55 protein-coding genes are annotated in these 56,921 nt (G+C 71.5%); 28 read left to right on the top strand and 27 right to left on the bottom strand.

Annotation, left to right across the window (positions count from 1 at the left end; all coding sequences use genetic code 11):
- Positions 1–89 precede the first annotated feature (89 nt).
- Together AB0B85_RS28980 and AB0B85_RS28985 are read right to left on the bottom strand one after the other, a co-directional pair.
- Entirely contained in the window at positions 90–1,334 is a 1,245-nt protein-coding gene (locus AB0B85_RS28980; RefSeq protein WP_357412141.1) for a TRAM domain-containing protein, read from the bottom strand.
- A 109-nt stretch (positions 1,335–1,443) separates the two neighbouring features.
- Positions 1,444–3,522 (bottom strand): APC family permease, encoded by a 2,079-nt coding sequence (locus AB0B85_RS28985; protein ID WP_357412143.1) that lies wholly within the window; start codon positions 3,520–3,522, stop codon positions 1,444–1,446.
- A 164-nt stretch (positions 3,523–3,686) separates the two neighbouring features.
- Between AB0B85_RS28985 and AB0B85_RS28990 the strand changes: the two genes are divergently transcribed.
- Both AB0B85_RS28990 and AB0B85_RS28995 read left to right on the top strand, forming a co-directional pair.
- Positions 3,687–4,352, top strand: coding sequence for a TrkA family potassium uptake protein (locus tag AB0B85_RS28990; RefSeq protein WP_357412145.1), 666 nt, complete (start codon positions 3,687–3,689; stop codon positions 4,350–4,352).
- 3 nt (positions 4,353–4,355) lie between these two features.
- The gene (locus tag AB0B85_RS28995) at positions 4,356–5,045 is read left to right on the top strand and encodes a TrkA family potassium uptake protein (protein WP_357412147.1); all 690 of its coding nucleotides are present in this window, start codon (positions 4,356–4,358) and stop codon (positions 5,043–5,045) included.
- A 29-nt stretch (positions 5,046–5,074) separates the two neighbouring features.
- On the opposite strand, the gene AB0B85_RS29000 is transcribed toward AB0B85_RS28995, so the two are convergent.
- From AB0B85_RS29000 to dut, 4 genes are all read right to left on the bottom strand, one after another.
- Positions 5,075–5,758, bottom strand: a complete 684-nt coding sequence (locus tag AB0B85_RS29000; RefSeq protein WP_357412149.1) for a DUF3159 domain-containing protein — start codon at positions 5,756–5,758, stop codon at positions 5,075–5,077.
- Between the two features lie 25 nt (positions 5,759–5,783).
- Complete coding sequence (locus AB0B85_RS29005; RefSeq protein WP_357412151.1) at positions 5,784–6,164, bottom strand: OB-fold nucleic acid binding domain-containing protein; 381 nt, start codon at positions 6,162–6,164, stop codon at positions 5,784–5,786.
- Between the two features lie 114 nt (positions 6,165–6,278).
- The gene (locus AB0B85_RS29010; RefSeq protein WP_357412152.1) at positions 6,279–6,941 is read right to left on the bottom strand and encodes a DUF3710 domain-containing protein; all 663 of its coding nucleotides are present in this window, start codon (positions 6,939–6,941) and stop codon (positions 6,279–6,281) included.
- Positions 6,942–6,966: 25 nt separating this feature from the next.
- On the bottom strand, positions 6,967–7,503 hold the full coding sequence (gene dut, locus AB0B85_RS29015) for a dUTP diphosphatase (RefSeq protein WP_357412154.1): 537 nt from the start codon (positions 7,501–7,503) through the stop codon (positions 6,967–6,969).
- A gap of 90 nt (positions 7,504–7,593) precedes the next feature.
- Here dut and AB0B85_RS29020 point away from each other — a divergent pair, with 90 nt between their 5' ends.
- Positions 7,594–8,121, top strand: coding sequence for a DUF3093 domain-containing protein (locus tag AB0B85_RS29020; protein WP_357412156.1), 528 nt, complete (start codon positions 7,594–7,596; stop codon positions 8,119–8,121).
- Positions 8,122–8,139: 18 nt separating this feature from the next.
- On the opposite strand, the gene AB0B85_RS29025 is transcribed toward AB0B85_RS29020, so the two are convergent.
- A complete protein-coding gene (locus AB0B85_RS29025; protein WP_357412158.1) occupies positions 8,140–8,997 on the bottom strand; it encodes a hypothetical protein in 858 nt (285 codons plus the stop codon).
- A gap of 116 nt (positions 8,998–9,113) precedes the next feature.
- Positions 9,114–9,410: a DUF4193 domain-containing protein gene (locus AB0B85_RS29030; protein ID WP_007075406.1), complete on the bottom strand. Its 297-nt coding sequence runs from the start codon at positions 9,408–9,410 to the stop codon at positions 9,114–9,116.
- A gap of 433 nt (positions 9,411–9,843) precedes the next feature.
- Here AB0B85_RS29030 and AB0B85_RS29035 point away from each other — a divergent pair, with 433 nt between their 5' ends.
- Complete coding sequence (locus AB0B85_RS29035; RefSeq protein WP_357412232.1) at positions 9,844–10,359, top strand: LytR C-terminal domain-containing protein; 516 nt, start codon at positions 9,844–9,846, stop codon at positions 10,357–10,359.
- A 36-nt stretch (positions 10,360–10,395) separates the two neighbouring features.
- Here AB0B85_RS29035 and AB0B85_RS29040 read toward each other — a convergent pair whose 3' ends face one another.
- A complete protein-coding gene (locus AB0B85_RS29040; RefSeq protein WP_357412160.1) occupies positions 10,396–11,217 on the bottom strand; it encodes an inositol monophosphatase family protein in 822 nt (273 codons plus the stop codon).
- 289 nt (positions 11,218–11,506) lie between these two features.
- Between AB0B85_RS29040 and AB0B85_RS29045 the strand changes: the two genes are divergently transcribed.
- Together AB0B85_RS29045 and AB0B85_RS29050 are read left to right on the top strand one after the other, a co-directional pair.
- Positions 11,507–13,114, top strand: a complete 1,608-nt coding sequence (locus AB0B85_RS29045; protein ID WP_357412162.1) for an RNA polymerase sigma factor — start codon at positions 11,507–11,509, stop codon at positions 13,112–13,114.
- 245 nt (positions 13,115–13,359) lie between these two features.
- Positions 13,360–13,593: a hypothetical protein gene (locus tag AB0B85_RS29050; RefSeq protein WP_234587953.1), complete on the top strand. Its 234-nt coding sequence runs from the start codon at positions 13,360–13,362 to the stop codon at positions 13,591–13,593.
- Positions 13,594–14,252: 659 nt separating this feature from the next.
- Here the strand turns inward: AB0B85_RS29050 and AB0B85_RS29055 are convergent.
- The 3 genes from AB0B85_RS29055 to AB0B85_RS29065 all read right to left on the bottom strand — a co-directional run bounded on the left by AB0B85_RS29055 (position 14,253) and on the right by AB0B85_RS29065 (position 17,069).
- Positions 14,253–15,986, bottom strand: coding sequence for a DEAD/DEAH box helicase (locus AB0B85_RS29055; RefSeq protein WP_357412164.1), 1,734 nt, complete (start codon positions 15,984–15,986; stop codon positions 14,253–14,255).
- Positions 15,987–16,165: 179 nt separating this feature from the next.
- Positions 16,166–16,810, bottom strand: a complete 645-nt coding sequence (locus AB0B85_RS29060) for a trimeric intracellular cation channel family protein (protein WP_357412166.1) — start codon at positions 16,808–16,810, stop codon at positions 16,166–16,168.
- Positions 16,811–16,850: 40 nt separating this feature from the next.
- Positions 16,851–17,069, bottom strand: coding sequence for a DUF3039 domain-containing protein (locus AB0B85_RS29065; protein ID WP_007456912.1), 219 nt, complete (start codon positions 17,067–17,069; stop codon positions 16,851–16,853).
- An 88-nt stretch (positions 17,070–17,157) separates the two neighbouring features.
- Between AB0B85_RS29065 and AB0B85_RS29070 the strand changes: the two genes are divergently transcribed.
- The gene (locus tag AB0B85_RS29070) at positions 17,158–18,093 is read left to right on the top strand and encodes a pseudouridine-5'-phosphate glycosidase (RefSeq protein WP_357412168.1); all 936 of its coding nucleotides are present in this window, start codon (positions 17,158–17,160) and stop codon (positions 18,091–18,093) included.
- Positions 18,090–18,989: a PfkB family carbohydrate kinase gene (locus AB0B85_RS29075; protein WP_357412170.1), complete on the top strand. Its 900-nt coding sequence runs from the start codon at positions 18,090–18,092 to the stop codon at positions 18,987–18,989. The genes AB0B85_RS29070 and AB0B85_RS29075 overlap by 4 nt, the downstream gene beginning before the upstream one ends.
- Positions 18,990–19,041: 52 nt before the next feature.
- On the opposite strand, the gene AB0B85_RS29080 is transcribed toward AB0B85_RS29075, so the two are convergent.
- Positions 19,042–19,401 (bottom strand): DUF3099 domain-containing protein, encoded by a 360-nt coding sequence (locus AB0B85_RS29080; RefSeq protein WP_357412172.1) that lies wholly within the window; start codon positions 19,399–19,401, stop codon positions 19,042–19,044.
- A 104-nt stretch (positions 19,402–19,505) separates the two neighbouring features.
- Here AB0B85_RS29080 and AB0B85_RS29085 point away from each other — a divergent pair, with 104 nt between their 5' ends.
- Complete coding sequence (locus tag AB0B85_RS29085) at positions 19,506–19,805, top strand: hypothetical protein (RefSeq protein WP_357350070.1); 300 nt, start codon at positions 19,506–19,508, stop codon at positions 19,803–19,805.
- 2 nt (positions 19,806–19,807) lie between these two features.
- Positions 19,808–20,119 carry a hypothetical protein gene (locus AB0B85_RS29090; protein WP_357412234.1) on the top strand — a complete coding sequence of 104 codons (312 nt, stop codon included), beginning with the start codon at positions 19,808–19,810 and terminating at the stop codon, positions 20,117–20,119.
- Positions 20,120–20,122: 3 nt separating this feature from the next.
- On the opposite strand, the gene AB0B85_RS29095 is transcribed toward AB0B85_RS29090, so the two are convergent.
- The gene (locus AB0B85_RS29095) at positions 20,123–20,707 is read right to left on the bottom strand and encodes an HhH-GPD-type base excision DNA repair protein (protein ID WP_357412236.1); all 585 of its coding nucleotides are present in this window, start codon (positions 20,705–20,707) and stop codon (positions 20,123–20,125) included.
- Positions 20,708–20,788: 81 nt separating this feature from the next.
- Between AB0B85_RS29095 and AB0B85_RS29100 the strand changes: the two genes are divergently transcribed.
- From AB0B85_RS29100 to dtd, 3 genes are all read left to right on the top strand, one after another.
- Positions 20,789–21,787: a CPBP family intramembrane glutamic endopeptidase gene (locus AB0B85_RS29100; RefSeq protein WP_357412174.1), complete on the top strand. Its 999-nt coding sequence runs from the start codon at positions 20,789–20,791 to the stop codon at positions 21,785–21,787.
- Between the two features lie 37 nt (positions 21,788–21,824).
- On the top strand, positions 21,825–23,309 hold the full coding sequence (locus tag AB0B85_RS29105; protein ID WP_357412176.1) for a methyltransferase: 1,485 nt from the start codon (positions 21,825–21,827) through the stop codon (positions 23,307–23,309).
- Between the two features lie 67 nt (positions 23,310–23,376).
- The gene (dtd, locus tag AB0B85_RS29110) at positions 23,377–23,787 is read left to right on the top strand and encodes a D-aminoacyl-tRNA deacylase (protein WP_357412178.1); all 411 of its coding nucleotides are present in this window, start codon (positions 23,377–23,379) and stop codon (positions 23,785–23,787) included.
- A 156-nt stretch (positions 23,788–23,943) separates the two neighbouring features.
- Here dtd and AB0B85_RS29115 read toward each other — a convergent pair whose 3' ends face one another.
- Positions 23,944–24,732, bottom strand: a complete 789-nt coding sequence (locus AB0B85_RS29115; RefSeq protein ID WP_357412238.1) for a sporulation protein — start codon at positions 24,730–24,732, stop codon at positions 23,944–23,946.
- Positions 24,733–24,985: 253 nt separating this feature from the next.
- Between AB0B85_RS29115 and sigB the strand changes: the two genes are divergently transcribed.
- The 4 genes from sigB (at position 24,986) to AB0B85_RS29135 (ending at position 27,400) form a co-directional block, all read left to right on the top strand.
- Positions 24,986–25,990 carry an RNA polymerase sigma factor SigB gene (gene sigB / locus AB0B85_RS29120; protein ID WP_357412180.1) on the top strand — a complete coding sequence of 335 codons (1,005 nt, stop codon included), beginning with the start codon at positions 24,986–24,988 and terminating at the stop codon, positions 25,988–25,990.
- Between the two features lie 125 nt (positions 25,991–26,115).
- Positions 26,116–26,493 (top strand): metalloregulator ArsR/SmtB family transcription factor, encoded by a 378-nt coding sequence (locus tag AB0B85_RS29125; protein WP_357412181.1) that lies wholly within the window; start codon positions 26,116–26,118, stop codon positions 26,491–26,493.
- Complete coding sequence (locus tag AB0B85_RS29130) at positions 26,490–26,996, top strand: SRPBCC family protein (protein ID WP_357412183.1); 507 nt, start codon at positions 26,490–26,492, stop codon at positions 26,994–26,996. The genes AB0B85_RS29125 and AB0B85_RS29130 overlap by 4 nt, the downstream gene beginning before the upstream one ends.
- Complete coding sequence (locus AB0B85_RS29135) at positions 26,993–27,400, top strand: VOC family protein (RefSeq protein ID WP_357412185.1); 408 nt, start codon at positions 26,993–26,995, stop codon at positions 27,398–27,400. Before AB0B85_RS29130 ends, AB0B85_RS29135 begins: the two co-directional genes overlap by 4 nt.
- Positions 27,401–27,408: 8 nt before the next feature.
- On the opposite strand, the gene AB0B85_RS29140 is transcribed toward AB0B85_RS29135, so the two are convergent.
- From AB0B85_RS29140 to AB0B85_RS29150, 3 genes are read right to left on the bottom strand one after another with little or no spacing between them, the layout of a single operon-like run.
- Positions 27,409–29,964, bottom strand: a complete 2,556-nt coding sequence (locus AB0B85_RS29140; RefSeq protein ID WP_357412187.1) for a GNAT family N-acetyltransferase — start codon at positions 29,962–29,964, stop codon at positions 27,409–27,411.
- 14 nt (positions 29,965–29,978) lie between these two features.
- Positions 29,979–31,160, bottom strand: a complete 1,182-nt coding sequence (locus AB0B85_RS29145; protein WP_357412189.1) for an acetoin utilization protein AcuC — start codon at positions 31,158–31,160, stop codon at positions 29,979–29,981.
- 48 nt (positions 31,161–31,208) lie between these two features.
- Complete coding sequence (locus AB0B85_RS29150) at positions 31,209–32,069, bottom strand: sulfurtransferase (RefSeq protein ID WP_357412191.1); 861 nt, start codon at positions 32,067–32,069, stop codon at positions 31,209–31,211.
- Between the two features lie 169 nt (positions 32,070–32,238).
- Here AB0B85_RS29150 and AB0B85_RS29155 point away from each other — a divergent pair, with 169 nt between their 5' ends.
- Positions 32,239–32,928 carry a metal-dependent transcriptional regulator gene (locus tag AB0B85_RS29155; protein WP_357412193.1) on the top strand — a complete coding sequence of 230 codons (690 nt, stop codon included), beginning with the start codon at positions 32,239–32,241 and terminating at the stop codon, positions 32,926–32,928.
- Positions 32,929–32,947: 19 nt separating this feature from the next.
- Here the strand turns inward: AB0B85_RS29155 and AB0B85_RS29160 are convergent, their stop codons facing one another.
- Entirely contained in the window at positions 32,948–33,496 is a 549-nt protein-coding gene (locus AB0B85_RS29160) for a hypothetical protein (protein ID WP_357412195.1), read from the bottom strand.
- A 98-nt stretch (positions 33,497–33,594) separates the two neighbouring features.
- On the bottom strand, positions 33,595–33,849 hold the full coding sequence (locus AB0B85_RS29165; RefSeq protein ID WP_357412197.1) for a DUF5522 domain-containing protein: 255 nt from the start codon (positions 33,847–33,849) through the stop codon (positions 33,595–33,597).
- 152 nt (positions 33,850–34,001) lie between these two features.
- Here AB0B85_RS29165 and AB0B85_RS29170 point away from each other — a divergent pair, with 152 nt between their 5' ends.
- Together AB0B85_RS29170 and AB0B85_RS29175 are read left to right on the top strand one after the other, a co-directional pair.
- Positions 34,002–34,565, top strand: a complete 564-nt coding sequence (locus tag AB0B85_RS29170) for a dihydrofolate reductase family protein (RefSeq protein ID WP_357412199.1) — start codon at positions 34,002–34,004, stop codon at positions 34,563–34,565.
- 47 nt (positions 34,566–34,612) lie between these two features.
- A complete protein-coding gene (locus AB0B85_RS29175; protein ID WP_357412201.1) occupies positions 34,613–35,554 on the top strand; it encodes a MerR family transcriptional regulator in 942 nt (313 codons plus the stop codon).
- Positions 35,555–35,578: 24 nt separating this feature from the next.
- Here AB0B85_RS29175 and AB0B85_RS29180 read toward each other — a convergent pair whose 3' ends face one another.
- Entirely contained in the window at positions 35,579–36,514 is a 936-nt protein-coding gene (locus AB0B85_RS29180; RefSeq protein WP_357412203.1) for a DUF2332 domain-containing protein, read from the bottom strand.
- Between the two features lie 139 nt (positions 36,515–36,653).
- Between AB0B85_RS29180 and AB0B85_RS29185 the strand changes: the two genes are divergently transcribed.
- The 3 genes from AB0B85_RS29185 (at position 36,654) to AB0B85_RS29195 (ending at position 43,455) form a co-directional block, all read left to right on the top strand.
- Entirely contained in the window at positions 36,654–37,766 is a 1,113-nt protein-coding gene (locus tag AB0B85_RS29185) for an FAD-dependent monooxygenase (RefSeq protein WP_357412205.1), read from the top strand.
- 225 nt (positions 37,767–37,991) lie between these two features.
- The gene (locus AB0B85_RS29190) at positions 37,992–42,401 is read left to right on the top strand and encodes an ATP-binding protein (protein WP_357412207.1); all 4,410 of its coding nucleotides are present in this window, start codon (positions 37,992–37,994) and stop codon (positions 42,399–42,401) included.
- Position 42,402: 1 nt separating this feature from the next.
- Complete coding sequence (locus AB0B85_RS29195) at positions 42,403–43,455, top strand: ATP-binding protein (RefSeq protein WP_357412209.1); 1,053 nt, start codon at positions 42,403–42,405, stop codon at positions 43,453–43,455.
- A 6-nt stretch (positions 43,456–43,461) separates the two neighbouring features.
- Here AB0B85_RS29195 and AB0B85_RS29200 read toward each other — a convergent pair whose 3' ends face one another.
- Together AB0B85_RS29200 and AB0B85_RS29205 are read right to left on the bottom strand one after the other, a co-directional pair.
- A complete protein-coding gene (locus tag AB0B85_RS29200) occupies positions 43,462–44,454 on the bottom strand; it encodes a caspase family protein (protein WP_357412211.1) in 993 nt (330 codons plus the stop codon).
- Positions 44,451–44,783 (bottom strand): hypothetical protein, encoded by a 333-nt coding sequence (locus AB0B85_RS29205; RefSeq protein WP_357412213.1) that lies wholly within the window; start codon positions 44,781–44,783, stop codon positions 44,451–44,453. The genes AB0B85_RS29200 and AB0B85_RS29205 overlap by 4 nt, the downstream gene beginning before the upstream one ends.
- A gap of 155 nt (positions 44,784–44,938) precedes the next feature.
- On the opposite strand from AB0B85_RS29205, the gene AB0B85_RS29210 reads away from it, so the two are divergent.
- The 3 genes from AB0B85_RS29210 (at position 44,939) to AB0B85_RS29220 (ending at position 46,771) form a co-directional block, all read left to right on the top strand.
- Entirely contained in the window at positions 44,939–45,313 is a 375-nt protein-coding gene (locus tag AB0B85_RS29210) for a hypothetical protein (protein WP_357412215.1), read from the top strand.
- Positions 45,310–45,621: an NIPSNAP family protein gene (locus AB0B85_RS29215; RefSeq protein WP_357412217.1), complete on the top strand. Its 312-nt coding sequence runs from the start codon at positions 45,310–45,312 to the stop codon at positions 45,619–45,621. The genes AB0B85_RS29210 and AB0B85_RS29215 overlap by 4 nt, the downstream gene beginning before the upstream one ends.
- Positions 45,622–45,871: 250 nt before the next feature.
- Positions 45,872–46,771, top strand: a complete 900-nt coding sequence (locus AB0B85_RS29220; RefSeq protein WP_357412219.1) for a bifunctional 5,10-methylenetetrahydrofolate dehydrogenase/5,10-methenyltetrahydrofolate cyclohydrolase — start codon at positions 45,872–45,874, stop codon at positions 46,769–46,771.
- A gap of 305 nt (positions 46,772–47,076) precedes the next feature.
- Here AB0B85_RS29220 and AB0B85_RS29225 read toward each other — a convergent pair whose 3' ends face one another.
- Positions 47,077–49,980 carry a vitamin B12-dependent ribonucleotide reductase gene (locus AB0B85_RS29225; protein WP_357412221.1) on the bottom strand — a complete coding sequence of 968 codons (2,904 nt, stop codon included), beginning with the start codon at positions 49,978–49,980 and terminating at the stop codon, positions 47,077–47,079.
- Between the two features lie 35 nt (positions 49,981–50,015).
- The gene (nrdR, locus tag AB0B85_RS29230) at positions 50,016–50,516 is read right to left on the bottom strand and encodes a transcriptional regulator NrdR (protein WP_210858234.1); all 501 of its coding nucleotides are present in this window, start codon (positions 50,514–50,516) and stop codon (positions 50,016–50,018) included.
- Between the two features lie 539 nt (positions 50,517–51,055).
- Here nrdR and lexA point away from each other — a divergent pair.
- Positions 51,056–51,841 carry a transcriptional repressor LexA gene (gene lexA / locus AB0B85_RS29235; protein ID WP_357412224.1) on the top strand — a complete coding sequence of 262 codons (786 nt, stop codon included), beginning with the start codon at positions 51,056–51,058 and terminating at the stop codon, positions 51,839–51,841.
- A 154-nt stretch (positions 51,842–51,995) separates the two neighbouring features.
- On the opposite strand, the gene AB0B85_RS29240 is transcribed toward lexA, so the two are convergent.
- Together AB0B85_RS29240 and hflX are read right to left on the bottom strand one after the other, a co-directional pair.
- Positions 51,996–53,783, bottom strand: a complete 1,788-nt coding sequence (locus AB0B85_RS29240) for a hypothetical protein (protein ID WP_357412226.1) — start codon at positions 53,781–53,783, stop codon at positions 51,996–51,998.
- A 50-nt stretch (positions 53,784–53,833) separates the two neighbouring features.
- Positions 53,834–55,288: a GTPase HflX gene (hflX, locus tag AB0B85_RS29245; RefSeq protein ID WP_357412228.1), complete on the bottom strand. Its 1,455-nt coding sequence runs from the start codon at positions 55,286–55,288 to the stop codon at positions 53,834–53,836.
- A 183-nt stretch (positions 55,289–55,471) separates the two neighbouring features.
- On the opposite strand from hflX, the gene AB0B85_RS29250 reads away from it, so the two are divergent.
- On the top strand, positions 55,472–56,921 hold a 1,450-nt coding region (locus AB0B85_RS29250; RefSeq protein ID WP_357412230.1), incomplete at its 3' end, for an NAD-dependent malic enzyme.

The raw sequence follows: 56,921 nt of genomic DNA on the forward strand, positions 1-56,921 counted from the left end.
GAGAAGGGTGTTGATGTCTGTCGTCACAAACGGATCATCAACACCCTTCGCTGCGTCCGCAGCCCCGCCCTGACTTAGGACTTACTCGTCTAGGGGATGTCGCGGCTCCCGGGCTCGGACTGGCCCGGGACCAGCAACGCCACCAGCTCGACGTGCTGGGTCATCGGGAACAGGTCGAACCCGCGCAGCGCCGCCAGCCGCCAACCCAGCTCGGTGAAGGTGCGGACGTCCCGGGCGAACGCCGCCGGGTCGCAGGCCACGTACGCGACAGCTCGCGGGCCGGCGGCGACGACGTCCCGCACCACCTGGGCGCCCGCGCCGGCGCGCGGCGGGTCGAGCACCACCACGTCGACCGGGCCGGTGATCCGTCGGCGGGTCAGCGCGGTCTCCACCCGGGCGGCGACCACCTCGATCTGGGGCAGGTCAGCCAGGTTGGCGCGGGCCGCGTCCACCCCGTCCCGGCTCGATTCGACAAGGGTGATCCGGGCGTCGCCGACCCGGCTGGCGAGGGCCGCGGCGAACAGCCCGGCGCCGCCGTAGAGGTCCCAGGCGGTCTCCCCCGGGCGGGGGTCGAGCAGGTCCAGCACCGCCGCACCGAGGGTGTCCGCCGCGGCCGGGTGCACCTGCCAGAACCCGGACGCGGGCAGCGTCCAGTCCCGGCCGGCGGCCACCTCGCGGACCTCGGCCGGGCCGCTCACCGGGGTGGGCACCCCGTCGCGGATCTCCGTGACGGTCACGTCCCCGCCGGTGCTGGCGACGGTCTCCACCGCCTCGGCGGCCGGCCAGCGCTCGGTGAGCACCGGCAGTTGCTGGATGTCCGGGTGGGCGATCCGGCAGCGGTCGATCGGCACGACCTCGTGCGAGCGGTGCTTGAGCAGGCCGGCCCGGTTCGCGGCGTCCACCGCGTAGCGCACCCGGGAACGCCAGCCGAGCAGCCCGCCGGGCAGCGCCTCGACCCGGACGCCGAGCTTGTCCAGCTCGGCGTCGGTGAGCCCACCCAGGCGGATCAACTGTTCGCGTACCACGGCGGTCTTCCAGGCCAGTTGCGCCTGCGGGGCGACGTGCTGCAGGTCGCAGCCGCCGCACGCACCCGGCTTCGCGTACGGGCAGGGCGGCTCGACCCGGTCCGGCGAGGCGTCCAGCACTGTCACCGCGTCGGCCCGGACGAACCCCCGGTGCACCTCGGTGACCTCGGCGACCACCCGTTCGCCGGGCAGCGCGTGCCGGACGAAGACCACCTGCCCGTCCACCCGTGCCACGCAGTGCCCGCCGGGGGCGACCGTGTCGACTGTCAGTTCGACCCGTTCCGCCTCGGCCAGACCCCGCTCGGGCACCGACAGCACCGACGACGAAGACGAAGACGACGACACGGACGACGAAGACGACGGCACCGACGGCGAGGACGACGACGGTGTGGGGGTCGCGGGCCGGCGCCCGCCGGGCTCAGTCACGGCCGGTCCCGGCCGGGCCGCCGTCGGTCGGTCGACTCTCCGGCGCCGGGGCGGAGGCGACCGGCAGACCCTCCGGCGGCAGGGCGCCTCGCGGCCCGCGCGCCGGGGTCCGGGACAACGTCGCGTCCAGCCGGTCCAGGTTCTTGCTCGCCGTCGAGGCGAGCTGCCACGGCACGCTCACCACCATCACCCCCGGTTCGAAGAGCAGCCGGCCCTTGAGGCGCAGGGCGCTCTGGTTGTGCAGCAGGTTCTCCCACCAGCGGCCCACCACGTACTCCGGGATGAAGACGGTGACCACGTCCCGGGGCGACTTACGGCGGGTGGACGCCACGAAGTCCAGGATCGGCCGGGTGATCTCCCGGTACGGTGAGTCGATCACCGTGAGCGGAATGGCCATCTCCCGCCGCTCCCAGTCGGCCTGCAGGTCCCTGGTGTCCTGGTCGTCAACGTTGACGGTCACCGCGGTGAGCGTGTCCGGCCGGGTGGCGCGGGCGTAGGCGATGGCCCGCAGCGTCGGCTGGTGCAGTTTGCTGACCAGCACGATCGCGTGGTTGCGGGCGGGCAGCACGGCCCGGCCCTCGTCCGGTGGGGTCAGCTCGGCCGCCACCCGGTCGTAGTGTCGGCGGATGGCGAGCATCAGCAGGTAGATCACCGCCATCGCGGCGATCGCGATCCAGGCGCCGAGCAGGAACTTGGTGATCAGCACGATCACCAGCACCGTGCCGGTCAGGCCCGCGCCGAACGTGTTGATGGCCCGGGAGCGGTGCATCCGGTGCCGCGCCTCCGGGTCCCGCTCGGTCCGCAGGCGCCGGTTCCAGTGCCGGATCATGCCGGCCTGGGAGACCGTGAACGAGACGAAGACCCCGACGATGTAGAGCTGGATGAGCCGGGTCACCTCGGCCTGGAAGCCGACGATCAGCACGATCGCGAACAGGGCCAGGAAGGTGATCCCGTTGGAGAAGGCCAGCCGGTCGCCCCGGGTGTGGAACTGGCGGGGCAGGTAGCGGTCCTGGGCGAGGATCGAGCCGAGCACCGGGAAGCCGTTGAACGCGGTGTTCGCGGCCAGGAAGAGGATGAGCGCGGTCATCCCGGCCACCACGTAGAGCAGGATCGAGCCGGAGCCGAAGACGGTCTCGCCGAGCTGGGTGGTGACCGTCTTCTGCACGTAGCCGTCGGGGCCGGCGACGATCTGGAGCCCCGGGTCCTCGACGAACTGCAGGTGGGTCAGCCGGGCCAGCCAGATGATCCCGACCAGCATGCTCACCGAGATGGCGCCGAGCAGCAGCAGGGTGGTGGCGGCGTTGCGGCTCTTCGGGGCCTTGAACGCCGGCACGCCGTTGGAGATCGCCTCGACGCCGGTGAGCGCTGCGGCGCCCGAGCTGAACGTGCGCAGCAGCAGGAAGACCAGCGCGAACCCGGTCACACTGTGCTCGGCCTGAATGACCAGGTCGGCGCTCGGCGCCCGCAGGTCGTCGCCGAGCACGAAGACCCGGAACAGCCCGGTGAGCAGCATCCCGCCCATCACGATGACGAAGCCGTAGGTGGGGATGGCGAACGCGGTGCCGGACTCCCGCAGGCCGCGCAGGTTGACAGCGGTCAACAGGACGACCGCGAGCACCGCGATCATGACCTTGTGGGTGGCCACGAACGGCACCACCGAGCCGAGGTTGGCCACCCCGGACGAGACCGACACCGCCACCGTGAGCACGTAGTCGACGAGCAGCGCGCTCGCCACCCCGACCCCGAACTTTGGACCCAGGTTGACAGTGGCCACCTCGTAGTCGCCGCCGCCGGAGGGGTAGGCGTACACGTTCTGCCGGTAGCTCGCGACCACGGTGAGCATCACCACGACCACCGCGAGGGCGATCCACGGGGAGAAGAAGTACGCCGAGGTGCCGGCGATGCTCAAGGTCAGCAGGATCTCGTCGGGCGCGTACGCGACGCTGGACAGGGCGTCGGACGCGAACACGGGCAGCGCGATGCGCTTCGGCAGGAGGGTGTGCTGGAGTCGGTCGGACCGGAACGGCCGACCGAGGAGAAGCCGCTTCAGCAGCGAGGTGGGACTGGCCACGAACGCCAAGAGTACGACCACCACAGTGGGAGCGCGGGGGTGGGCGAGCGTGGCCGCCGGACACGACGGGGTACGGTCGATCCCCGCTTCGCGCCGGGACGTGGCAGGCTCGCACTCGTCAGGCCACCGGCAGCCGCAGTGGTACGCACCTTGGGAGGGACAGCGTGCACGTCGTGATCATGGGGTGTGGCCGGGTCGGGTCGACCCTCGCCCACAGCCTGGAATCCCGGGGGCACTCGGTAGCGGTGATCGATCAGGACGCCGACGCCTTCCGCAGACTCGGCCCCGACTTCGCCGGCATCACGGTGACCGGGGCCGGCTTCGACGGTGAGGTGCTGCGCCAGGCCGGCATCGAACGCGCGGACGCCTTCGCGGCGGTCTCGAGCGGCGACAACTCCAACATCATCTCGGCCCGGCTGGCCCGCGAGACGTTCGGCGTGTCCCGGGTCGCCGCCCGCATCTACGACCAGCGCCGGGCGCAGGTCTACGAGCGGCTGGGCATCCCCACCGTGGCCACCGTGCGCTGGACGGCCGACCGGATGCTGCGGCATCTGGTGCCGGAGGGCAACGTGGAGATCTTCCGCGACCCGACGAGCACCGTGTCGATCGTCGAGGTGCCGGTGCACAAGGACTGGATCGGTCGCCCGGTACGCGCGCTTGAGGAGGCCGTCGGCGCGCGGGTGGCCTATCTGATCCGCTTCGGTATCGGCACGCTGGCCACCGGCTCTACCGTCGTGCAGGAGGGTGACCAGGTGTTCATGCTGGTCAGCGATGACATCGTGGCGACTGTCACGTCGGTGGCGGCGACGCCGCCGGAAGGGGGGCACTGAGCCATGCGGGTCGCCATCGCGGGCGCGGGCAACGTGGGCCGATCGATCGCCCAGGAGCTGATCGAGAACGGCCACCAGGTGATGCTCATCGAACGTCAACCCAAGATGCTGCGCCCGGACCGGGTGCCGGCCGCCGAGTGGGTGCTCGCCGACGCGTGCGAGCTGACCAGCCTGGAGGAGGCGAACGTCGCCGGGTGCGACGTGGTGGTCGCGGCGACCGGCGACGACAAGACCAACCTGGTGCTGTCGCTGCTCGCCAAGACCGAGTTCGCGGTGCCCCGGGTGGTCGCCCGGGTCAACCGGGCCGAGAACGAGTGGCTGTTCACCGAGCAGTGGGGCGTGGACGTCGCGGTGAGCAAGCCGCGGGTGATGGCCGCACTTGTCGAGGAGGCGGTCACCGTCGGCGACCTGGTCCGGCTGATGACCTTCCGGCAGGGCGAGGCGAACCTGGTCGAGATCACCCTGCCACCGACCGCGCCCTATGTCGGTGAGCCGATCCACGCCGTGCCGCTGCCCCGCGACTCCGCGCTGGTGGCGATTCTGCGCGGCAAGCGGGTCCTGGTGCCCAGCCCGGACGATCCGATCGAGGCCGGCGACGAGTTGATCTTCGTCTGCACCGCCGAGGTGGAGGACCAGGTCCGCGCGGTGATCCTCGGGCCGGACAGCGTCGAGCGGACCCGCGGTTCACGCTGAGCGGGCGGCCTGGGTCGCCGGGCCCTCGCTCAGGCGCCGGGCAGCGGGGTCGGCTGCGGCTCCCGGGTGACCCGGCGCACCGTCCAGACCGTGATCAGCAGCAGCAGCGCGTACGGCGGGTAGCCCAGCGCCAGCCGGGCCACGCCCAGCGCGGTGTCCTGGTGGGCCAGGTAGAGCCCGGCCTGCACGCCCACCTTGGCCAGCCACACCACGCCCCAGAGCACGGTCAGTTGGGTGAAGGTCCGCACCAACTTCGGGTCGTTGCGCCATTCCGAGCGGCCCTTGGCGACCAGCACCGACCAGATCCAGCCCACCAGCGGCTGCCGGATGACCGCCGAGAGCAGCAGAGCGATGCCGTACCCGATGCCGTAGAGGATGCCGGGCAGGTAGAAGTCGCGCTCGTTGCCGGTGCGCCAGGCGATGGCGGCGCCGATGCCCACGCCGAACAGGCCGTTCACCGCGTGCCGGATCGGCCGGCGCTGGGCCAGCCGCAACCCGGCGATCAGCAGCGCCACCGCGACCGAGGCGATCACCGCCGGTCGCAGCTCGCCGATGACGTTCGCGAGCACGAAGACGACCACCGGGATGCTGGACTCGACCAACCCCCGCCAGCCGCCGAGCTGATCGGCCATCTGCTCGGCGATCGTCGGCAGCGGCTCCTCGTCCGGCGGGCCGGTCTCCGGCTGTGCCGCCCGGTGCTGTCCCGTCGTCATCGCCGGCCTTCCGTCCGCAGCGCCGTCACTTCGGCGAGTCCAGCTCGTAGTAGGGGTTGTAGATGACCTTGCGGTCGTCGCGCATCGCCACCCGGCCCCGCGCGGTCAGATGCCGACCCGGCTCGATCCCGGCGATGTGCCGTCGACCCAACCAGACGAGCGTGACCACGTCGCTGCCGTCGTACAGGTCCGCTTCCAGGGTGGGCAGGTTGGTGCGCGGCGTGTAGACCACGGTGCGCAGCCGACCGGCGACCGAGACCAGTTGGCCCCGCGAGCACTGCTGGGCGGGGATCCCGCCGCACTGGGCGCTCTCCCGACGCAGCTCCTGCGCGTCGATCTCGGCCTCGCTGGCGGTGAACCGCTGCAGGATGCGCCGCAGCGACACCCGGCCCTCGTCGGTCGTCATGACCTCCGTGTCACCCTCTCCACGCTTGCCGTTCCCGGGCGGCCCCGGCTGCGCCGGAACCGTGCCGCCAGCGTACGCCGACGGAACTGGTTCCGGCGGGCCGGTGCGCGCGGGTCAGACCTGGCGCGGCTCGGCGGCGGCGTCGCCCGCCGTGGCCTCGGCCTGGTCGGAGACCTCCCGGGGCAGCCGCAGCGGCAGCGGCTCGCGGACCGGCTTCGCCTCCTGGCCGCGGTCGACCACCAGGCCGTCCAGGCACTCGACGAGCGGCCCGGCCGCGGCCGGGTCGATGGCCACCGGCCCCTGGAACACGCCGCGGACCATCCAGCGCGGCCCGTCGACACCGACGAACCGCAGATTCGTCGGGCCGTCCGGGGTGGGCACCTGGGCGTGCAGCTCCGGGCCGTACTCGCCGTCGACCTCCTGCGCGCTCGCCCCATCGCGGAGCAGCGACTGGTGGATCTCCTCGCGCACCTCGGCCCAGATCCCCTCGGACCGGGGGGCGGCGAAGACACCCAGCTGCAGCGCGTTGTCGCCACACACCAGCACGACCTGCTGGATCACGCCCTGCGGGTCGGCCTGCACCCGCACCTCGACCTCGTCGATCGCCGGGATGTGCAGGCTGCCCAGATCGAGCCGCGGCACGTCGGCGTAGCTCTCGGAGATGTCGTACGGACCGCGCACCAGCGTCGGCGCCACATCGCCCTGGTCCGGGACCTCGACGGCTCGCTCGTCACGGGTGTGCCGTTCGGCATCGGCCCGCTTTCGGGAGAAGATCACTGCGCCCGCCCTCCGCTGTTCACACTCACCCTGCCACCTCTTCCGTCTGCCCGCGGCCCGGCTCGTCTGGCCGCGACTCGGCCCGGTCCTGGCCCGCCGGAGACGGCACCAGCCCGGCGTGACCACCTGTGGACCCGTGCCCGCCGGTCCCGCGCCGGGACGCGGACAGCTCGACCACCGGCTCGAACCTCGCCCGCGCGACCCGCTGGACCACGAGCTGTGCGATCCGGTCGCCGCGGGAGATCTTCGCCGGTGTGTCCCGATCATGGTTGATCAGGTTGACCAGGATCTCACCCCGGTAGCCGGCGTCGACCGTACCGGGCGCGTTGAGCACCGTCACGCCGAGCCTGGCCGCCAGACCGGACCGGGGATGGACCAGGCCCACGTACCCCTCCGGCAGCGCGATGGCCACGCCGGTGGGCACCAGGGCACGACCGCCGGGCGGCAGCTCCACGTCCGCGGCCGCCACCAGGTCGGCCCCGGCGTCGCCGGGATGGGCGTACGTGGGCAACGGCAGCTCGGTGTCGAGCAGCTGCACGGGCACGGGTACGACTTCGGTCACGGGTCCCCTCTTCCGTCCGGTTCGCGGGCTGACCCTGCCATCCTGCCGGTTCGCCGAGCCGTCGTGCGCCGTACCCTCGCAGGAGTGAGCATGTCGCCCTCTCCGTCCGCCGACCAGCCGCCGGTCGACGCCCACCCGGCGTACGCCGAACGGCTGGACCTGCCCTGGTGGCTGTGGCTGGCCGGGCTGGTGGCCGCCGCGCTGCTGGCCGTCGAGATCTGGATGGGCGCCGCCGGCGTCCGCGCCTGGCTGCCGTTCGCCGTCCTGCTCCCGCTCACCGCCCTCGGGTTGTGGTGGCTGGGCCGGATCCGGATCGGGGTCGTCGACTCCGAGCTGCGGGTCGACGACGCCCGCCTGCCGGTCCGCTTCGTGGCCGACGTGGTCCCGCTGGACGCCGCCGGTCGCCGTGAGGTGCTGGGCGTCGGCGCTGACCCGCTCGCCTTCGTCGTGCAGCGGCCGTGGATCGGCGGGGCCGTGCAGGTGGTGCTCGACGATCCGGCCGATCCGACGCCGTTCTGGGTGGTGAGCACGCGGCATCCGGTCGAGCTGGCCGAGGCGGTGCTGACCGCGCGGGACGCGCTTGCGGTTTCCGGACCGGCGGCCGACGAGCCCCGCTGATCCGACGCCCCGGCCCGCTCAGGTGCCGGTCGACGGGCCTGGCAGGGCCTGCGGGGGCGCGGGCCGGGCAATGCCCCGCCGACGCAGGTCCCCCTGAAGCTGTTCGGCCATCTGCTGGGTGGCCCGCCGGTTGAGGAAGCTGGCCACCGCGGCGCCGGTCAGGAGCGGCCCGAGCGTGGTGAGGTTGCGACCGAAACGCCGCAGCAGCATGTCCCGCAGCTCCTTGCGGGCGGCGGTGCCGAGCACCGCGCCCACCCCCACCCCGGGCACCATCGGATTGACCCCGCGTTGGGTGGCCCAGGAGTGCACCAGGGCGACGGCCCGTTGGCTGCCCCCGTCCGGTAGCGCGACACCGTGCAGCTCGTGCAGCTCACCGACGAGCTTCAGCTCCACCGCCACCACGGCGACGGTCTCGGCGGCGAGCAGTACCGGCGCGGAGAGCAGGGTCGGGGCGACCGTCCACTCGACGGCGGCGACTCCGCCACCGGCCGCGCCGATCGCGGCGGTGGTCCGCGACGCGTTGCGGACCAGCCGGTCGGCCAGGGCGGCGTCGTCCAGGCCGGGGAAGTGCTGGCGCAGGGTGTCCAGGCTTCGCACCGGAACGTGCGGGGCGATGTCCGCGACCGCGTCGACCATCCAGCGCACCGCGGCACGGGGCTTGAACAGGTCGGACACGCCCCGGGCACGCGCCTGCCCGACCATGCGGGTCAGCAGTTGACGGCGGCGGGCCGGCGCGATGTCGTCAGCGGTCAACGCCGCGACGGTGGCGCCGAGGTCGTCGGTGCCGCCGTCGGTGGCGCCGACGTTGCCGGAGCCACCGTTGGCGGCACCGGGGTTGTCAGTGCCGCCGTCGGTGGTGCCGCCTCGATCGCTCATCGGACCTCCCGGTGCTGTGGGTACCCGCTACGAGTCAAGCAGGTACCCACCACGGCCGCATGCCTACACCGGCAGCGGCGGCCCCGTTCAGGAGGCCGCCGCTGGTGTCGTGGTTCTCAGACGCACTCGCGGCAGATCAACTCGCCGTTACGCTCGACCGCCAGCTGGCTACGGTGGTGGACCAGGAAGCAGCGGGCGCACCGGAACTCGTCCTGCTGCATCGGAAGCACCTTGACCGTGAGCTCCTCGTCGGCCAGATCGGCACCGGGCAGCTCGAAGCTCTCGGCCACCTCGGCCTCGTCGACGTCCACCGCGCCCGACTGTGAGTCGACGCGCCGTGCCTTGAGCTCTTCCAGGCTGTCCTCGCCGAGGTCGACCTCGTCGCGACGCGGGGCGTCGTAGTCGGTGGCCATCGGTTTCACTCTCCCATATCGATGTTGTCGCTTCCGGTTGTAACGCCGGACGACGCTGTTTCGGTTCCGCTGGCCGGCCACCACTTGTGTCGGGCACCCGACCCGAGGACCGAACGGGTCGAGCTCGCTGGGGCGACTCCCCTGCGAGCGCGGAACCTTACCCCCCCTTGGGCGAGGCATGTATACCGCCCTTGCGGCTGAGATGTACGCCCCCGCACGCGAAGTTGTTCCCAATGTGATTCAGGCGACACGAAGATAGGGGTATTAGTACCCGGTCCGCGGTCGGCGCGCCGGCATGTCGGGCTGTTTCCACGCGACGGCCGGACAACCGTTAACCTCAGCGGCGTATTCGACGGCCGGCGGCTCGAGCGATCGATCATGGCCGTCACCACCCACTTGAAGTCCGGGGAGTGCCCTGATGAGTTTTGCGCGCGTGCGAGCACTCGTCGTCGTCGGCCTGCTGGCGGTCATCGCCCTGGTCTTCGTCGTCTTGGCCGTGGTCCGCGACACCCAGGGCAACGCGGGCACCGCGGCGGGTTGCCCGGAGGGCTGGCCGCTTGCGGATCTGACCCTGCGCGAGCGCAAGGACGTCAAGATCAACGTATTCAACGCCACGGACCGGCCCGGTCTCGCCCACACCGTGAGCGACGAGTTCCGCAACCGCCAGTTCCAGGTCACCAAGACCGGCGACGAGAAGAAGCAGGTCGACGACGTCGCGGTGCTGCGCTACGGCCCGAAGGGCGTCGGTTCCGCACACCTGCTCCAGGCGTACTTCCTCAACAACGCCGTGCCGGGCTACGACCCGAAGCGCGCCGACGACACCGTGGACGTGGTGCTGGGCAACAACTTCCAGCAGCTCGCCACCACCACCGAGGTCAACCAGTCGCTCGGCGACTCGGGTCCGCCGGAGGCTCCCAAGGGCTCGTGCCCGTCCCCGGCCGCCAAGTGATGGCGTAACCACGCCACCCGCCGTCCGGTCGACCGCTCAGGGTCCGCCGGCGGCGTCCAGCTCGGCGAGCCGGTCATGCAGCTGCGGAAACAGCGCGGGCGGGGCCGCGACCACCAGGTCCGGTCCCGGCGCCCGACCGGCCAGGCCGGCGACCCGCACCCCCGCCTCGGCGGCCACCAGCCCACCCGCCGCCAGGTCCCAGGCCGCGAGGCCCTTCTCGAAGTACGCGTCGAGCCGGCCCTCCGCGACCAGGCACAGGTCCAGCGCGGCGGCGCCCAGCCGGCGGATGTCCCGGACGTGTGCGATCAGCCCGGCCACCACCTGGGCCTGGTGCGCCCGACGACGGGCGTCGTAGCCGAAGCCGGTGCCGACCAGCGCCTGCCCCAGGTCCACCTCGGCGGAGCAGCGCAGCCGGACGCCGTCGCGCCAGGCGCCACCCCCGGCCGTCGCCGTCCACTCCTCGCCGGTGCTCACGTTGCGCACCACGCCGGCGACCACCACCCCGTCCACCTCGGCGGCGAGCGACACCGCGCTGTACGGCAGCCCGTAGAGGTAGTTGACGGTGCCGTCGATCGGGTCGACGATCCACCGCACCCCGCCCGGCGCGACCGGCCCGGTGTCCCCGGTGCCGTACTCCTCGCCGAGCACCGCGTCGTCCGGCCGCGTCCGCTTCAGCGCGTCGAGCACCTGCCGTTCGACCGCCCGGTCGGCGGCGGTGACCACGTCGGTGACAGTGCTCTTGGTCGCGGCCACGGACACCCCCTCGACCCGCATCCGGTACGCGGTGGCCGCCGCGTCCCGCGCCACGTCGAGCGCGATCGCCAAAAGATCCCGAGGTGACGGTGCCGAACCCTGCATCCCAACGTCCCCTTCCCGCACGAGCGGGGTGTTCCGGGCCACCCGCGGGTATCATCCTTACAAAGTCCAGATCAGCGCCGAATCAGCGGTCCCACAGTCGTCACGCAGTGCGGCGCAGGATGATCGCCGCAGACGGCGTTACAATTCACCCCTGCCCACGCGCCACGGACCGCCGAACACCGGCCGGCCCGGGACGCGAGGGTCCCTCAACCACATCGCCCGGCCCGGTTGCCCCACGCTGTGCCGGACGACCCGGCCGTGCCCGCTCTTCGCCTCCGGAAGGTCATTCGTGACAGAACCCCGCCAGACCGGCGCCGACGTTCGCTCGCTCACCGACACCCTGATCGCCCACGCGCAGAGCGCCGGTGGTCAGCTGACGTCGGCCCAGCTCGCGCGCACCGTCGAGTCCGCCGAGGTGACTCCGGCCCAGGCCAAGAAGATTCTGCGGGCGCTCTCCGAGGCGGGAGTGACCGTAGTGGTGGACGGCTCGGCGAGCACCCGCCGCCGGGTCGCCGCGGCCCGGTCCACCACGCCGGCGTCCCGGGCCACCACCGCCAAGACCACCAAGAAGGCCGCCGCGCCGGCCCCCAAGCAGGCGCCGGCCGCCGACGACGCGCCGTCGACGCCGGCACCGCGCAAGGTGGCCGCCCGCAAGGCCACCGGCAGCTCCGCCGAGGCCGCCGCGACGGCTCCGGCGAAGGCGGCCAAGTCGACCCGGCCCACCAAGACGACGGTGGCCGCCGCCGGCGCCAAGCCGACGAAGGCCGCCGGCAAGGCCAAGGGCGAGGGCGCCGACGGCGAGATCGACCCGGAGGAGCTAGCCGCCGCGATCGAGGACGTGGTGGTCGAGGAGCCGGCCGAGCTGGCCCAGGCCGCCGAGACCGACGCCGCCGCCTCGGCGACCGACAACGACTTCGAGTGGGACGACGAGGAGTCCGAGGCGCTCAAGCAGGCCCGGCGGGACGCCGAGCTGACCGCCTCGGCCGACTCGGTCCGCGCGTACCTGAAGCAGATCGGCAAGGTTCCGCTGCTCAACGCCGAGCAGGAGGTGGAGCTGGCCAAGCGGATCGAGGCCGGGCTCTACGCCGCCGAGCGGCTGCGCGCCGCCGACGAGGGCGAGGAGAAGCTCGTCCGGGACATGGTCCGTGACCTGGGCTGGATCTCCCGCGACGGCGAGCGGGCCAAGAACCACCTCCTGGAGGCGAACCTCCGACTGGTGGTGTCGCTGGCCAAGCGGTACACGGGTCGTGGAATGGCCTTCCTCGACCTGATCCAGGAGGGCAACCTCGGCCTGATCCGCGCGGTGGAGAAGTTCGACTACACCAAGGGCTACAAGTTCTCCACGTACGCCACCTGGTGGATCCGGCAGGCGATCACCCGCGCGATGGCCGACCAGGCCCGCACCATCCGCATCCCGGTGCACATGGTCGAGGTCATCAACAAGCTCGGCCGCATCCAGCGCGAGCTGCTCCAGGATCTGGGTCGCGAGCCCACTCCGGAGGAGCTGGCCAAGGAGATGGACATCACACCCGAGAAGGTGCTGGAGATCCAGCAGTACGCTCGGGAGCCCATCTCGCTGGACCAGACCATCGGTGACGAGGGCGACAGCCAGCTCGGTGACTTCATCGAGGATTCCGAGGCAGTGGTCGCTGTCGACGCGGTCTCGTTCTCGCTCCTGCAGGACCAGCTCCAGCAGGTGTTGCAGACGCTTTCCGAGCGTGAGGCGGGTGTGGTGCGCCTGCGCTTCGGCCTGACCGACGGTCAGCCGCGGACGCTCGACGAGATCGGCCAGGTCTACGGGGTGACCCGGGAGCGGATCCGGCAGATCGAGTCCAAGACGATGTCCAAGCTGCGTCACCCGTCCCGGTCGCAGGTCCTCCGGGATTACCTGGACTGAGCCGGTTTCGTCAACTGGACGTGTCGTTTTGATCACCTGGTGTGCAACACCAGATGGTGATCGTCCGGATGCACGAATGTGATCGTTGACGTGGCACCCTGGGTTCACGGCACACTGTCCCTGCCATGTGTGACCTCGGTCCCCCGCGGGCACACAGGGAAGGCAGTGCCCGGCAAGGGTGTTGCACGATAGGTGAGCAACGACCGAAGAGATTGTTCATCGGTGACGACCAGAGGAGGAAGGCGATGAACTCGACCCTCACGCCGCCGCCCGAGACGGTGGTTCCCCCAGCCGCCGATGAACGGTGCGACCGCTGCAATGCTGCCGGCAAGCTCCGGATCACTCTGGCGGGTGGGAGCGAGCTGGTGTTCTGCGGGCACCACGCGAACAAGTACGCGGAGGATCTCGTGAAGATCACCGAGCGGTTCGCAACGGAGCCCGATTTCAGCTGGCGTGGCGCCGATCTGATGGCGAACTAGATCCGCTAACCGACATAGCCGGCCGGAGGCACCCCGAGGGTGTCTCCGGTCGGCTTTTTCCTGCCCAGTTTCCGGACGCCCGGCGCCCCACGCCCCACGCCCCACGCCCCACGCCCCACGCCCCACGCCCCACGCCCCACGCCCCACGCCCCACGCCCCACGCCCCACGCCAAGATCGTGCTCGATCCTGGTTCCAGTGGCATCCCACGACGCCGAGGCCACTACATCCCTGATGTTGCGCGATCTTGAGGCCGGGATGCCGCAGCGGGAGCGTCCGGGCACCCCGGGCAGGCGGTCCTCGGAGCGGCCCAGGGCCTGCCCAGGTGATCCACTCGGTTTCACGGGAAGCCGGGGCTTCCGTCCGGCTCGAACACCGCGTCTTCAAGAAAGCCGAGTGGATCAACAGCGAGCACGGGACACGGCCACAACAAGGTTCAGGCAGCCCGCCAGCTCGACGCCCAGCCAGCCACGCCCGCCCGCCAGCCCGGCCCAGCCACACCGTCCGCCAGCCCGGCGCCCAGCCAGCCACACCCGCCCGCCAGCCCGGCGCCCAACCAGCCCAGCGCCCAACCAGCCACACCCGCCCGCCAGCCTGGCGCCCAACCAGCCCGGAGCCCCAGCCAGCCAGCCCGGCGGGCGGCGCGCCGGGGCGGTCCGGTCTAGAGGGTCTGGACGGTGGCGATGCGTTCCTCGAGCTGCTCGATGGTCGCCTGGGCACTCGGCGGGCCACCGCAGAGCCGGCGCAGCTCGGCATGGATCTTGCCGTGCGGCTGGCCGGTGCGGTGGTGTCGTGCGGCCACCAGAGCGTTCAGTTGGCGCCGGAGCGCCACGCGACGCTGGGCGGCGCTCATGGGTGCCGGGGGCGCTGCCGTGGGCGCAGCGGCCGGCTGAGCGGCCGCGTCGGCGGTGCGGCGGCGTTGGGCGGCGAGTTGGGCGGCCTGTCGCTTGGTGAGCAGCAGGGAGACCTGGTCGGCGGTGAGCAGGCCGGGCAGGCCGAGGTATTCCTCCTCCTCGGGGGTGCCGGCCTGGGCGGCGGTGCCGAACGACGCCCCGTCGAAGATCACCTGGTCCAGCTCGGCGGTGGCCGACAGTGCGGCGAACCGCTTCTCCAGTTCGCCGCTGGCCTGGTCGCCGCGCTGGGCCCGTTCCAGCAGGTCGTCGTCGAAGCCGTCGGCTTCCTTGGGCTTGCCGAGCACGTGGTCCCGCTCGGTCTCCATCTCGCTGGCCAGGCCGAGCAGGTGCGGCACGCTGGGCAGGAAGACCGAGGCGGTCTCCCCGGGCCGGCGGGCCCGGACGAACCGGCCGATCGCCTGGGCGAAGTAGAGCGGGGTGCTGGCGCTTGTGGCGTAGACCCCGACCGCGAGCCGGGGGATGTCCACCCCCTCGGACACCATCCGCACCGCGACCAGCCAGCGCTGGTCTGACGCCGCGAACGTCGCGATCCGGGCGGACGCGCCCTGGTCGTCGGAGAGCACCACGGCGGCCTTCTCGCCGGTCACCTGCTCGATCAACTTGGCGTACGAGCGGGCGGTCTGCTGGTCGGTGGCGATGATCAGACCGCCGGCGTCGGGCATCCCGGCGGTACGCAGCACTGTGAGTCGGGCGTCGGCAGCCCGCAGCACCTGTGGCATCCAGTCTCCGGCCGGGTCCAGGGCGGTACGCCAGGCCTGCGCCACCAGATCCTGCGTCATGGGCTCACCGAGGCGGGCGGCCAGCTCCTCCCCCGCGTTGGTCCGCCACCGGGTCTCCCCCGAGTACGCCAGGAAGAGCACCGGTCGGACCACGCCGTCGCGCAGCGCGTCGGCGTATCCGTACACGGAGTCGGCGCGCGAGCGCAGCAGCCCGTCGCCGCCCCGCTCGTAGCTGACGAACGGGATCGGGTTGTCGTCGGAGCGGAACGGGGTCCCGGTGAGCATCAGCCGGCGTACGGCGGGTTCGAAGGCGTTCTTCACGCCGTCGCCCCAGGACCGGGAGTCGCCCGCGTGGTGGATCTCGTCGAGGATGACCAGGGTGCGCCGGGTCATGGTGCGCCGGCGGTGCACCTGCGGGGCCATCCCCACCTGCGCGTAGGTGACGACCGCGCCGTGGAAGTCGGCCGCGGAGTGCAGGTCGGCGTTGCGGAAGGCGGCGTCCAGTTGGATGCCCACCCGGGCCGCGGCGTCGGACCACTGGTTCTTCAGGTGCTCGGTCGGGGCGACCACGGTGACCGCCTCGATGGTGCCGTCGGCGAGCAGCTCGGCCGCGATCCGCAGGGCGAAGGTGGTCTTTCCGGCACCTGGCGTGGCGACTGCGGTGAAGTCGTCGGTACGCCGACGCAGGTACTCCACCAGGGCCTTGCGCTGCCAGGCGCGTAGTGCCGGGAACGTCTCGAGCACCGGCGTCCGGGCTGCCACGCGAAGCTCCTCTCCGACCGCACTATCGCGGACCCCGGGCGAGGGCCACGAGTCCCGCCGCCCATGAAAACGCCTCCGCGCAGTAACTGCCGCGAAGGCCGACTCAGCATAACCAGCGCCGGCCCCACGGCCCAGGCGACGCCCCGCCTGTCACATCTGTCACCCCCCGATGAGGGGTGTCACCACTCGGGGTCACCGGTGCGCGGCGGGCGCAGCGTCGCCACCGGCGCCGACCAGCGTCGACGCAGTGCGATCAGGCGTAGCCCGAAGGCCAGGACGGCGGCGGCGGTGAGCGGCGCGGGTCCGGCCTGCCCGCTGACGTAGAGCAGCGCCACCGTGACCGACCCGGCCAGCGCGGCCAGCGCGTAGATCTCCCGGCGCAGCACGACCGGGATCTCGGCGGTGAGCAGGTCGCGGGCGAGCCCGCCGCCGATCGCGGTGAGCATGCCGATGAGGCAGGCGCCGACGGCCGGCACCCCGGCGTCGAGCGCCTTGAGCGTGCCGGTGACGGTGAACAGCGCGAGGCCCGCCGCGTCCAGCACCAGCACGGTGCTGCGCAGTCGGGCCAGTTGTGGGTGCAGCCAGAAGACGGCAAGCGCGGTGGTCGCGGCGGTGGCAACGTACCGCCAGTCGGCGAAGGCCAGCGGCGGGACCTCGTCGATGACCAGGTCCCGGAAGATCCCACCGCCGAGGGCGGCCACGAAGCCGACGAACGCGACGCCGAACAGGTCCAGCCGTTTGGCCACCGCCGCCGACGCGCCGGAGGCGGCGAACACCGCGACGCCGGTCAGGTCGGCGAGGAGCAGGGCGGTGGAGGTGGTCACCGCCGCAGGCTACGTCGCCGGCCGGGACGCCGGCCGAAATTCACTCGCGGTACGAGTCGTAGATCTCCTTGCACTTGGGGCAGACCGGCGAACCCGGCTTGGCCGCCTTGGTGACCGGGAACGTCTCGCCACAGAGCGCGACGACGAAGGTGCCCATGACGGCACTCTCGGCAATCTTCTCCTTGCGGACGTAGTGGAACATCTCGGGACCGGTGTCGGCGTCCTTCAGCTCGGGACGCTCGAGAACCTCTGTGCTCACGTCTGCACCTCCAACCGACAAGTTTGGCAGGTCATCACGGCCGGGTCCACCTGAGGCCAACCGGAGCCCGACCCCGTACGGTGCCAACGTGACTGACTTTCGCATCAGCTACGGCACCGAGGTCGCCGAAGCCCTGCGCGACGGCCGGCCCGTCGTCGCACTGGAGAGCACCATCGTCTCGCACGGGCTGCCCCGGCCGGAGAACCTGCGGGTGGCCAGGGAGATCGAGCAGGCCGTACGGGACGCCGGGGCCGTTCCGGCGACGATCGGAATGATCGCCGGCGAGTTGGTGGTGGGCCTCGACGACGCGCAGCTGACCCGCCTCGCCACCGTCGACGGAGTGACGAAACTCTCGGTCCGCGACCTCGCGGTAGCAGCGGCGACCGGCGTGGACGGCGCCACCACCGTTGCCGCGACAAGCGCCGTGGCCGCCGCGGCCGGGATCGGGGTGTTCGCCACCGGCGGGTTGGGCGGGGTGCACCGCGAGGCCGCGCACACCTTCGACGAGTCGGCCGACCTGGTCACCCTGGCCCAGACCCCGATCGTGGTGGTCTGCGCGGGGGTCAAGTCGATCCTCGACGTCGGCGCGACGCTTGAGCGGCTGGAAACCCTCGGGGTCGCCGTGGTCGGCTACCGCACCCGCCGGTTCCCCGGCTTCTACCGCACCGACGCCGGCTTCGATCTGGACTGGTCGGTGGACTCGGCGGAGCAGGTCGCCGACGTGATCGCCGCCCGGGACGCGCACGCGCTGCACACCGGCGGGCTGCTCGTCGCCAACCCGTTGCCGGTCGACGAACAGCTCGACCCGGAGCTGCACGACCGGACGCTCGCCGACGGTCTGGCCCTGCTGGAGCGCGACGGGATCACCGGAAAGGCAGTCACCCCGTACCTGCTGGCGCACTTCCACTCGGCCACCGAGGGCGCGAGCCTGGCGGTGAACGTCCGGATCATCCTGCGCAACGCCGACCTGGCCGCGCGGATCGCGGTCGCCGCGGCGGCCCGCAGCACCACCACCCCGAAGTGACCCGACCGGCCCGGGTGGTCGTGGTCGGGGACGTGATCACCGATGTGGTCGCCGTGCTGTCCGGGCCGCTCGCGGCCGGCTCGGACACGGCGGCCGAGATCAGCATCGGCGGCGGCGGTCAGGCGGCCAACACCGCCGCCTGGGTCGCCGCGCAGCGGGTGGACGTCACGCTCGTCGGCGCCGTCGGCGCCGACGACGCCGGGCGGGACCGGGTGGCCGAACTGGAGCGGGCCGGCGTCGACTGCGCCATCGAGCGGGTCGAGGACGTGCCGACCGGCACGGTGATCGTGTTGGCTACCGACGGCGAGCGCACCATGGTCAGCCAGCGGGGCGCGAACGTGCGGTTGAGCGTCGGGCACGTCGAGCGGGCCCTCGCGGCGGTGCCCGACGCCGGGCATCTGCACCTGTCCGCGTACACCCTCCTGGACGCCGGGTCGCGCGACGCCGGGCTGCGGGCGTTGGCCGCCGCCCGCGAGCGCGGGCTCAGCACGAGCGTCGACGCGGCCTCCGCGGCGCCGCTGCGGCGGGTGGGCGCGGCGGCGTTCCTGAGTTGGGTACGCGATGTCGACCTGCTGTTGGTGAACGCGGACGAGGCCACGGTGCTGGCCGGCGGGCTGGACCCGGCGGCGCAGGGGCGGGCGTTGTCGGCGACGGCCTGGCGGGTGGTGGTGAAGCGCGGCGCGGCCGGCGCGGTCTGGGTCGACCGCGGCGCGGCGGTCTGGGTGGCGCCGGCCCGACGGGTGGCGGTGCGGGACGTCACGGGTGCGGGCGACGCCTTCGCGGCCGGCCTGCTCACCGCCTGGCTCGCGGGTGCCACCCCGACCGCGGCGCTGAACCGCGCCACCGACCTGGGCGCGCTTGCCGTCTCCACGGTCGGCGCACGGCCACAGCCGTAACGGCCGGCGCACGGCCACAGCCGTGGGCGTCGAACCCTGGCCCGTTCGCGGGTCAGGGTTCGGCGTCGATGACCTTGTGCGGGCGCTCCTCGGCGGTGAGGCTCATCGGCGGGGTGTCGTCCTGCCGGCGGGGGTGGAACCGGTTGGCCAGCCGGTGCTCTTCCTTGGGCGGGCGGTCGTTGGCCAGCAGCACGGCCAGCCAGGGGATGAGCACCATGCCGAGGCCGCACAGCGGCAGCCACAGCCAGAGCAGTGGGACGTTCGCACTGACCAGGATTGCGCCGACGATGATGCAGAGCACCCGGATGCCCATCATCAGGACATAACGGCGCTGGCGACTGTTGAGCTGATCGTCCTGGCTGCGCGAGGCGTCGGTGATCAGAATCGGCTGGTAGGCCTGCCGCTTCACCATGGACCTCCTCGAGGGGATTACGCCTCATCCTGTCACCGCTGGACCGTGATCAGCGAAATTCAACTCATCCCGGTGCGTGTTACGCCCGTGGTACGCTCCGCGACGTGGGCAGCAGGTTCAGCTTCACCGACGAGGCGTTGGCCAACCTGAGGGTCTACGACGTCACGCCCGGGGAAGTCTGGGAGGCGCTGCACAGCGCCCGCCGGGTCATCCGCCACCTGGGCGACGACGTCATGGTGGTGTACGCCGCCGCCCGTCGGGGCCGCCGGCTGGCGGTGCTGCTCGCCGAGGCCGATGGCACCGACAACGACTGGGACATCCTCTCCGCCCGCGAGTTGAGCGACGTCGAGTCCAAGCGCTACGACGAGGCCGTGCGGAGATCTCGGGAGACGAGGAGGCCGTGACGATGCACCGTGACGACGCGACCAAGCAGTTCCACAACGGCGGCGACCGGATCGCCGAGTTGATCGACGAGCGCCCGGCGGTGGATCTCCCCACCCCCGACACCGACGTGCCGATGGTGAGCCGGTCGGTCCGGCTGCCGCTGGAGACCTATGAGCGGGTGCGGGCCGCCGCCGACGCCCGGGGCATCGGGGTCACCACGCTGATGCGCCAGTGGATCGAGGCCGGCCTGGCCGACCTGGACGACTCGGCGACCGTCTCGCTCGCCGATGTCCGCCGCGCGCTTGCCGCGCTGGCCCATCCCACCGCCGCCTGAGCGTCAACCCCGCGCAGCCTTGGCCGCCGCCTTCAGCTGCTGCTTGTACTCCCGTACCCGACGCAGCGAGTCGACGTCGCTGACGTCGGCCACCGACCGGTACGCGCCCGGGTCGCCGTAGTCTCCGGCCGCCTTCCGCCAGTCCTGCGGGGTCACCCCGAAGCGCTTGCCGAGCAGGGCCACGAAGATCTGCGCCTTCTGCCTGCCGAAACCGGGCAGCGCGGAGACCCGGCGCAGCAGCTCCGGCCCGTCGGCGACATCCGACCAGAGCAGCGCCGCGTCACCGTCGTAGCGCTCCACAAGCACCTGGCAGACCTCCTGCACCCGGGCCGCCATCGCCTTCGGGAACCGGTGCAGCGCGGGCGGCTGGGCGAAGAGCGCGACCAGCTCCTGCGGGTCGTACCCGGCCAACTCCGCCGCGTCCAGGTCATGGCCGAGCCGCTGCGCCAGCACGTACGGCGAGGAGAAGGCCTTCTCCATCGGCACTTGTTGGTCGAGGACCATGCCGAGCAGCAGCGCCAGCGGGCTGCGCTCCAGCAGCCGATTGGCCTCCGGGTCGATGGGCAGCACGAGCGTCATGCGGACCATCCTGCCCGGCGTACCGATCCGGGCGGACACCGACGCTCCGATCGTTTCGACAGGTGGTGCCCGTCTGCCAAGCTCGACGCCATGCTGTCGACCGCCCCGCCCGGGTCCCCGTACCATCGGCTCGGCCGCACCGACCGGCACCGCTGGTGGCGGCCCCTGGTCGCCACCCTCGCGCTGGCCGCCTCGGCGTTGGTGGTCGTCTGCCTGCTGTTCGGCGTCGCCGCCGCCGTGGCCGAGCTCACCGACCGCCCCTTCGACGCCGACGGGCTGCCGACCTTCGGCCCGATTCCGGACGCCGCGCTACTGCTCGCCTCGCTGGCGCTGCTGCTCCCACTGCTGCTCGGCGCCGCCTGGCTCATCCAGCGCCGACCCGCCGGCACGCTCTCCTCGGTGCTCGGCCGGCTGCGGTGGGGCTGGCTCGGCCGCTGCCTACTGGTCGCCACCCCGCTGGTCGTCGTCATGCTGTTCGGCGCGGACCTCCTGCTCGGTCTGACCGACGACAGTTCGATGTTCGACCCGGCAGAGATGTGGGTGGGTTGGCCGGAGTTCGCCGCCGGGCTGCTGATGGTCGTCCTGCTGGTGCCCTTCCAGGCCGCAGCGGAGGAGTACGCCTTCCGGGGCTGGTTGTTGCAGGCCGTCGGCGCGCACCTGCGCTCGCCGTGGCCCGCGATCGCCCTCCAGGCGGTGCTCTTCGCCGCCGCCCACGGCTGGGGCACCGGCTGGGGTTTCCTGGATCTGACCTTCATGGGCGTGTTGTTCGGCTGGTTGACGGTGCGAACCGGCGGGCTCGAGGCCGCCATCGCGCTGCACGTGGTGAACAACCTGACCGGCTTCGCGCTGGCGGCGGCGTTCGGCGGGCTGGCGGCCGACGAGACGATGGCCGACGCCCCGTGGCAGCTCGTCCTCGTCGACGTGCTGATCCTGTCGGCGTACGCCCTGGTCATCGACCGGCTGGCCGCGCGTCGTGGGCTGGCGACCGTCGTACCGCCAGCTCTGGTCGCGGCGGTGCCCGGCGGGCCGGTTGCCCCGAGCGGCGTGGAGCTGCGGCCACCGGGCGTCGGAGTCGAATCTCGCGGGTGATGATGGCTTCCGCAGTGCCGGCAGGCAGGATGTCGGGGTGGACGAACACGACATGCTGCTCTCCCCCGCCGGCGTCGACGCGCTGCGGACCGCGCTGATCCGGACCGGGTTCACCAGCCACGGCATCGCCGAGCGGCTCGGCGCGCAGGCGACCGCCGCGGTGGCCCGCAACGACTACCGGGCCGCGCTGCGCGCCACCGAGGACGGCGACCCGCTCGGCACGCTGATCCGGGTGTTCATCTGCGACCAGACCGAACCGGAGGCCGCGGTGGCGGCCGCGCTGACGCCACTGAGCCTGGCGGAGGCCCTCGCCGGCGGGCTGGTCGAGCGGCACGGCGACGGCCTCCGTGCCGGTGTCGACCTGGAGCCGTACGGCGAGGACTGGTGGGTGCTCGCCGACCTCTCGACGAGTGCCCGCCCGGGTCGTCCGTTGCACGCCGAGCACGTGCTCGGCATCGGCGGGGCCACCCAGACCCTGATCGGCGCGACCATGCGCCGGCCGGTCGACACCGCACTGGACCTGGGTACCGGCTCCGGCGTGCAGGCCCTGCACCTGGCCACCCACGCCCGGTCGGTGACCGCCACCGACCTCTCCGAGCGGGCGCTGCGCTTCGCCGCGACCACCGCCGCCCTCAACGGCCAGGACTGGGAGCTGCTCCGCGGTGACCTGGTCGCCCCGGTGGCCGGCCGGCGGTTCGATCTGGTGGTGAGCAACCCGCCGTTCGTGGTCGGGCCGGGCACCACCACGCACGTCTACCGCGACTCCGGCCGCGGCGGTGACGCGATCGGCGCCGAGCTGGCCGCCGCCGCCGCGGGCCTGCTCACCGAGGGCGGCACCATGCAGTACCTGGCGAACTGGGTGCACGTCGCCGGTGAGGAGTGGGACGAGCGGGTGGCCGGCTGGTTCGCCGGGACCGGCCTGGACGCCTGGGTCATCCAGCGTGAGGTGGCCGACCCGATGGCGTACGTCGACCTGTGGCTCACCGACGTCGGCGAGACCGCCGACCCGCAACGGATGGCCGCCTGGCTGGACTGGTTCGACGCGCACAAGGTGGAGGGGATCGGCTTCGGCATCGTCTCGCTGCGCCGGGGCGGGCACGCCGACCCGGTGGTCCGGGTGGAGGACCTGCGCCAGCGGGTGCAGCCACCGCTGGGCGACCAGATCGCCGCCTGGTTCGACCGCCGGGACTTTCTCCGGGTACGCGACACCGAAGCGCTGCTCGCTGAGCGCTACCGGGCCGCCGAGGGCCTCCAGCTGCGGCAGGAGGCAACAATGGGTGACGAGGGCTGGGCGGTGGACCGGCAGGTCCTGGCGCTGCCGCACGGCCTGCGCTGGACCGAGGAGATCGACCCGCTGGTGCTGGCGCTGGTCGGTGGCGCCGACGGTCGACTGCCGCTGCGTGACCAGCTGGCCCTGCTCGCCGCCGCGCACGACGTCGAGCCCGACGAGATGGCCGAGGCCGCCGCCCCGATCGTGGCGCACCTGGTCGAGCGCGGTTTCATCGAGCCGGTGACCGAGTGATGGGGGCGGCGGGCGCAGCGGCGGCAGCCTCCGCGGCAGTGGGCGCCTCCGTGGCGGTGGTTGGCTGATGCGGGCGGTGGTGCAGACCGTGGGGCGGGCCGGCGTGACAGTGGTCGGCGCGATCGAGAACGGCCTGCTGGTGCTGCTCGGGGTGACCCACACGGACACCGCGCTGACCGCCCAGACGATGGCCCGCAAGGTGCACGAGCTGCGCATCCTGGACGGCGAGAGGTCCGCAGCCGACACCGGCGCGCCGATCCTGGTGGTCAGCCAGTTCACCCTCTACGGCGACGCCCGCAAGGGACGCCGTCCAAGCTGGACGGCAGCCGCCCCGGCAGCGGTCGCCGAGCCATTGGTGACAGCAGTGGTCGAGGCGCTACGAGGACGAGGAGCCACTGTCGAAACAGGCCGCTTCCGCGCCCACATGCTCGTGGAAAGCGTCAACATAGGCCCCCAAACCCTCCTCCTAGACCTCTAACCCCCGCCCCGTCCCCCTCTCCCCCGCCCAACGCCCCGTCCCCGCCCAACACTCCGTTGATCATGAAGTTATTGCCACGACACGCCGATGCGGCGGGCAACAACTTCATGATCAACAGCCTGCAAGGCGGCCGGGGGGGCCGGGGAGGGGGGTGGGTTAGGAGAAGAGGCCTCGGCGGGACAGGGACTGGCGGAGCCAGTTGTCGAGTTCGGCGGGCCAGTCGGTGCGGTCGGCGGTGGCGTGGTCCACAGTGAAGCGGCCGAAGGCGTCCCGCCCCTCGGTGAAGACACCGCCGCGCTTGTCGACCTCCAGCACCACCTGCATCTGCTGGGCGTCGGCGATGAAGGTGACCTCCAACTGGTTGATCGAGCGGGCGTACTGCGGTGCGGGATTGAACTCGATCTCCTGGTAGAACGGCAACGTCTGCCGTACCCCGTAGATGTGCCCGCGTTCCACATCGGCACTGGCGAACCGGAAGCCCAGCCGCAGCAACGCGTCGAGCAGTCGCTCCTGTGCCGGCAGCGGGTGCACCGACACCGCGTCCAGGTCACCCGTGTCCACCGCGCGGGCGACCTCCAGCTCGGTACGCAGACCCATCGTCATGCCGTGCAGGTGCTGCCCGTACAGCTCGGTGACAGGTGTCTCCCACGGCACGGCGAAGCGGAACGGGATGTCGTGGCGCTGGCCCGGCGCCAGCCGGAACGCGCCGGTGACCTGCTGGCGGTGGAACTCCTGGGTGGTGTCGTAGCCGTTGTCGCCGCTCTCCACCTCGACCCGGGTGACCAGGCCGAGGCTCACCCGGTCGATGTCGACCTGGTGGTCGCCGCCGAGCACCTGGATGCGGCCCTCCAACTGGCCGCCCGGGCGGCAGTTCGGGTTGGTCAGCACCGTTTCGACCGACGGTCCGCCGACGCCCATCGCCTTCATGAGCCGCTTGAAGACCACGCCGTCCTCCATCTGTCGTCCTCGCCGACCGGAGCCCGGCCGTCCGTCCGTCCGTCCGCAACGTAACCGTGGCGGGCAACCGCAGACCCGGACGACACACCGGACCGGCGACCCGACGCAATTCCTGTCAGGTGCCCGATCGCCTCACTCCCGTTTTACGCCCCGCCCGCCAAGCTGTGTCTCACACCGGCACCACTGGGCCGGAGACACGGCACAGACGTGGAAACGGGGAGAGACAGAGATGGTCCTGCAGATGACGGAAGACCGGACGCGCCCGGCCACCACGACCGACACCAACGGGACCGTCGAGGTCCTCGCCGACCTGGACGCCACCGACGAGCGTGGCATCTCCACCGACCTGGTCCGGGCCTACCTCAACGGGATCGGCCGGACGAAGCTGCTGACCGCCGCGCAGGAGGTCGACCTGGCCCGGCGGATCGAGGCCGGCCTGTTCGCCGACGAGAAGCTGGCAACCTGCACCCCGGTCTCCGCCGAGCTGCGAGCCGACCTGGAGCTGATCGTCGCGGAGGGCCGGGCCGCCAAGGACCACCTGTTGGAGGCGAACCTGCGGCTGGTGGTCAGCATCGCCAAGCGCTACACCGGTCGCGGCATGGCGTTTCTCGACCTGATCCAGGAGGGCAACCTCGGCCTGATCCGGGCGGTGGAGAAGTTCGACTACGCCAAGGGCTACAAGTTCTCCACGTACGCCACCTGGTGGATCCGGCAGGCGATCACCCGTGCGATGGCCGACCAGGCCCGCACCATCCGCATCCCGGTGCACATGGTCGAGCAGGTCAACCGGATGGTCCGGGCCCGCCGCGAGCTGTCGGTGACGCTGGGCCGCGAACCGACGGTCGCCGAGGTCGCCCGCGCCCTGGACGTCACCGAGATCCAGGTCATCGAGCTGATCTCGTACGACCGGGAGCCGGTCAGCCTGGACCAGGCGGTCGGCGACGACGGCGAGAGCGCGCTCGGCGACTTCGTGGCCTCGGTGGACCCGCGTACCGAACCGGGCGACGCCGCCGCCCAGGGTGAGCTCCGCAACGAGGTGAGCATCGTGCTGGCCACCCTGTCCCAGCGGGAGCAGGCGGTCATCCGGCTCCGGTTCGGTCTGGACGACGGCCGGCAGCGCACGCTCGACGAGGTCGGCCGGGAGTTCGGCCTGTCCCGGGAGCGGATCCGGCAGATCGAGAAGGTGACCCTGCTGAAGTTGCGCGCCCCGGAGCGGGCCCAGCGCCTGGAGGCGTACGCCTGCTGACGCACCCGGTTCCCAGGGAAGGCTCCGGCGGTTCGCCGGGGCCTTCCCCGCTGTCGGGGTTCTTGACCGACGGCCCCGATCCACGATACAAACCATATGGTTATGAAACCAGGAGGTTATACGTGGTGGGCACCGAACTGCTGGACGCGACCTTCGCGGCGCTCGCCGACCCGACCCGGCGGGCCATCCTCGCCCGGCTCGCGGCCGGCGAGGCGACGGTGACAGAGCTGGCGGCACCCTTCGCGATGAGCCAGCCGGCCATCTCCAAGCACCTCAAGGTGCTGGAGCGCGCCGGCCTCGTCAGCCGGGGCCGGGACGCCCAGCGCCGACCCTGCCGCCTGGAGGCCCGACCGCTGCGGGAGGCGACAGCCTGGCTCGCCGACTACCGCGACTACTGGGCGGAGAGCTATCAGCGCCTCGACGCGCTGCTCGACGAACTCCAGGCCGTCGACCGGAGCGACGCCGCCCCTCGACGCTCCCGACCGGACGGGTCGCGCGGGTGAGCGGCCTCTACGACCCGCTCGTCGTGCACACCCCGGGTGACCGGGAGATCGTGCTGAGCCGGCTGTTCGACGCACCGGCGCGGCTGGTGTTCGCCGCCTTCACCCAACCCGAACTGCTGGTCCGGTGGTACGGCGCGCACGGCTGGAGGCTTGTGGAGTGCGACGTCGACCTGCGGGTCGGCGGCCGGTGGCGGTTCGTGTCGCAGGGCCCGCAGGGTGCCCGGATGGGCCAGGCTGGGGTCTACCGGCAGATCGAGCCACCGCACCGGCTGGTCTACACCGAACTCTTCGACGACCAGTCCTACCCCGGCGAGACGCTGGTCAGTCACCAGTTCACCGAACTGGCCGGCCGGACGACGGTCACCACCACGCTGCTCTACGCCACCCCGGCAGGGCGGGACGTCGTGCTGCGCTACCCGATGACCCGGGGGTTCGGGCAGGCCCTCACCCGGCTCGCCGACCTGCTGCGCTCCACGACGACGACACGAGGAGAACGATCATGAACTGGACGTTGGAAGTGGTGATCGTCCCGGTTTCCGATGTGGAACGGGCGAAGAAGTTCTACGCCGACCAGCTCGGCTTCACTGTCGATCACGACACGGTGATCGGGGACGACGCACGCATCGTCCAACTCACCCCGCCCGGCTCCGGCTGCTCGATCGTGATCGGCAAGGGCGCCGTCCCGGAGATGCCGCCGGGCTCGCTCAAGGGACTGCAGCTGGTGGTGCCCGACATCGAGCGGGCCCGCGAGGAGCTTGTCGAACGGGGTGTGGAAGTCAGCGAGATTCAGGTGGTGGGCCGCAATCCCCGGCCGGTGCCGGACCCGCTGGACAATGTCGGGTTCGTCTTCTTCACCGACCCGGACGGCAACTCCTGGGGCGTCCAGCAGATCTCCAGCCGCGCCTGACCGGGCGTTCAGAGTCGGCGGGGGCCGGTGTCCGGGCGGGCGGCGACCCCACCTACCTGGACCTGGGCGTGCAGGACCGAGATGCCGTCGGGGCGGGCGAGCACCGGGTTGAGGGTCAGCGACCGCACCCGGGGCTGCTCGTCGGCGAGCTGACCCACCCGCAGCAACAGGTCGGCCAGGGCCGCCCGGTCGACCGGCGCGGCACCCCGGTGCCCCCGCAGCAGCGGGGCGGCCCGGGGCTCGTCGACCAGCTCGGCCGCGTCGGTGTCGGTGAGCGGCACCGACCGCCAGGCCCGGTCGCCGAGCAACTCGGTGGCGACCCCACCGAGACCGAAGCCGACCACCGGCCCGAACGCCGGATCCTCCACCAGCTCCACCACGCAGGCCACCCCGGGCGCGACCATCGGCTGGACCAGCGCGTCCGCGCCGAAGGCCGTGGCCAGCTCGGTGTACGCCCGGCGGAGAGCCGGCTCGTCGGGCACGGCGAGCCGCACCGCACCGAGATCGAGCCGGTGCCGCAGCCCGGGGTCGGCCGCCTTGAGCGCCACCGGGTAGCCCAGCAGCGCCGCCGCGTCGACGGCCGCGTCGACCGAGTCGACGGGCACCGACGGCACCACGTCGATCCCGTACGCGGCCAGCAGCGCACCGGAGTCGGTGGCGTCGGTGCGAAACGCCGCCTGCGCGGCGGCTCGGTCGACGCCGGGCACCTCGGCCACCACCCCGGGCGGGCGGCGTAGCCACTCGGCGTACCGGTGCACCCGGGCGAGTGCCCGCACCGCCTCCTCCACTCCCCCGTACGCGGGCACCCCCGGCGGCTGCCGCCCGACCAGAAACGTCGCCACTGTCGGCTTGCCCAGCGCGAGGGCCGCCGGTAGGGCGGCGCTCACGTCGGCGTCCACCTCGGTCCGCTGGCCGGGCAGCGGCGGGGCGAAGACCACCACCAGGGCGTCCACCTGGTCGTCGCCGGCCGTCTCGGTGAGCGCGGCGGCGAACTCGGCGGCACCGGCGCTCGGCCCGACGTCGCGCGGATAACCGTCGGCGACGGTGAGGCCCTGCCCGACGCAGGCGGTGGCGGCCAGGCCGGTCAGGGCCGAGGAGTTGCCCACCACACCGACCCGGCCGCCGACCGGCAACGGCTGGTTGGCCAGCAGCACAGCCACGTCGAGCAACTCCGGCACGGTGTCCACCCGGATCACCCCGGACTGGGCGAAGAGCGCGGACACCGCCACCTCGTCCGGCCCGGCGGTGTCACCGACCCCCACCGGGCGGGCCGGCGAGGCGAGCGCGACGACCGGTTTGGCCCGGCCGATCCGCCGGGCCAGCCGGGCGAACTTGCGGGGGTTGCCGAAGGTCTCCAGGTACAACATGATCACGTCGGTGCCGGGATCGTCCTGCCAGTACTGCAGAAGGTCGTTGCCGGAGACGTCGGCCCGGTTGCCGGCCGAGACGAAGCTGGACAGCCCGAGGCCACGTCGGTCGGCCTCGGCGAGCAGCGCCACCCCGAACGCGCCGGACTGGCTGAAGATGCCCACCCGGCCGGCCGGCGGCAGTGCCGGGGCGAGGGTGGCGTTGAGGCGTACCGTCGGGTCGGTGTTGGCCACGCCCAGACAGTTCGGGCCGACCACCCGCATGCCGGCGGCGTGCGCCGCGCGGACCAGCGCCCGCTGCGTGGCGGCGCCCTCCGCGCCGGCCTCGGCGAAGCCGGCCGAGATGACCACCAGGCCGTGCACACCCGCGGCGGCGGCGTCGGCGACCACCGCGGTCGCCGCTTCCGGCGGGACCGCGACCACCGCCAGGTCCACAGGTGTGCCGGCATCGACCGCCGACGGGTACGCGGGCAGACCCGCCACCGTGGACGCGCTCGGATGCACCGGCACCACAGTGCCTGTGAAACCGCCGTCGCGCAGATGACCGAGCACCGCCGCGCCGACGCCCTGGCCGGTGGCGCTGGCCCCGTAGACGACGATGCCCCGCGGGCTGAGCAGCCGGGCGATCGAACGGGCCTCGGTGCGGTGCTCCCGACCGCGCTGCACCTCAAGGGTGGCCTCGGTGGGCGCGATCGGGAAGCTCAGATGCACCACACCGTCGGCGTACTGGCGCTGGACCTGGTAGCCGAAGTCGGCGAAGACCCGCAGCATCGTCCCGTTGGCCGGCAGCACCTCGGCGACGAAGCTCATGATGCCGTTGCGGCGGGCGGTCTCGGCCAGGTGCTCCATCAGCACCGAACCGATGCCCCGCCCCTGGTAGGCGTCCTCCACCACGAAGGCCACCTCGGCGTCCGGCGCCTGCGGGCCGAGCCGCTCGTACCGGCCGACCGCGACGATCCGGTCGGCGGCCAGCACCACGAACGCCTCCCGGTCGTGGTGGTCGACTGTGACGAACCGGATCAGGTCCCGTTCCGGGATGCGCGGGTACGGCGAGAAGTAGCGAAGGTAGCGGGTGCGCTCGGAGAACCGGCTGTGCATCGCCACGATGTCCGGCGCGTCGGCTGGGTCGATCGGACGCAACTGGACGGTGCTGCCGTCGCTGAGCAGCACGTCCACGGGCTGGGTCAGGCTCGTCACCGAAACGGCCCGGCTCAGTCCCGGGGATCGTGCGGGTCGAGCCCGAGCAGTGGAAAGACCGCCTTACGGGTCGCCGCGATCGCCCGGTCCACCGCGTTCGGCTCGCCGGTCGGCTGCCACGGCTGGTACGCCGGGTCGGCGTCGTCGGTCATCCGCAGCGGCACCTCCCGGCCCAGACGACGGGAGGCGACCAGCTCCCGCCACCTTGGCGGGGTGAGCGTGGCCGGGTCGATCGGGTCACCGGTGGCCACGGCCAGCAGGTGACTCCAGGCCCGGGGCACCACCTCGACAAGCGCGTATCCGCCGCCGCCGGTGGCGACCCATCGGCCGTCGCACAGCTCGTCGGCGAGCGCCCGCATCGCCAGGTAGGTGGCCCGCTGCCCGTCCACAGTGAGGTTGAGGTCGGCGAGCGGATCGAGCTGGTGCCCGTCGGCACCGCACTGACTGACAAGCACCTGCGGCCGGAACGCGCGCAGCACCGACGGCACGATCGCGTGGAACGCCCGTTGCCAGCCGGTGTCGTCGACACCGGGCGGCAGCGGCATGTTCACCGCGCTGCCCGGCGCGCCCGGCCCACCGGTCTCGTCCGGGAAACCCGTGCCCGGGAAGAGCGCGAGCGGGGTCTCGTGCAGACTGACAGTGAGCACCCGGGGGTCGTCCCAGAAGATCTGCTGCACACCGTCGCCGTGGTGCACGTCGACATCCACGTACGCGACGCGTTCCGCGCCCAGGTCGAGCAGGCGGGCGATGGCCACCGCCGGGTCGTTGTAGACGCAGAAGCCGGACGCGCGGGCGGGCATGGCGTGGTGCAGGCCGCCGGCCACGTTCACCGCCCGCCGGGCGTCACCGCGCCACACCGCCTCGGCGGCGGCCACTGTCGCGCCGGTGATCAGCGCGCTGGCCTCGTGCATCCCCTCGAAGACCGGGTTGTCGGACGTGCCCAGCCCATAACCGGCGAAGAGCGGGTCGCGGGGCGCGGCCCGCACCGCGGCCAGGTAGGCCGGGTGGTGCACCCGGGTGAGCAGGGCATCGTCGGCGGGCTCCGGCTTGACCATCCGCACCCTGGGGCGATCCAGGATGCCCAGCTCCCGGGCCAGCGCGACGGTCAGCTCCACCCGGACCGGGTCGAGCGGATGGTCACCCATGTCGTAGGCGAGCAGCGACTCGTCCCACACCACCACCGTGTCGTCGGACATGAGCCCATCGTCGCACGAGGACCGTCGCCGGCCCACCGCACGCGCTGGTCAGCGCCCAGATGTCGGCCCGGAGGCGATAGGACGCGTCGGATCGGCCACCCAGTTGCTCCACGATCCGACATAGAGGGCCGCGTCGGTGCGGCCGGCCAGGTGCAGCGCGAGCACCGCCTGCGCGGCGGTCACCCCGGAGCCGCAGTACGCCCCGACGGCCCGGGCGCCGGTCACCCCGACGGCGGCGAACCGCTCACGTAGTGCCTCGGCGGTCGGGAAGCGCCCGTCCGGGCCGACGTACTCGCCGGCCGGCAGGTTGGCCGCCCCCGGCACGTGCCCGGCGACCGGGTCGATCGGCTCGACCTCGCCCCGGTAGCGGGGTGCCGCCCGGACGTCGAGCAGCACCGCGTCGTCCGCGGCGGCCAACTCGGCGGCCTGTGCCGCGTCGAGCACCGGCAGGTCGCCGGGGCGGACCACGACGTCGCCGGGGGGCGGGGCGGGCGCGTCGGTGCGGACCGGCCGACCGGCGGCGGCCCAGGCCGGGTAACCGCCGTGCAGCAGCCGCACCGGGCGGTGTCCCGCCCAGCGCAGCGTCCACCAGGCCCGCGCGGCGGCCAGGCCGTCGCCGCCGTCGTACACCACAACGGGGTGGCCGGCGCGGACGCCGGCCGCCCGCAGCGCGGCCTGCAGGGCGGCCGGGTCGGGCAGCGGGTGCCGGCCGTCGGCGCCGGGCGGCCCGCAGAGGGCGGTGTCCAGGTCGAGGTAGACCGCGCCCGGCAGGTGGCCGGCGCGGTAGTCGTCACGCCCGGGCGGACCCACGAGCCGCCAGCGGACGTCGAGCAGGGTGGGCGGCTCGGCCTGGTCAAGCTCGGCGGCGAGCCGATCGACCTCGACCAGCGGCTCCTGGGTACCGGACATGGCGACCATCCAACACCATCGGCGTCGACGGCACGCCGTTCGGCGTGGGCCGTCGGCCCGTCGTCCGAGGTAGCATCGTGCACCGGAGGGCCGCTGACGTTATGAAGTCTCACGACCTGGTCGAGACCACTGATCGTGCAGATAGCTTCGTCGCCGGAAAGGGGCGAAAGTGAACAAACACGATCTAGTCGATACGACCGAAATGTACCTGCGTACCATCCTCGAGCTGGAAGAGGAAGGGGTGCCGCCGCTGCGCGCCCGGATTGCCGAACGGTTGCAGCAGAGCGGCCCGACCGTCAGCCAGACCGTCGCCCGGATGGAACGTGACGGCCTGCTCACCGTCGAGGGCGACCGCCACCTGACCCTCACCGCGCAGGGTCGCGGCAGTGCCGTGTCGGTGATGCGCAAGCACCGCCTCGCCGAGTTGCTGCTGGTGAACGTCATCGGGATGCCCTACGAGGAGGCCCACGAGGAGGCCTGCCGCTGGGAGCACGTGATGAGCGACGCGGTGGAGAAGCGGGTGTACGACCTGCTCAACCGGCCGACCCGGTCCCCGTACGGCAACCCGATCCCGGGGCTGCAGGAGTTGGGCTCACCCACGGCGGAGACCACCGAGGCCGTCGAGAGCGAACGCAACCTGGCCTTCCCCGGCCTCTCCGGGCCGGTGGTGGTGCGCCGGATCTGCGAGAGCGTGCAGAAGGACGCCGACGTGCTGCGTCAACTGCACGCCGCTGGTGTCGACCCGGGCGCCACGGTGACCGTGGCCCAGGAGCGCGACGGAGTGTCGATCGACAGGTCGGGTGACCGGGTGCGACTGCCCCGCGAGGTCGCCTCCCGGGTCTTCGTCGCCGCCAACTGACCAACCGGCCACCCGGGCGTCACAGCGCTCGGGTGTCCACCTTCTTGGCAAGCGCGGCCAGGTCCCCGGTCATCTTCTCCGCCGCCGCACGTTCGCTGCCACGGGCACCCGTCCAGCTCAGCGTGGCCAACCGCCCGTCGGCAGCCAGCCAGCCCACCTCGGCGACCGGCCCGCGCCCGCTCGCCGCGGCGGTGGTCCGCCGGTACGCCTGCTGACCCAACCCACTGATCTTCGCCGCCTTGTCCGGCACCACGTCCGCGCCGAAGGTGGTCTTGTCGATCGTGGTCTCGGACACACTGAGCGTCAGCTCCGGCAGCACCGCGCCTCCGGCGCGCAGCACGCAGGTGTGCGTACGGCCCTGGTCGCTCGCCGCCGCCACGTCGAAGCGCACATGCACCAGCTCTTCGATCACCGCGAAGTCCAACAACCGGCAGGCGCCACCCGAGGAGGCCGCCGCCACATCCACGGCGATCGGCACCGGCGGCGGCACCGCCACCGGCTCGGCCTCGGCGGCGCAGCCGCTCACCAGCAGCCCCGCCAGCCCTCCGACCACGATCCGCCCGCGCACGCCCCACCCTCTCGCCGGTCGACGGCGGAAGGCGCCCGCCGGATGTCCGTCGGACACCGTACGGGCTGTCGGTGTCGGGCGAAAGACCCAGCGGACGCCTATCCGGACGGTGGATCGGTCACGTACGGGCAGTGCCGGCAGCCGCGCCCGCAGCAGGTGCCGCGCCGGGCCAGGAAACCGGCGCTGAGCACGAACAACCCCGTCGCCGGGTCGAGGTAGCCGGCTTCCCCGGCGGCGAGCGCGGCGGCGTGCCTGGCCAGGATCCGGGCCCGGTCGGGATGCCCGGGCGACAGCCGGGACGGGTGCGGCTCGGTGAGCGGCCGATCGGCCAGGGGTCGTCGCTCTCCGGTCACCCGCAGCAGTCTAGGGACGACCTGCGGCGGCTCAACCATGCCGGGCTCCGAGCCGACCGCCCCGTACGTGTTCCGCAGCACCGCCGCCGGTTTCGTCGTAGGGTCCGACGATGCTCGGGATCGATGGCTGCGACGAGCACTGAGGAGACGCGATGCGGAAGATCGTTGTGCAGATGAGCCTGTCGTTGGACGGGTTCTTCGAGGGCCCGGGTGGCGACATCGGCTGGCACCGGGTCGACGAGGAGCTGCACAGGCACTTCAACGATGTGATCGCCCCGATGGGCGGGTTCCTCAGCGGCCGGGTGAGCCACGAGCTGATGGCCGCCTACTGGCCGACCGCCGACCAGGACCCGACCGCCAGCGCCCCGGAGCGCGAGTTCGCCCGCATCTGGCGGGACATGCCGAAAATCGTCTACTCCCGCACCCTCCAGCACGCCGACTGGAACGCCACTGTGGTCCACGAGGTGGACCCGGAGGAGGTACGCCGGCTCAAGGCCGAGCCCGGCGGTGACCTGGCGCTCGGCGGGGCCGACCTGGCCGCCACCTTCGCCCGGCACGACCTCGTCGACGAGTACCGGATCTACGTCAACCCGGTGCTGCTCGGTCGGGGCCGCCGCCTCTTCCCCGACAGCGACGTCCCGACCGGCCTGCGGCTGGTGGAGAGCCGCGTCTTCGGCAACGGCGTGGTCCTGCTCCGCCACGAGCGGGCCCGCTGACGACTGTCAGTTGAGTCTCCACCAGGGGGAGACGGCAGGGTGGGGGCATGAGCGGTGAAGAGCGGTACCCGATCGGCGACCTGGCCCGCCGTACCGGCCTGAGCGTCAAGACCATCAGGTACTACGCCGACAGCGGGATCGTGCCGCCGACGGACCGGAGCCCGGCCGGCTACCGACGGTACGGCCCGGCGGCCGTGGCCCGGTTGGAACTGGTCCGCACGTTGCGTGAGCTGGGCTTGGAACTGGCCGCCATCCGGCGGGTGGTGAACCAGGAGGTGCCGCTAACCGAGGTGGCCGCCGCGCACGCCGAGGCGTTGGCGGTGCAGATCCGGGTGCTGCGGCTGCGTCAGGCGGTGCTCACCGTGGCGGCGCGGCGTGGATCGGGCCCGGCCGAGGTGGACGACCTGCACCGGCTGGCCCAGCTCACCGCGCGTGAGCGGGGGCACCTGGTCGGCGACTTCCTGGCGGCCGTCTTCGAGGGCCCGGACTGGCAGCACCCGCACCGGGGCGTCCTCGTCTCGATGACCCCGGAGCTGCCCGACGACCCGAGCACCGAGCAGGTGCAGGCGTGGCTGGAGCTTGCCGAGTTGTGCCGGGAGCCCACCTTCCGAGCGAGTATGCGGCGGATGGCCCGGCAGCACGCCGCCGACCACGACGTGCCCGGGTTGCCCCGCCCGGACGCCGTCGCGGTGGTCCGGGACGGGGTGGCGGACGCCCTGGCCGCCGGTCTCGATCCGACCGGACCCGAGGCCGAGCCGGTGGTCACCGCGGTCACCGGCCGGTACGCGCGCCTGCACGACCTGCCCGACGACACCGACCTGCGCCGCCGGCTGCTGGACCGGCTGACCGTGGCGAACGACCCCCGCCGGGACCGCTACCTCGACCTGCTGTCGGTGATCAACGGCTGGTCCGGCGGCGGCGCGGTAGCGCCGGCGGTGGACTGGTTCAGCCGAGCGCTGCGGGCCCGGATGCCGCAGGCGGCTCGCTGAGCTGTCGCTGCCGACCATGGGCCGTCAGGCGAACCAGCTCATCGCCTGACCGTGGCCCCGGGTCCAGGCCAGCGGCCTACCGTCGAGCGCGAGGACGTTGTGCAGCGCGTCGCTCGGCGGGTCGGGCAACCCGCCGTACCCCAGCACCTCCGGTGCCTCGTTCGCGATCCAGTGCCCCGGCAGCTCACCGACCAGGCGGACGAACGCCTCCCGGCGCGGCGGCGGCACCTGGTAGAGCACTGAGGTGTGGAAGACCACAAGCGTCGCGTCGGCCGGCGCACGGGCGGCCAACGCCGGCAGGTCGTCCACCAGATCGCCACGGACCAGCAGCGGAGGGTCCGCGGCGGCGACCGCCGCCGCCGCGCGTAGCCGGGACCGCCGGTGCGCGTGCTCCGGCCAGATCAGGGCGTCCAACCAGGACACGTCGCCGGGGTCGGTCACGTCGAGCGGGTTGAGGTCCAGGCCAGCCCGCCACACCACCCGGGGTACGCGGTCCGGCGGCACCAACCCGTCGGCCGCGCACTCCAGGACCGGCTCGCCGGAGCCGACCTCATGTTCGCCGTAGCGGTACGCGTACCGGTCGGGGTAGAGGCAGAGCCCGGCGGACGCGCCGACCTCCAGCAGGGCGAGGGGCTGCGGCAGCGCGGCGAGCACCGGCAGCAGGACGGCACACCGGCCGCTCTCGTTGGTCTGGGTGGCCCGGGTGCGTAGCTCGGCCTCGACGGCCGGCCAGTGCGTCACCGCGAAGTCGTGGAACGCGGCCGGGTCGTCGACCGGGCCGCCGAGCCACCGCACGACGCCGAACAGCAGATTCGGCTGCCGCTTGCCGGGCGGGAGGGTGTCGAGCAGGGCGAGCAGGGCGTCGTCCCGGGCGATGGCCGCCGACAGCCGCTCGTAGGTGGGCGACACACCGCGCGCCTCGCGGCTGCCGAACTCGGCGTACTCCTCAGCGGTCGTCATGCCCCTCATCGTCGCAGCCCATACCTCGGCAATTCAGCCCCCGCAGCCGTGCGCTGACTCACCCGCCTTCTAGAGTGCTGCGGCGGCCGAATCGTTGAGTAGCAGCTCAACCGGCCTGGGCGACGGGGAGGAACGGGTCGTGCGGGGTAACAATGTCCGGGTACTTGTCGTCGGTGGGGGCGTCGCCGGGCTGGCGACGGTGGCCGCGCTGCGGCACTGGGGCGCGACGATCGACGTGGTCGAGCGGGCGCCCGGGCCAACCGACTCCGGCACCGGCATCTACCTCACCGGAAACGCGACGCGCATGCTCGACGTACTCGATCTGTGGGAGCCGGTCGCGGACGGCGCCGTGGAGATCACCCGCCAGCGCAGCGCCAACCAGGGCGGACGCCGCCTCTTCGACATCGACGTGGCCGCGCTGTGGCGGGGCGTCGGGCCGTGCGTGTCGCTGCCCCGGGCACACCTGCACCGGGCGATGCTCGCCGGTGTCGGGGACACCCCGATCCGCTGGGGTCGCCAGCCGGTCGCGCTGGCCCAGGAGGGTAACCTGGTCGCCGTCGAGTTCGACGACAACAGCACCGGACGGTACGACCTGGTGATCGGCGCGGACGGGGTGAACTCGACGGTCCGCCGGCTCGCCTTCGGCGGTCAGGCGGCCCGTAGCCTCGGCCAGTACGCGTACCGCTGGATCGCCCCCCGGATCGACGCCGAGCCGTTCTGGTCGGTGCAGTTGGGGCGCGGTCGGCAGTTCCTCACGATCCCGATCACCGCCGAGCAGACGTACTGCTACTACAACGACGGCCCGGTGGCCGACCGGCCCGGCTGGCGCGAGGAACTGGCTGCGACGTTCACCGAGCCGGCGACCATCATGCTCAAGGCTCTGGACCACGACGCCAGTACCCTGCACGCCGGGCCGAACCAGGAGGTCGTGCTCGACTCCTGGTCCCGAAGGCGGACGCTGCTGATCGGTGACGCCGCCCACGCCACCTCGCCGAACATGGCCCAGGGCGCGGCGATGGCCCTGGAGGACGCCGTCGTACTCGCGTCGTCGTTGGCCACCGCCGGGTCCGTTGCCGAAGCCCTGCGCGGGTACGAGGCGCGGCGACGCCCGCGTACCGACTGGGTGCTCAGCCAGACCCACCGCCGCGACAAGGCCACCGGGCTCCCGCCCGCGCTCCGCGATCTGGTGATGCGCCGCCTGGGCGAGCGGATGTTCCGCTCGAACTACGGGCCCCTGTTCGCCCAGCCCTGAACCAGCCCGCGCGAGAGGTGGGCGCGCTCACCGTGCCGACTGCTGTCGTCTCTTCACACGAACTCTTGGCAAGTGCTGCGGTAGCTGGCGGATCGGTGACTGTTTCCCGACTGAGCAGAGGAGCCGGGCCACTTCGAAGTGTCCACAGTCGGCGCTAGTGTAGTGATGCCCTCTCCTTGAGGGAACGAATAGGCCTTGATCTATCAAGTTGGACGAAGTGGGCGTATGGACGTCGAACTGATTCAGTCGGTGGCCCGCGTCGGTGACAGCGTGGAGATCCGGCTGGTCACAGGCGACCGTTTCGAAGGTGTACTCGAGGAGTTGGCACTCGATCGGCTCAAGCTGCGCCAGGCCGATGGAGTTCCGGTGGCTGTCGCGCTCTCCACGATCGTGGTGACCCTCCCGAAGCCCCGCGCGACGATGCCTCCCGCTGCCCAACCACCGTCCGCGCCGATCCCTGCGCCGATGCCCGAGGCCGTTCCCGTTCCCGTTCCTGAGGCCGCGCCCGTTCCCGTTCCTGAGGCCGCGCCCGTTCCCGTTCCTGAGGCCGCGCCCATTCCCGAGCCCGCGCCCGAGCCCGCGCCCACTCCTGCGCCCGCGCCCGCGGCCGCGCCGACCGTCACGCAGTCGCCGCCGGTGGCGGTGGCGGTGGCGGTGGCGGACGAGAAACTGCCGGCGCCCGAGGAGAAGACGCCCGAGGAGAAGGCACTCGCGCTCGAGGCGGTGGCCGAGCTCTCCGTCATCCCGGTTGATCTCGACATCTACGTGCTGCCGGCGTATCGCCGCAACCTCGAACAGATTCGCAACTCCTACAACTACGCCCAGAAGGTCAACGAGCTCACCCCGCAGTTCCGTCGGGTCAACCAACTCCACTCGCGGACGCTCGAACTGTGGAACGCCGATCAGCAGAATCCGGAGCTGACCCGCGTCGTCGGGGCGTTCGCGCTGCTGCGCGGGGACACCGAATCGGCTCACGCGCACCTGGCCGCGGCGGCGCAGGACGGAGACATCGCCGCGCTCCGCCTGCTGGCGGTGACCGCGGCCCAGCTGGAAGATCCGCAAACCGCCGAATGGGCCCTGCTCAACTTCTTCGGCAAGTCGGCACCGACAGACGACAAGCCCGCCTGGCACGCGCTGCTCGAGCTGCTCGATGCCTATGGCCACCGGGGCCGGCTGGCTCAGCTGATGGACGGCGGCGGGCACGACGATGCCGCACTCGCCGCGGTGCAGGCTGCCCTCGGTGGAAACTCCCCCGCGGACGAACCGACACCCCGCCCTGCGGGTGCGACTCCGCGTGCTGTCGTCCGACGCAAGCCGGTGGTACAGCCGCCACCTCCTCCGCCGCGCCGCGCGCAGCTGCCGCGTTCGGTGCAACCGCCCCGGTTCGACGGGCCTTACCAGCGGGCCAAGTACCTCGAACACCGCCTGAAGGATCTGGTCGGCGCGAAGGACGCCTTTCGGGAAGCCATCCGGCGCAACGATCGGCGCGACAGCGCGGTCAAGGACCTCGCCTGGCTGACCAAACGCACGGAAGGGCCGGACGCCGCGCTCAAGGTCATTGAGGAGGAGTGGCCGAATATAGTCGCGCCCGGCGACGCGCTGGACAACATCATGATCGACTTCCTGACCAGCGCCAAGCGGTATCCGGAGGCACTCGAGGCACTCGACCGGCAGTACCGCCGCACCGACCTGACGAGCAGCAAACGGTTCCACCTCTGCCACCAGATCGCCTACGCGAAGCTGGCGGCGGGTCAGGACTCCACAAAGGAGTGGGAGTACCTGCTCGAGCAGTCCCCGGAGAACGCGGTCTCCCAGCGCGGCCTCGCGTTGGCCCTGATCCAGCGCGGCAAGCCCGACGACCTGACCCGCGCCGAGGACCTGGTCAGCGAGCACACCGACGACCGAGCCGTCGAGATCCGCTCGCAGATCGAGGCACTGCGGCAGGGCGGCGAGGCCGGCCTCTCGTCGACACAGTGGATCGAGCAACTGCTGGGCGCCCCGATGTCGGTCGACTCCGCATCACCGCTTGTCACCTTTGTGATGAGCAACTGGGCCGAGCTCGCCCACCGGGCGCGCGAGCAAGCCGAGCGGCAGAAGCGCCCACTCACGATCCGCGACCTCAACCCCATCGCCGAGATGGCCCGTCAGATGAGCGGCAAGCAGCCCTCTGACAGCGCGCGCGGCTACATCTCGGCTGCCGCCCTGGCTCGCGACCTGGGCGAGCCGGAGGCTCAGCGCTACCTGTGCCTGGGGCTCACCACGCTTGCCGACATCGTGCTCGACAAGCAGGAGAACCAGTCGGCCCGCGACCTGTACTGCGCCGCCATGGCAACCGCCGACGAGCGCGACGACAACGACGCCGAACGCGACCTGCGCTCGGCCCTGATCGGATACCTGCGCTCACTCAGCGGCCGCCGGGCGGCCCCGACCCGGCGGCGCGATCGCGACGAATCGGCGCCGCTCTCCGACCAGGTGGCGCGCGTGCTCAGGGAGGAGTGGCGGCGACACGGCGACAAGGTCTTCGGGCTGATCCCACCGCTGATCGCCGACACCAGTCTGGCCCGCAGCAACGTACTCGAGGCGATCGACTCCCGCGCCGACCTGCTCCAGGCGTCGGCAGCCTTCCTCAACGAGGACCCCGGCAGCCGCATCCCCAGCGACTCCCATTACGTGCGGCAGGCCTGGCAGAACGCCGGCGACAGGTGGAGCCGGAGCATGCGCCGTCTCCTGCAGAGCCTCGCCGAGCTCAAGCACCTGACCATCTCGGAGGACGACCTGGCCTCGGGCCTGGCCCGGTTGCAGGACCACATCGAGGATGCGCCGGAGTCGCTGCACGAGGCACTCGGGCACATCAACGAGGCTCTGGTGGAGCTCCGCCGGTTCGCCAACGAGCGCTCGTTCGAGGAGCGGGAGAACAGCCTTCGACAGGCCGCCAACATCGTGCGGACGCTGCGTGGCGACATCGAGTACGGCCCGACGACACTCGCTGTCGAACTCGTCGAACCCGTCGCGTTGCGGATCAGCGAGCTGGTCAAGGACAAGCAGGCCGAGCTACTCGCCACCCAGCCGCCGCAGCCGGGGCTCGCGCTCGCGCTCGACAAGAGCAGCGCCGGGCAGAACGGCGTCGTCACCGTACAGATCAAGGTCACCAACGCACCCGGCATGGCACCGATCGAGTCTCCGCAGCTCACCATCGAGGCCGAGCGGGACCTGTTCACCGTGAACAACGAGGTGATCCAGCTACCAACCGCGGTGCGTGGCGGCAGCAGCCGCATCGAAGCGGTCAAGCTGCGGGTCACGGAGGCCGGAGTCCGCGCCGGGGCGTTCTCGTTGCCGGTCCAACTGCACTACCGCAGCCGGTCCAGTGACCAGACCATGGTCTTCACAGCGAGCCTGGCGGTGCGACTGGCTCGGGCAACCGAGTTCGAGAACATCCCCAACCCGTTCCAGGACGGCGCGACCGGTCGCCCAGTCGTGAAGAAGGAGATGTTCTACGGCCGGGACGATCTGATCGACAGCGTCCGCGCCCGCTTCCGGGAGGCCAACTCACCGGGCGTCGGCGTGGCTATCTTCGGGCAGAAGCGCGCCGGCAAGTCCTCCATCCGGCTACACCTCACCCAGCGCTTGGCGGAGACGGACGGGTTCACCGTGGTCGACGTCGGCAACATCGGCGACCTGTCCCCCGAACCGGGCGACGTCACCAGCACCCGGCTGCTCGCCCTGCTCATGTGGCGGATCCTCGAGGGCGCATCGACGGCAATCGAGCGTCGTCCCGGCACCATACCGTTGATCCCCGAGGGGATGGACCGCGACAAGTTCCTGACCAGCCCCGAACCGATCTACGACCTGACCCGGCTCATCGAGCGGCACCGGGCCGCATCCAGCGCGGCCGAACCCCCGCTGGTGGTGATCATCGACGAGTTCCAGTACATCGACCAGTGGATCCGGCTGAGGCTGCTCTCGCCCTCCTTCCTCCAGGCCTTCAAGGCGCTTATCGAGCGCCGGCTCTTCCACCTGGTCATCGTCGGGCAGGCCGCGCTCAGCCGACTGATGGAGACGGACCCGAACGTGTTCCAGGTGTTCTCGAGCGAACGGGTCTCCTACCTCGCCGAGGCGGACGCCCGGAAGCTCATCGAGGAGCCGATCTCCATCAAGGGCGAACCGCCGACCACCCGCTACAAGGAACACGCCGTCGATCAGATTCTCGAGCTGACCGGCGGCAGCGCCTTCTACATCCAGCGGTTCTGCTCGCAGCTGGTGGAGTACATGAACGCCGAGAGGTCTCCGCTGGTGACCGAGGCCGACGTCGAAGCCGTCCGCGATCAGTTCCTCAACACGCTTGAGGCGCGCGACTTCGACAACCTCGAGTCACCCGGCTACCTCGACGACGACGCCCCCACGAGTGAGCAGTACCGTCAGGTCCTCCTGGCGGTGGCTCGCGCATCCCGCAACCAGCACGCGTCCATGCAGGCGGTCCGGGAGCAGTACCGCGACGGACCACGCCTTGAGTACCTGCTGAACGACCTGGTCCTGCGCGATGTGGTGCGGCGGCACGCCGGGGCGTACTACATCGTGGTCCGGTTGTACCAGGACTGGCTGCTGAAGTACTTCGGCACCACCGCCGGGGCAGTCTGAGATGAGCGTGCCCGTGAACCCGTACCGCAACGTCGGCCGAGTGGCGACGGGCGACGAGTTCATCGGGCGTCACGACCTGGTGCGGCACGTGCAGAGCGCCTGGGTCCACCCGGGGAGGCCGACGAACGTCCGCGTCATGGGTCACCATCGCACCGGCAAGACGAGCCTGGCCATGCACGCGCTGGCCACGTCACCGGTGGAGAGGACCGACATGGTCACCGTGGTGCTCAACGTGGGTAGTCACGCCAGCGGCGACGACCTGTTCCGCAGCATGACGAAGGAAGTGCTTCGCGAGATGCGCGCTCGGGACAACGCCGAGCCGCACGGCAAGCTCGTCGACATCGACGCCGCCGTACAGGCGGCCGAAGCGTGGTACGACATCGTCCAGTCGGTCCGCGACTTCTTCTGCACGGCCGCTGACCAGGACCAGTACACCTTCGTGGTTCTCGACGACTTCGACAGGGCTGCGACGGTCTTCACCCAACTCGCCGAGTTCCAACTGCTGCGTGAGCTGGCGAGCGAGCCCCGCTTTCCGCTAGGCCTCATGACCATGTCGCGCCGCCCGATCGAGAGCATCGAGATCGACGCGGCCGGCGGCTCGATTCTGGGCGGCGTGCTGACGACCACCCGCTACGTCGTCATGTTCAACGACGAGGAGGTCGATCTCACCCTGGCGCGGGCGGCCGCCGCCGGCGTCGGACTCGCCGCCGTGCGCGACGACATCCTCGACAAGTGCGGACGCCATCCGTTCCTGCTGCAATTGCTGGCCAATGGTCTTGTCGAGTTGCATCAGGAGACCGGCCGGGTCGATGTGGACGCCGCCCATGAGTTGGTCGCGCCCGAGTTCGACAGTTATTTCCGGCAACTCGCGACGAGCGTCGCGATGGACATGGGCGAGAAGGGCACCGCGGCGCTGCGCCGCCTGGCCGGCAACGTCTACCACGAAAAGTTGGCGCCAGAACTGATGCGGTTGCGGCTGATGGGCGTGCTCGCCGACGACGGTCAACTGTTCTCGGCGGCCTTCGCCCGCTACGTGCGGGCCTCCCACACCTGAGCGGCCCTACTTCTGACGCGCGCGCTCCACGGCGGCGGCCTCCTCGTACCGGCCTGTCCGGCGCAGTTGCAGCACGAGCCAGTCGAGCGCCCGGTCCTCGCCCAACTCCGCCGCCTGGCGGCCCAACTGGTGGACCTCGTCGTAGCGCGACTGCCGCACGAGCAACAGCATGCGCTCCATGGCGTCGGACGCAGCGAAGGGCGGAGGGCTGCCGGGACCGTCCTCGACGACGCCCGGACGGTCGCCCGGCTTCGGACGGACGAACCCCGCGTTGCGCACCCACGGGATGTCGGCGCCCGTGCCGCCGGCGTTGAGCTCGGGCAACGGCCGGCTGACGGCTTTGAGGTCGGCGTGCAGCTGCCGATACAGCGCCATCGTGGTGAGAAGCTCCGGCTCGCCGGCGATGCCGTCCGCGAGGATCCGCAGTAGGGCGCCGGTGAAGGCGGTGTGTTTCTCGCCCGGCGGCGCCAATGCTGTGCGATTGGCCGCGGAGGCGGTCAGCACCGCACTGCCCCTGATCACGGTGGCCGCCGCGACGTTCTCACCCATCGCACCGCGAGTCGCCAGGCCGCTCCAGCAGCAGTCGAGGATGACGAGCTTGCGGGGCGCCGTGGAGAGCAGAAACTCCCTCCGTACGTGTTCGAACTGGAGGGCGAGGTGAGTGCCGGCCGGCTCGTAGACATCTCTTAGCGCGAGGTAGAGCTGGCCGCCCACGAGCGGGTCGGTGAGTCCGTGCCCGGCATAGTAGAAGATGAGCGCCTCTGCTGCGTCGGCCCGCGCAGCCCGCAGTGCGTCGATCACCGCGTCGGCCCGATGAGGTTCCTTCAGCGCGGTAATGCGCGACTCCGGTATCCCCCACACCCCGGGGTCCCGCAGTCGAGCCGCCAGATCGTCGACGTTGTCGCGCACCGTCGGGAGCTGCCGATCCGCCGGCATCGCTGGATAGGCGGACACGCCGACGATCACGACGCGTGATCGGAGCGGATCGGCGAGGGTCATGAAGACCGCTCGCGGACCGCCTCCAGCTTCCGCACGACCTCGGCCGGTTCGCCCTCGACCACCACCACCAGGTCGGCGGTGCCCACCTCGACGCGGGGCGCGGCACCGGTGGCCCGCCCGCGACCGTCGCGGTACGTCAGGATCGAGACGACCAGGCTGGTAAGCGCGATCGTGTTGGGAACGACGAGGTTCAGCACGTCGTACCCGGTGCCCATCGCGCCGGCCGGCGTCGGCGGCGTTACCGCCACCTCGGGGATCTCGGCGTCCTCGCTCAACCAGCGGTAGAGGTCCGACCCGAGATCCCCGTCCACACGAATGCTCAGATTCACGGTCTCCACGCTACAGAACCGCGCCGCTGTCCGGTGTGGACCTCGGGTGGCCATTCGACAAGAGTCCGCCGCGAAGGCGTGTTCGGTGGGCCGGCCAGAGCCGATCTCCGATGTCGGTGATGGCGGGGATGGATCGGAAGTGAGAGCACGGCCCGGTGGCCGACCGGCCCGGCTGGCGCGACGAACTGGCCGCGACGTTCACCGAGCCGGCGACCATCATGCTCAAGGCTCTGGACCACGACGCCAGCACCCTGCACACCGGGCCGAACCAGGAGGTCGTGCTCGACTCCTGGGCCCGAGGGCCGGTACTGCTGATCGGTGACGCTCCGCGACCTGGTGATGCGCCGCCTGGGCGAGCGGATGTTCCGCTCGAACTACGGGCCCCTGTTCGCCCGGCCCTGACCGGGTTGCCATCCGCCATGATCGACACGAGGTCGCCGACATGGGGTATCCGAGCTGCCGAACAGCCCCACCTCGCCGACCTGGTGTCGACCATGGAGCCCGGCACCGGTCGTAGGGTGGGGTCATGATCACGTGCGTCGTGCACTACACCATCGAACCCGCGCAGATCGCCGCGTTCGAAGACTTCGCCCGAGCATGGATGCGGCTGGTGGCCGAGCACGGCGGGGTGCACCACGGCTACTTCCTGCCCGCCGAGGGTGCCAGCGACAAGGCCGAGGCGCTGTTCAGCTTCGAGAGCCTGGCAGCGTACGAGCGTTACCGCGCACGGTTCGGCACCGACCCGGAGTTCGTCGCGGCCGACCGCATCCGCGACGAGTCGGGTTGTGTCGTGCGATACGAGCGGACGTTCATGCGCCCCCTCCTGCCGACCGACTGAGCCCTCGCGGTGTCGTTCCTGCCCGCCCTGTCGGGGCACCAATCCCGAGAAGCGATATACCGACTGACAGCAGCATCCCCCAGCGCGGGTCCGCCCGGCACTGACGACGACGCTGCCGCCCCAACTGGGCAGCAGCCCTGGTGATGGGGCATCATCGAAGCACCGGCGACTGGCGGCACGGGGATGGTCGAACCATCGGGGAGCCTCTCGCGGGCGTCGACCGCCTGGGCGCCTGCGTCGAGGAACCGTCATGACCACGACCAGCGAATTCGCAGAACACCACACCCCATCGGGTACGGCCCGACTCCTGCCGGGCGCACCCGTCGCCGAAGCCGTCCTGGCCGAGACCGCCGCCGCGGCCACCCGCCTGCGCGACCGCGGGATCACACCGAGCCTCGCCACCATCCTCGTCGGCGACGACGACGCCAGCGCCGGCTACATCGCCATCAAGCAGCGTCAGGCCGCCGCGCTCGGGTTCGCCTCCCCGCACGTGCATCTGCCCGCCACCGCCACCCAGGCCGAGCTGCACCAGGCCATCGCCCGATTCAACACCGACCCGGCCGTGCACGGACTCCTCGTGCAGTACCCGGTGCCCGGGCAGCTGGACTACGACGCGGCGCTGCAGACGATCGACCCGGACAAGGACGTCGACGGGATGCACCCGCTCAACATGGGGCGTCTCGCCGTCGGCCTGCCCGGCCCACTGCCCTGCACCCCCGCCGGCATCGAGGCCCTCCTGGCGCACTACGAGATCCCGGTCGCCGGTCGTGAGGTCGTCATCCTCGGCCGCGGCGCCACACTGGGCCGCCCTCTGGCGATGATGCTCGCCCAGAAGCGCCCGACCGCCAACGCCGCCGTCACCGTCGTCCACACCGGTGTGCCCGACTGGGCCCGCTACACCCGCCGCGCCGACATCCTCGTCGCCGCCGCCGGCGTACCCCGGATCGTGCAGCCCGAGCACGTCAAGCCCGGCGCGGTCGTCATCGGCGCGGGCGTCCGCTACGAGGGGCGGCGCCTGCTGCCGGACGTGGACGAAGCGTGCACCGAGGTCGCGGGCGCCATCACGCCCCGGGTCGGCGGTGTCGGCCCGACCACCGTCGCGATGCTGTTCCGCAACGCCGTACGCGCCGCCGAGCGCGCCAGCCAGTAGTCCGGTCGCCAAGATCACTTGATGCTGAGTAGCTGTGGGCGATCCGGGCTGACTACTCAGCATCAAGTGATCGAGGCGGCTTCGCCAGTCGGTACCAGCCAGAGGTCATCGCCCGCTCGCTGCATGATCGACTCGGGGTCGCATGAAGCCGGGGTATCCGGACGAGATTGATACGCCGGTTTCCCGGAAGTCGAGTCGATCACGCGGCGAGCGGGCAGGCCCATCGACACGCCACGAGCAGAAACGCCGCGAGCGCGGCAGGTGATCCCTGCCGCGCTCGCGGGTGGTGCGGTGATTCGCGTACGTCAGCTGCAGCCGCTGGTGGAGCCGCAGCCCTCGCAGACGTAGCAGCTGCCGGCGGGGCGCATCTTCGTACCGCAGGTGAAGCAGAGCGGCGCGTCGGCGGCCTTGCCGATCACGGCCTCCAGCAGCTCGGTGCTGGAACCCACGCTCGGCGCCGGCTTGGCGGCGGCCACGTCGGCCATCTCCTGGGCCGGCTGGGCGACGGCCTCGGTCTTCGCCGGGGCCTCCACCGGTGCCGAGGAGGCCATCGCGGTGAGCTCGGCGCCGGTGACGGCGGCGGCTTCCGCGTCGGCCTCGGCCCGCAGCTGGGCGGCCCGCTCGCTGGCGGTGAAGATGCCCAGCTCGGCGCGGCGCTCGTAGGGCAGGAAGTCCAGCGCCAGGCGACGGAAGATGTAGTCCATCACCGAGGCGGCCATCCGCACATCCGGGTCGTCGGTCATGCCGGCCGGCTCGAAGCGCATGTTCGTGAACTTGCTGACGAACGTCTCCAGCGGCACGCCGTACTGCAGGCCGATGCTGATGGCCACCGAGAAGGCGTCCATCACGCCGGCCAGGGTCGAGCCCTGCTTGGACATCTTCAGGAAGACCTCGCCGAGGCCGTCGTCCGGGTAGGACGACGCGGTCAGGTAGCCCTCGGCACCGCCGACGGAGAAGCTGACCGTCTCGGACGGGCGCTTCTTCGGCAGGCGCTTACGCACCGGCCGGTACTCGATGACCTTCTCCACCGCGGCCGGCGCGGCTGCCGTGTCGACGGCGGCCGGCTCGGTGGCCTTGTTGTTCTTCGCGACCGAGAGCGGCTGGCCGACCTTGCAGTTGTCCCGGTAGATCGCCAGCGCCTTGAGGCCGAGCTTCCAGCCCTCGAAGTAGATCTTCTCGACGTCCTCGACGGTGGCCGCCTCCGGCATGTTGACCGTCTTGGAGATGGCGCCGGAGACGAACGGCTGGATGGCAGCCATCATCCGCACGTGACCCATCGGGGCGATCGTCCGCTCCCCCATCGCGCAGTCGAAGACCGGGTAGTGCTCCGGCTTGAGGCCGGGGGCGTCCACCACGTGGCCGTGGTCGGCGATGTGCTCGACGATCGCCTCGACCTGCTCCTCGGGGTAGCCGAGGCTGCGCAGGGCACGCGGCACCGTCTGGTTGACGATCTGCATCGAGCCGCCGCCGACCAGCTTCTTGAACTTGACAAGCGCCAGGTCCGGCTCCACGCCGGTCGTGTCGCAGTCCATCATGAAGCCGATGGTGCCGGTCGGGGCGAGGACGCTGGCCTGCGCGTTGCGCCAACCGAACTTGTCGCCGATCTTGTTGCCCAGGGTCCACTGCCTGGTCGCCTCGCGGACGATCGCGGTAGCCACCGGGCTGGTCGGCTTGATCTCGTCGTTGGCGGCGGCGTGCTTGCGCATGACCCGCTTGTGCGGCTCGGAGTTGCGGGCGTAACCGTCGTACGGGCCGACGACGCCGGCCAGCTCGGCCGAGCGGCGGTACGCGGTGCCGGTCATCAGCGACGTGATCGATGCGGCGACCGAGCGGCCCTGGTCCGAGTCGTACGGCAGGCCGGTGGCCATCAGCAGGGCGCCCAGGTTGGCGTAGCCGATGCCGAGCTGCCGGTAGGCGCGGGAGGTCTCACCGATCTTCTCGGTCGGGAAGTCCGCGAAGCAGATCGAGATGTCCATCGCGGTGATCACGAACTCGACGGACTTGACGAACTTCTCCACCTCGAAGCCACCGTCGGCGCGGAGGAACTTCATCAGGTTGAGCGAGGCCAGGTTGCACGAGGAGTTGTCCAGGTGCAGGTACTCCGAGCACGGGTTCGACGCGGTGATCCGCCCGGTCTCCGGGCAGGTGTGCCAGTCGTTGATGGTGTCGTCGTACTGCAGACCCGGGTCGGCGCACTCCCAGGCGGCCTGGGAGATGGTGCGGAACAGCTTCTTGGCGTCGACGGTGTCGATCACGGAGCCGTCCAGGCGGCCACGCAGGTCGAAGCCCTTGCCGTTCTCCACGGCGGCCATGAACTCGTCGGACACCCGGACCGAGTTGTTGGCGTTCTGGTACTGCACGCTGACGATGTCGGAGCCACCGAGGTCCATGTCGAACCCGGCGTCGCGCAGCGCGCGGATCTTGTCCTCCTCGCGCGCCTTGGTGACCACGAACTCCTCGATGTCCGGGTGGTCCACGTCGATGATGACCATCTTGGCCGCCCGGCGGGTCGCGCCGCCGGACTTGATGGTGCCGGCGGAGGCGTCCGCGCCACGCATGAAGCTGACCGGGCCGGAGGCGGTGCCACCGGAGGAGAGCAGCTCCTTCGACGAGCGGATCCGCGACAGGTTGACGCCGGAGCCGGAGCCGCCCTTGAAGATCAGCCCCTCCTCCTTGTACCAGTCGAGGATGGAGTCCATCGAGTCGTCGACGGCCAGGATGAAGCAGGCGCTCACCTGCTGCGGCGACGGCGTGCCGACGTTGAACCACACCGGCGAGTTGAAGCTGAACACCTGGTGCAGCAGCATCCAGGTCAGCTCGTGGGCGAAGATCTCGGCGTCCGCCGGGCTGGCGAAGTAGCCGTACTCCTCACCAGCGGTGCGGTAGGTGGTGACCACCCGGTCGATCAGCTGCTTGAGCGACCACTCCCGCTCCGGGGTCCCCACCGCGCCCCGGAAGTACTTCGTGGTCACGATGTTCGCCGCGTTGACGCTCCACGACTCCGGGAACTCGACCCCGCGCTGCTCGAAGTTGATCGAGCCGTCCCGCCAGTTCGTCATCACGACGTCGCGACGCTCCCACGCGACCTCGTCGTACGGGTGGACCCCCTCGGTCGTCCACACCCGCTCGATCTTCAGCCCCGCGCCTGCCTTGTTCCGTGAACGGCTAGTTGTCACGCCGTCGCCCCCCTCGTCTGCGCGGTCACCCACCGCGCGTCCCAATCTCTCGAAAAAACAGTGAAGTCTCAGCTGGTACGGCCGGCGGCCTCGACCGCGTCGGCCCGGCCCTGCTCCCGGGCTCGCGCCGCGGCCCGCAACGTCTCGATCTCGCGCTCGAAGTCGGCGAGCGAGTCGAAGGAGCGGTAGACGCTGGCGAACCGCAGGTAGGCGATCTCGTCCAGGTCGCGCAGCGGACCCAGGATCGCCAGGCCCACCTCGTGGCTGGGGATCTCGGCGGCCCCCTTGGCCCGGACCGTCTCCTCGACCCGCTGCGCGAGCAGCGCGAGCGAGTCGTCGTCGACCGGCCGACCCTGGCACGCCTTGCGCACCCCGCCGATGATCTTCGTGCGACTGAACGGCTCGGTCACCCCGCTGCGCTTGACGACCGCGAGGACCGCCTCCTCGACTGTGGTGAACCGCTTGCCGCACTCCGGGCAGGACCGCCGCCGTCGGATGAGCTGGCCGTCGTCGGCCTCCCGCGAGTCGACCACCCGGGAGTCAGCGTGCCGGCAGTACGGACACCGCATCGCGGACCTCCTAATCGTGATCAACCACGTCGTACCGGGCACACCCGGGCACGGCTCACCGCGACGGTGCCACGCACTCGTGGCGCCCGCCGTGATGTGACCTTACGGGAGTGCGGTCGGTAGTCGGACCCAACCTGTGGGCAACTTACGCCCGTGTCACTACTACATCTAGGGGTTGACCGTATGTCGCCGGGGAAGCCGGGTCAAGTTGACCGGCGTGTCCGGCGCGTCACGGACCAGTCAGCCCTCCACCTCGCCGACCCGTCCGAAAACCCCAACGTCGGGACCCCTCCCGGGTTACCGACCAGCCGGCCGCAAGTAGCCCGAAAACGGCCGAGGATCGAACACCAGTACTACCCGACGTACCATTTATCAGAACATCCGTACGACAGGAGCGGTTTTTCACCCCGACACGCCGGTGAGAGGTCGTACAGATGTTTGAAAATGACTGATCTCACCTATACGGTCATGAACAACGTGGCACCACCGCACGCACCACGAGCCGACGAGGCACCCAGCGCCGACCAGGGAGGACGGACGTGACCGAGGACCGGGCCAGCCGGCCGAAGAGCCCGCAGCAGATCACCGAGGCGGGCCCCCCGGCCATCCGACGCCGCAGCGCCGCGCGCAGCCGGACGGGGCAGCCCGCCGTACGCCCGGTCACCCCGGTCGTCAGCGCCTTCCCTGATCCGGCGACTGTCGACCTGACCGCCCGGCAGCGTCGCATCCTGGAGTTCATCCGCAACTGGGTGGAGCGGCACGGATACCCGCCAAGCGTCCGGGAGATCGGCGAGGCGGTCGGCCTGGTGTCGCCGTCAAGCGTCGCCTACCAGCTCAAGGAGCTGGAAAAGAAGGGTTTCCTGCGCCGCGACCCCAACCGGCCGCGCGCGGTCGACGTGCGCGCCCCCAGCGAGGCCATCGACGACGAGTTGTCCCGGGCACAGCGACCGACCCCGGCGTACGTGCCGATGCTCGGTCGGATCGCCGCCGGTGGGCCGATCCTCGCCGAGCAGGCCGTGGAGGACATCTTCCCGCTCCCCCGTGAGTTGGTGGGCGAGGGTGAGGTCTTCATGCTCCAGGTCAAGGGCGACTCGATGCTCGACGCGGCGATCTGCGACGGCGACTGGGTGGTCGTCCGGCAGCAGCCGACCGCCGACTCGGGCGAGATCGTCGCCGCCATGCTCGACGGCGAGGCTACGGTCAAGACCTACCGGCGGCGCGACGGGCACGTCTGGCTGATGCCACAAAACCCGGCCTTCGACCCGATCCCCGGCGACGATGCCACCATCATGGGCCGGGTCGTCGCGGTGCTGCGCCGCATCTGACCGATCGGCGGGTGAGTGCCACTGGCCCTCACCCGCTCCGGCTCACCCGCGAGCCTGCGTCGTCTCTCAGCGGCGGGCCCGCCTCGGCTCACCGCAGGGCGGCTTCGGCTCTCAGCGGGCCCGCCTCGGCTCACCGTAGGCGGACGAGCGTTGGTCAGTAACGATCGCCCCGGTGGCCACGACCGCCCCCGGGATACTGCCCGTACGGGTCGACAGGCGCGTCGTCGTCACGGCGGCGGCCGGGCCGCTGGCCCCGGGGGTCGGGCTCCTGCCCACCGCGTCGGGGCGGTTCCGCGCGCCCGGTGCCGGGTGGGCCGCCGTCACCGCCGTACACGCCACTGCCCGGGCGACCGCCGGCGACCGGTGGAACACCGCCGGCACCCTGCGGACGGCCACCGCCCCCGCCCGCACCCTGCGGACGACCACCACCCACCGGCGGACGAGCACCACCCTGGGGGCGACCACCACCGGCCGGCGGACGAGCGCCGCCACCCACCGGAGGACGACCGCCGGCCGCCGGAGGACGAGCACCACCCGCCGGGGGACGAGCACCGCCGTACACACCAGCGGCGCCGCCGTCCGGTCGTGCCGCTCCGTAGCCACCGTCGGTCGCCGCCGGTCGGCCACCGCCGTACACGGCGCCTCCTGCCGGAGTCGGACCACCGCGGCCCGGACCACCGCTGTACGCGCCGGCCGGCGGGCCGCCACCGTAGACCCCGCCCTTACGGTCGCCGAGCGCTGGGGAACCATCGACGGCACGGCCCGCGCCGGGGTTGAACGACTCGCCGCCCGGGTCCGACGTCCCCGCCGCGTCGGCGGCCGGTAGCCGTCGGCGGGCTCGGACGATACCGAAGATGCCGGCAGCGACAAGCAGCAGGCCGATCAACCCGACCGCACCGACCAGATAGGTGATGTCGTCGAAGTCCAGCCCGGCGGTCCAGGAGGTCGAGGCCGCCGGCTTGGCGCCCTCCGCCCCCGCCGCGACCGGCACCGCCGTCGAGGTGGACGGCGAATAGCTGAGAATGTCGAGGGGCTCGTCATCGCTGAACCGGAACGCGTCGGAGACGGTCAGGAACGACTTGCCGTCCGCGGAATAGCTGATGGCCTCGCCGAACGGGTCCGCCAGCGCCGTCACCCGGGGCTTGTTCGTGGTGAGCGCGCCGACGATGTCACCGCCGCTGACGTCGTACTCGAAGGCGTCCGCGTAGGTGCGCAGGACCACCCGGGAGCCGTCCGGCGAGCGGGCCGCTCCCGTGATGGCGATCCGGCCGAACGTGTTGAGCGGATTTTCCGTCTGGGTCTTCGGCAGCGTGATCTCGCCGGCCTTGCGCATCGGTACCGCCTCGGCGTCGCCGTTGCGCAGGGCTGCCGTCGGCGTGTAGATCTCGGCCTTACCGCTGGTGACCTTCGTGATGATCAGCGGCTTGCCGTCGTCGCCCATGAGCAACGCCTCGGCGTCGTGCGGCTTACCCTCCGGATAGGAGATCCGGTGCTGCGTCGGCTGCCTCCCACCGGTGACCGGCATCGACCAGAGCGCGACGCGGGTGCGGCGCTCCTTCGCGTCGACGTTGTCACCGGTGTCGGCGATCCACAGGGTGGTGCCGTCCTTGGAGAGGGCGAGATCCTCGGTGTCGACCGGGCCCTGCCCCGGGTACTGGACCGGGTCCTTCGAGATCTTGCACTTGGTGTCGAGGAAGAAGACCCGCTTGCGTGCCGTGACCTCAGTGCTGTCGTTGACGACGATGTAACCGCTCTTGGTCGCGACCAGGCCGGACAGCTCCCGCAGGCGCTCGTCGGTGATCGTGCACCGCTTCTGGCCGGCGGTGGCGGCGGGCGGCTCGGACGACCCGGGGGCGGGAGCCGCCGCGGCGACTCCGGCGAGCGCCACGGTTGCCCCGAGCAGGCCGAGGGCAACCGTGACCGAGGAAACATCGCGGCGCATTCGGCCAGTGTCGCATGCCACGCGTTTCCGGCGGATAACACCGTGGCCGCTCAGGCGCGGCTGCCGGCCGCCTGCCCCTGTCGCTCGACGTCGAACGGCGCCAACTCCGCGGCGAGGTCCGCGGCGACGCGGACGTGCAGCAGGGTGCCCTCCGGCAGGTGCGCCGTGCTGAGCACCTCACCCGTGCGATGCACCCGGGCAACGAGGTCACCGCGGTCGTACGGCAGCACTGCCCGGACCTCCACGGCCGGTCGCGGCAGCCGCTCCTCGATCGCCGCGCGCAGCCCGTCGATGCCGCGCCCGGAGTGCGCGGAGACGAAGATCGCGTCCGGCCAGAGCCGCTTGAGCCGCAGCAGCGTGTCCTCGTCGGCCGCGTCGGTCTTGTTGACCACCAGCAGCTCGGGGAGCCGGTCCGCGCCCACCTCGGCGAGCACCTCGTGCACCGCCCGGACCTGCTCCTCCGGATCCGGGTGGGTGCCGTCGACGACGTGCACCACCAGATCCGCCTCCGCGACCTCCTCGAGCGTCGAACGGAACGCCTCGACGATCTGGTGCGGCAGGTGCCTGACGAAACCGACGGTGTCGGAGAGGGTGTAGAGCCGGCCGTCCGCGGCGGTCGCCTTGCGGGTGGTCGGGTCCAGAGTCGCGAACAGCGCGTTTTCCACAAGCACGCCCGCCCCGGTCAACCGGTTGAGCAGGCTGGACTTGCCGGCGTTCGTGTAGCCGGCGATAGCCACGGCGGGCACCGAGTTGCGGCTGCGTCGGGCGCGCTTGGTGACGCGTACCGTGCGCATGCTCTTGATCTCGCGGCGCAGCCGGGAGATGCGGTGCCGGATCCGCCGCCTGTCGGTCTCCAGCTTGGTCTCACCGGGACCACGCACACCCACACCGCCGCCGGCGCCACCGCCCCGGCCGGAACCACCGGTCTGCCGGGAGAGCGTCTCACCCCAACCACGCAGCCGGGGCAGCAGGTATTCGAGCTGGGCCAGCTCGACCTGCGCCTTACCTTCCTTGCTCTTGGCGTGCTGGGCGAAGATGTCGAGGATCAGCGCGGTCCGGTCGACGACCTTGACCTTGGTGCGCTGCTCCAGGTTGCGCAGCTGCGACGGGGACAACTCACCGTCACAGATGACAGTGTCGGCGCCGCTGGAGAGCACCACCGCGCCGAGGTCGTCGACCTTGCCTCGGCCGATGTACGTGGCCGGGTCGGGCCGGCTGCGGCGCTGGATGAGCCCTTCGAGCACCTGCGACCCGGCGGTCTCGGCAAGCGCGGCGAGCTCGGTGAGCGAATTTTCCGCGTCGGCTGCCGTGCCCTCGGTCCAGACGCCCACCAGGACGACCCGCTCCAGCCGCAGCTGGCGGTATTCCACCTCGGTGACGTCGGTGAGCTCGGTTGACAGGCCCGGGACGCGTCGGAGGGACTGCCGCTCCGACAGATCCATCTCGCCGGTGGTGACGTCGTCGAACTCGTCCTCGACGGGGACGAAGCTCTCCTGGTCTCGCAAGCGGTTCTCCTGTCCGTTTTGATAAGTGGAACGTAATCCTGACATGACACAACGCCGAACGCACCTGCTATATGCCCATGCTCAGGGGCATCAAAAGTGGGGGCGAATGCTGGTCGGCTGCGACAACCCGGTAGAAATGCGGGCGGCGGCCGATCGGCCGCACAGCCGTTACGGAGGGATCCCGTGGCCATCACCCGACTGCCGAGCGCCGGATTTTCGATCACCATCCGGATCGCCGTGACCGCGGACGCGTCCTCGATCGGCCGGCTCACCACATCCGTCGGCGAGGCCGGCGCGATCGTCACGGCGCTGGACGTGGTGGACTCCGACCCGACGAACGTGATCGTCGACCTGACCTGCGACACCGCCGACGCCGGCCACGCCGACCAGGTGGTCGACGCGCTCACCGCGCTGGACGGCGTGGACGTGCGGAAGGTGTCGGACCGGACGTTCCTCCTGCACCTGGGCGGCAAGATCGAGGTGACGTCGAAGGTCGCGCTGCGCAACCGCGACGAGCTGTCCCGGGCGTACACCCCGGGGGTGGCCCGGGTCTGCATGGCCATCGCCGAGAACCCGGCGGACGCCCGGCGGCTGACGATCAAGCGCAACACCGTCGCGGTGGTCAGCGACGGCTCCGCGGTGCTGGGCCTGGGCAACCTGGGCCCGGCCGCCTCGCTGCCGGTGATGGAGGGCAAGGCCGCGCTGTTCAAGCGCTTCGGCGGCGTGGACGCCTGGCCGGTGGTGCTGGACACCCAGGACACCGACGAGATCGTGCAGATCGTCAAGGCGATCGCGCCGGCGTACGGCGGGATCAACCTGGAGGACATCGCCGCGCCGCGCTGCTTCGAGATCGAGGCCCGGCTGCGCGAGGCGCTTGACATCCCGGTGTTCCACGACGACCAGCATGGCACCGCGATCTGCGTGCTCGCCGCGCTCACCAACGCGCTGCGGGTGGTCGGCAAGCAGCTGGAGGACGTCCGGGTGGTCGTCTCCGGCGCCGGCGCGGCCGGCACCGCGATCATGAAGCTGCTGCTGCGCCAGGGCGTCGGCGACATCATCGCGTACGACCGGGAGGGTGCCCTGCACCGTGGGCTGACCGGGCTCAACTCGGCGTGGCAGTGGCTGGCGGAGAACACCAACAAGGAGAACTACTCGGGTGACCTGCCGGGTGCGATCCGGGGTGCCGACGTGTTCATCGGGGTGAGCGCGCCGAACCTGCTCGCCGGCGACGACATCGCCCAGATGGCCAAGGACTCGATCGTCTTCGCGCTCGCCAACCCGGACCCGGAGGTCGACCCGCGGGAGGCGCGTAAGCACGCCGCGGTGGTCGCCACCGGCCGCTCGGACCAGCCGAACCAGATCAACAACGTGCTCGCCTTCCCCGGGGTGTTCCGGGGCATGCTGGACGCGCACGCCGAGGAGTTCACCGAGGAGATGGCGATCGCGGCCGCCCGGGCCATCGCCGACGTGGTGGGCGAAGACAAGATCAACCCGACGGTGATCGTGCCGAGCGTGTTCGACTCCCGGGTCGCCCCGGCGGTCGCCGCCGCGCTCTACCTGCAACAGGCGATCGATCCGTTGAACCGGCTGTTGCAGTGGACGGAGCAGGCGCAGCGCGGTTTCGCGTCGTACG

Source organism: Micromonospora sp. NPDC049044 (assembly GCF_040649215.1).
In the GTDB taxonomy this organism is placed as follows: Bacteria; Actinomycetota; Actinomycetes; order Mycobacteriales; family Micromonosporaceae; genus Micromonospora.

Bases quoted from the DNA above. Each gene is read 5' to 3' on its own strand.
- AB0B85_RS28995 (WP_357412147.1), top strand. From the start codon at position 4,356: ATGCGGGTCGCCATCGCGGGCGCGGGCAACGTGGGCCGATCGATCGCC.
- AB0B85_RS29000 (WP_357412149.1), bottom strand. From the start codon at position 5,758: ATGACGACGGGACAGCACCGGGCGGCACAGCCGGAGACCGGCCCGCCG.
- AB0B85_RS29005 (WP_357412151.1), bottom strand. From the start codon at position 6,164: ATGACGACCGACGAGGGCCGGGTGTCGCTGCGGCGCATCCTGCAGCGG.
- AB0B85_RS29020 (WP_357412156.1), top strand. From the start codon at position 7,594: ATGTCGCCCTCTCCGTCCGCCGACCAGCCGCCGGTCGACGCCCACCCG.
- AB0B85_RS29025 (WP_357412158.1), bottom strand. From the start codon at position 8,997: ATGAGCGATCGAGGCGGCACCACCGACGGCGGCACTGACAACCCCGGT.
- AB0B85_RS29030 (WP_007075406.1), bottom strand. From the start codon at position 9,410: ATGGCCACCGACTACGACGCCCCGCGTCGCGACGAGGTCGACCTCGGC.
- AB0B85_RS29040 (WP_357412160.1), bottom strand. From the start codon at position 11,217: ATGCAGGGTTCGGCACCGTCACCTCGGGATCTTTTGGCGATCGCGCTC.
- AB0B85_RS29050 (WP_234587953.1), top strand. From the start codon at position 13,360: ATGAACTCGACCCTCACGCCGCCGCCCGAGACGGTGGTTCCCCCAGCC.
- AB0B85_RS29080 (WP_357412172.1), bottom strand. From the start codon at position 19,401: ATGGTGAAGCGGCAGGCCTACCAGCCGATTCTGATCACCGACGCCTCG.
- AB0B85_RS29090 (WP_357412234.1), top strand. From the start codon at position 19,808: ATGCACCGTGACGACGCGACCAAGCAGTTCCACAACGGCGGCGACCGG.
- AB0B85_RS29095 (WP_357412236.1), bottom strand. From the start codon at position 20,707: ATGGTCCGCATGACGCTCGTGCTGCCCATCGACCCGGAGGCCAATCGG.
- AB0B85_RS29100 (WP_357412174.1), top strand. From the start codon at position 20,789: ATGCTGTCGACCGCCCCGCCCGGGTCCCCGTACCATCGGCTCGGCCGC.
- dtd (WP_357412178.1), top strand. From the start codon at position 23,377: ATGCGGGCGGTGGTGCAGACCGTGGGGCGGGCCGGCGTGACAGTGGTC.
- sigB (WP_357412180.1), top strand. From the start codon at position 24,986: ATGACGGAAGACCGGACGCGCCCGGCCACCACGACCGACACCAACGGG.
- AB0B85_RS29135 (WP_357412185.1), top strand. From the start codon at position 26,993: ATGAACTGGACGTTGGAAGTGGTGATCGTCCCGGTTTCCGATGTGGAA.
- AB0B85_RS29145 (WP_357412189.1), bottom strand. From the start codon at position 31,160: ATGTCCGACGACACGGTGGTGGTGTGGGACGAGTCGCTGCTCGCCTAC.
- AB0B85_RS29150 (WP_357412191.1), bottom strand. From the start codon at position 32,069: ATGTCCGGTACCCAGGAGCCGCTGGTCGAGGTCGATCGGCTCGCCGCC.
- AB0B85_RS29170 (WP_357412199.1), top strand. From the start codon at position 34,002: ATGCGGAAGATCGTTGTGCAGATGAGCCTGTCGTTGGACGGGTTCTTC.
- AB0B85_RS29175 (WP_357412201.1), top strand. From the start codon at position 34,613: ATGAGCGGTGAAGAGCGGTACCCGATCGGCGACCTGGCCCGCCGTACC.
- AB0B85_RS29180 (WP_357412203.1), bottom strand. From the start codon at position 36,514: ATGACGACCGCTGAGGAGTACGCCGAGTTCGGCAGCCGCGAGGCGCGC.
- AB0B85_RS29190 (WP_357412207.1), top strand. From the start codon at position 37,992: ATGGACGTCGAACTGATTCAGTCGGTGGCCCGCGTCGGTGACAGCGTG.
- AB0B85_RS29195 (WP_357412209.1), top strand. From the start codon at position 42,403: ATGAGCGTGCCCGTGAACCCGTACCGCAACGTCGGCCGAGTGGCGACG.
- AB0B85_RS29200 (WP_357412211.1), bottom strand. From the start codon at position 44,454: ATGACCCTCGCCGATCCGCTCCGATCACGCGTCGTGATCGTCGGCGTG.
- AB0B85_RS29215 (WP_357412217.1), top strand. From the start codon at position 45,310: ATGATCACGTGCGTCGTGCACTACACCATCGAACCCGCGCAGATCGCC.
- AB0B85_RS29220 (WP_357412219.1), top strand. From the start codon at position 45,872: ATGACCACGACCAGCGAATTCGCAGAACACCACACCCCATCGGGTACG.
- nrdR (WP_210858234.1), bottom strand. From the start codon at position 50,516: ATGCGGTGTCCGTACTGCCGGCACGCTGACTCCCGGGTGGTCGACTCG.
- AB0B85_RS29240 (WP_357412226.1), bottom strand. From the start codon at position 53,783: ATGCGCCGCGATGTTTCCTCGGTCACGGTTGCCCTCGGCCTGCTCGGG.